The organism is Flavobacterium ginsenosidimutans (genome assembly GCF_037478105.1).
Taxonomy (GTDB): Bacteria; Bacteroidota; Bacteroidia; order Flavobacteriales; family Flavobacteriaceae; genus Flavobacterium; species Flavobacterium ginsenosidimutans.
The window spans coordinates 3,748,645-3,806,315 of the sequence record NZ_CP147988.1 but is presented as its reverse complement, the minus strand read 5'-3'; the positions used below and the strand labels follow the sequence as shown (position 1 = coordinate 3,806,315).

Genomic DNA, 57,671 nt, shown 5'->3' with positions numbered 1-57,671 from the left:
TGATAATGGTTTTTTGAAGTTTTTATTGTTCTTTATTTTTTGTTTGAATTCTAACACTTTTTTGATAAAAATCATTGTTTAATAAAACTACCTTTGTTTTGTAGGTATAAACTTTCTAAATTATCAATTTGTTTGAAAAATAGTCCTTATTTTTAGTTTTTATTAACAAAAGGCAAAGACTGCTAATCAACATTTTTAAGTACTTTTGTCGCACTTTTATACAATGTAATTCCTAAGAAATGGATAAAAAAATATTCTCTTTTTTGTTTTCTACACGATTAATGGCCGTTCTTTTTTTAACATTCGCAATTGCAATGGGTGTTGGAACTTTTATCGAAAGTAAATACAATACCGATACAGCCAGAATACTAATTTACAATACTTGGTGGTTCGAAGCAATTATGGCCATCTTTATGATTAATTTCTTCGGAAATATCAAAAAATACCAATTGCTTAAAAAAGAAAAATGGGCAACTCTGTTATTACACCTTGCCTTTGTTTTTATCATTTTAGGAGCTTTTATTACTAGATATATCAGTTATGAAGGAATGATGCCTATTCGCGAAGGCGCAGCAGAAAATCAAGTATATTCAGATAAAACCTTTTTGACCGTTTTTGTTGACGGTGAATATAAAGGCGAAATGAAAAGAAGAGTTTTCGAGAAAAACCTATTGCTTTCTCCTGTAACCAACAACGATTTTACAATCTCTGGAAAATTTGACGAGACTCCTTTTGAAGTTTCGTATTCAAACTATATCATGGGAGCTAAAGAAGTGGTTAAGCCAGATCCAAATGGAACTTTATACTTAAAATTAGTTGAAGCTGGAGCGGGCGGAAGAGAAGAACATTACCTAAAAGAAGGTGAAGTTCAGAACATTCATAATGTTTTATTTGCTTTGAATAAACAAACTGACGGTGCAATTAACATCAATACAACTGGAAAAGAATATACAATCCAGACTCCTTTTGAAGGTGAATTTATGCGAATGGCAGATCAGTTTAAAGGAAAAGTTACAAAAGATAACGTTCAGCCTTTAATGATGCGTTCTTTATATAGTATTGGAGATATTAGAATTGTATTTCCAGAACCTCCAATGAAAGGAAAAGTAGATTACGAATCAAATAACGACTACAAAGCAAAATCGCATACGGATGCTGTTGTGGTAAAAGTAAAAGCCGAAGGACAAGAAAAAGAAGTAATGGTTTTTGGTAATAAAGGCCAAGTTGGTGAAGCTAAAACTGTTAAAATAGGTAATATTGAATATTCTATTTTCTTTGGAAGTAAAGCTTACATTTTGCCATTTAAAATTCGTTTAAATGACTTTATTGCGGAGAAATATCCTGGTACAGAAAAAAGTTATTCTTCATACAAAAGTAAAGTTACTGTACAAGATTCTACAGAAACGTTTGATGCAGATATTTTTATGAATCACGTTTTAGATTATAAAGGATTCCGTTTCTTCCAGTCTTCATTTGATCCAGACGAAAAAGGAACTGTTTTATCTGTAAACCATGATTCATGGGGAACTAATATTACTTACTTAGGGTATTTTCTATTATATATTGGTTTAATGGCAATCATGTTTACCAAACATTCTCGTTTTGGGGATTTGAAAAAGAAACTAGAAAATATTCAAAAGAAAAAACAAAAATTAATTTCGATTTTAGTTTTATTGATTGGTTTGAATGGTTTTGCACAGCAAACGCCTCATGTACATTCTCATGATCATGCACATTCTGCAGATCCAAACGATCATGCTAATCACGTTACAGCTCCACCAAGTCAGAAACAACTTGATTCGTTATTGACTATATATAAAGCACCAGAATCTCACGCCGCAAAATTTGGTCGATTAATTATTCAGGATGCTGGAGGAAGAATGAAACCTATTAATACGTTTTCTTCTGAATTACTGAGAAAAGTAAGTCACAATGATACGTATAACGGAATGAATTCTGATCAGGTTTTCTTATCAATGACGCAATATGCGCAGGTTTGGATTCAGATTCCATTGATTTATATTAAATCTGGAAACGATAGCATTCGTAAAATTATCGGAATCGATTCGAAAGATCAATACGCTCCATTCGTAAAATTCTTTGATGAACAAGGAAATTATAAATTATCTCCTTATTTAGATGCGGCTTACAAAGCAGCAAATCCGAATAATTTTGAGAAAGATTTTGTCGAGACAGATAAAAAAGTTAACTTAATGGAATCGGCATTAAGTGGTAGCATTTTAAGAATCTTCCCAATTCCGAATGATCCAAACCACAAATGGGTTTCTTATTTAGAGCGTGAAAGTGCTGGTTTTAAAGGAATGGATTCTACTTATGTAAAGCAAATTCTTCCATTATATTTTAGTGCTTTAAATAACGGTTCTATTGAGAAAAACTTTGATACAGCAGATAATTTGGTTGAAAGTATTAACGGCTTCCAGAAGAAATTTGGAGCTAAAGTAAGACCAAGTGAAGAAAAAATCGACGCTGAGATTGCTTACAACAAATACGATGTTTTCAAAGTATTGCCTTATTGGTACATTACGGTAGCAATTTTGATGCTTATGTTTACGATCTTAAATATTTTCTTTGAGAAAAAATGGCTTCGAATTACCGTAAATATTTTTCATGTCATCGTAGGTTTACTATTTGTTCTTCATACTTTAGGATTAATTGCACGATGGTATATTTCCGGCCACGCACCGTGGAGTAATGCTTACGAATCTATAGTCTATGTTGCTTGGTCGACAATGTTTTTTGGATTGGCTTTCGATAGAAAATCAAAATTAACGATTGCTTCATCAGCATTTGTTACAGCAATGATTTTAATGGCGGCATATATGAACTGGATCGATCCAGAAATTGCAAATTTACAGCCAGTTCTTAACTCTTATTGGTTAATGATTCACGTTGCCGTAATTGTAGCAAGTTATGGTCCAACTGCTTTAGGAATGATTTTAGGTTTTGTTGCTTTATTATTGATTTTCTTTACAAATGATAAAAACAAAGCCAAAATGGATTTACATATCAAAGAAGTAAGTTACATTAACGAAATGGCGTTGACAATTGGTCTTATCATGTTGACGATTGGAAACTTCTTAGGAGGACAATGGGCAAATGAAAGTTGGGGACGTTACTGGGGTTGGGATCCAAAAGAAACTTGGGCTTTAATCTCGATTATGATCTATGCGTTTGTAATTCACGCTCGTTTTGTTCCAGCTTTAAGAGGAAAATGGTTCTTTAACTTAATGAGTATGTATGCTTTTATTTCGATTTTGTTTACCTATTATGGAGTAAACTTCCACTTAGTAGGTTTACACTCTTATGCAAGCGGAGAAGCACATTCATTAAACTGGATTTATTACTGTTTAATTGTTATTTCTTTAATCGGAGCAGTTACTTATCCGAAATACAGAAAATATTACAAGACTAAAAAAGTAAAGAAAAAACAATCTTAAAAGATTATTTTTAGATACAAAAAAGGGTTCAAATTATTGAACCCTTTTTTTATTGTATAGATTTAAACTTTATACTGAGAATCTCCCGCTTATTAAAAGTATAATAGTGAGAATGATAAAGAATGAAATCAAAAATATAATATGACTTAATATAGATAATAAAAAAGCCTTTCCTGTTGATATTTTATTGAAAAACTGAATGTTAGTCCAAAATATTAAAACCAATCCAACGAAATATGTAAATGACGAAAATAGTTGCATATGATCTGTTTTATTTAAATATAGCAGAATTGGAAATGTCAAAATCTGTACAAAAAGCCTTTGGGAAGCTTTAAAAGTATTCAATACAAAAAACTCAATAAAATTGTAGCCTTGGTTTCTAAATACAGCATAAGTCCCAATTGTATATAAAGGAATCGTAGCAATAGTAACCCAAGAAAAATGGGAAGGAACCCATTCGTTTAAATTTTCATAATTCAAATATTCACTAGATTCTCCCTTAAAGTAACTAATATGAAAATAATGAATTAAAAAGCCGTATAAAGTAGCTAAAACGACAACTAGTGATAAAGGCTTGAAATGACGAGCTCGTTTGCCTTCAATAAATTCGCGAACAGAATGTCCTGGTCTTGTAAAAAGCTGTTTTAAAGAATACAAAATTCCTTTGTCAAAATGAAATAAACCATGCTGTATATCGTGCCATAAAAAATGGACATTTATCTTGTGTGTTTCTGCAGTTTGTCCACAGTTATTGCAATAATGTCCCTTAAAAACCTGATGGCAATTTTTACATATTATTTCCATTTTATCTCTTTTTAGCGTTTCTAAATCATTAGTAGATATTGTTCTCATTTATTAATGAAAACAGAATAACTAATAATACTCATAAGTATATTGGTAAACGTGTTTTGAATAATTAGATGAATTTGTTATTTGGACTATTCTTTTATTAGAATCATAAACATAATCTGTTATAAATTTGCCTCCATTTTGAATATCATCATATAGATCTTGTTGCAAAAGATCATCTTTATACAGATGAGAAGTTACATTAAGAAGAACGTTATTCTGAAATTCCTTTTTTTCAATACAAACCCCTTTGTCATATTTATAATTTATAACTTTTTGTTTTTCGACTTCAGTCAATATATTACCAGAAGAATCTAAAGTCTGTACTATTTCACCAGTTCCTATCATGTCAACTTTATAGGTAATATTTATGGTATTTCCAGAATAAGAAAACTTTCTGTCAGAGGTGATTTTATTTCTAGAATCAAAGTATTTTTCATTCAAAGGCCTTAATTTACTATCATAATCTGCTTTAAATGACATATACTTTGGCTCTTTCATTAAATTTTTGAAAGCAAAAGAATTAAACATACTAGTGGTGTCTTGAATCGAAATAATTTCTTTAGCATATTTATAATATTCTTCGTCAGACGTAACTACTGCATAAGCATCATCAATACTAATAGTATCATTTCCGACAATAGTATATTGTATTCCGTTTGCTTTATTTTTTAAATATTGATCATTCTCAATTTGATGATTTTTTTCGTCTTCAGTAAGATAAGAGAAAACTTCTGTTTTATTCTTGAAGTATTTTACCTCCTGACAGCTAAAACCTCTAATTATGTCACCTTGAATTCTTTTTATAATTCTATTCTTTTTATCGTACTTGTAATACTTCACAGAAAATGAATTTTCTTTTAAAAGATAAGGCATTCCAGTTTTATCAAAGAAATGCTCTTCCTTAATGGTATCATTTAATTTTACAATCATTTTTTTTATCCCCTTGTTATTCTTATTTATTGAATTATAAGGATCAACAGAAATATTCTGCGAAAAAATAATTCCGCTAAATAAGAAAGAGACAAAAAGAGCTGTTTTTCGAAAGTGTGGTGTTTTATAATTTTTCATCCTATTTATTATCTCTTAATTTAAATCCATTAGGATACATAATTGCCAATAAAACTATTATCAGAAGAAAATTATACTCAACGCCATTTCTTCCGCCGCCTACAACAAACCAGCCTTCTTTAAAATGCACTAAAGCAATTCCCATTATAAGAACAAAAATGGTAACATAGCCGGCAAGTTTAATGTATTTATTGGCTAATAGAAGAATCGCTGCAACAACATGAGATAATTTAATGCTCCAGGCAAGAAATACGCCATAAGGAGCAAATCCAATTTGGTTGAGAAAGAGATTTCCAAAATCATTTATACCATTATTAAACATTCCAAAAATGGAATGAGTGAGGAGAATAATCGCTATTGCGATTCTCAAAAGTAAGTTTGCATTCATAAATTGGTTTTTGGTCAATTAAAAATAATAAAAAAACGCATATTGCTATGAATATGCGTTTTAACTTTTTATAACAGGGTAATTTTAAACTTTTCCTAAAGTGTAAAGCTGTGTCATTGTTGGAGTAGGGCTTCCGCCAGCTGGTTCCAAAGTGATTCCAAATGCTTCAGCCGAATCTGTTTGACTAACAGCAAAGATTTTTTGCGAATTGCCTTCAAAATTATCCAGTAAACCAATACTTGTTGGCGTAAGAACTGGAGTCAATTTAAGAGACCAAACTTGATAAACCATTCCTTTTGGAGGAGTTGGTAAACCCGCAGCATCAATATAAGTCGTTTTAGTTTCCTTGTTCCAATACACTTTTGCATAAGATCTTGGAGATACAGCTTGACCGCCAAGTGTCACGCCTGTATTTTTAATATCTCTTACAATATTTAAACTTTTCTTGATTTCTTTATTTTCTTGTCCTAAATAAGCATATTCGCGTTGAATCTTATTTTTCTCATTTCCAACAGTAGAAATTGCTTCCTTGGTTTTTGTCAATTCTAAAGTTTGATAGCCTAAACCTAACAATAATAGTATTGCAGCCGCCCAGCCCACATATTGTGACCAGTTTGAAGTGCGTTTCATTTCGACTACTTTCCCATGTTTCAGCTCCAGACGCGCTTTAATTTTCTCAAAATTTTCCACAGAATGGAAAGGAGAGAAGCTAGACGAAAGAGCAATTATGGCTTTTTCTATCGAAATAATTTCCTGATCAACTTCGGGTGCTTTTTTTGCTAGTTCAGCTATTTCTAGATTTTCTTTTTCGCTCAGTAAGCCGTAAACGTACAGCTCTAAAATTCCTGATTCTATATATTCTTGTGCTTCCATTATATTTTCAAATAATTACGTAAATCGTTAATACAGTTTCTGTTTTGTGTTTTGATAGTTCCCAGTGGCAGTGCCAATTCTTCTGAAGCTTCTTGCTGGGTATATCCTTTAAAGAATAACAGATTAATTATTTCGATACATTTTGGTTTCAGTTTTTTTACGAATTCTTGAATTCCAATTGCATCAAGTTTGTGGCTTAATTTATTACTCTCATCTAACAGATTTACGAAATTATCTGAGGAAAGGTTTTTTTGAGTGTTATTATAATCTTTAGAACGAAGTTTATCGATCGATGTATTTCTGGCGATATTAATGATCCAGGTGTAAAAACGACCTTTACTTTCGTTATAAGAATCGATGTTCTTCCAGATTTTGACAAAAACATCTTGCAGAACATCTTCTGCTTCTTCTCGATTTTTAATTAGTACGTGAATGACAGAAAAAAGACTTTTCGAGTACATATCGTACAAATGTGTAAACGCTTTTTCGTCCTTTTTGTAAATTAAAACTAATAGTTCTTCTTGACTCATAGATTGGGATTTTTAAGTTTAAACATTAAAAGCTAAGACATTATATAGGTAACCTATTATAAAGATAAATTATTTTTTTGTGATTTTTCTTATTTTTTTTAGCGCTGTAAACCCTCATGAAATAAGGGTTTCTTAAAAAAAGTCATTTTTTTTTGATTTTTTTTAAAACCAAAAACAATCCAATTACGTAAATGTTTTTATAAACGTCAGAATGATCTTAAAAAATGGTCAAAACAAACTAATTCAGAGAAAAACTGTTGTTATAAAAATTATTTTAAAAAAAAGGCATTATGGATAGCACGATTTTAGTCAAAATATTAATAGTTGGATTAACAACAGTTTTGACGTTGACCATTTTTAATGAAAAGGCTTTTTTAAAAGACGTAATAGAAGTTAGAGTGGAATAAATCTTTTAAGAATTTATAATAGAGAATCGATTATGAAATTTTTAAAATTATTCGTTCTGCTCATTTTCGCACTATTGTTTATACTGCTTTATAAACAGTAGAAATATTGAAATTAATAAAAGAAGATATAAAATAGTTGATGTACTCGGACTTCCAAATTCAAGATTTCTTTAAAGATGTCTAGACGATGATTTAGGAATTAAGATTACAAAATACAAGCCATTTGAAAATATTTTGAAAGTTCGTTCAACATCTGGGGGTTAAAGAAATTTTCGAAACAACCGAGTCATCAACTATAATTTATAAAAGGTTACATAATAGTTAATTCATGGTTTGATTTGTTTGTATGGGGGGAAGCCTAACGTCTGATTAACGTTAGGCTTCATTTTTTATTTAACTTTTGATTGGGAAAATTTAAAGACGGAAAATAGTTTTAATGAAATGGATTTTAGCTAATTTTATAAAAAATTATCAGATGAAAAAAATATTATTTATACTATTTGGAGCAGCTTTATTGTGTGGTGCACAAACAAATGCTCAAACAAGTAAGAACAAATTATCTAAAAAAGATAAAGCCATGACAAAAGAAACAATTTATCAATTTAAAGTAGAAGATTTATCAGGAGACACTTTTGATTTTGCGTCTTTAAAAGGCAAAAAAGTCTTGATTGTCAATACTGCTTCAAAATGCGGTTTAACTCCGCAATACAAAGATTTAGAAGCGGTTTACAAAGAATATAAAGATAAAGGTTTCGTAATTGTTGGATTTCCGGCAAATAATTTTGCTTCACAAGAACCTGGAACGGCTAAAGAAATCGAAACTTTCTGTCAGCAGAATTACGGCGTAACTTTCCCGATGATGAACAAGGTTTCGGTAAAAGGAAGTGATATGTGTGAAGTTTATAAATTCTTAACTGAGAAATCTAGAAACGGTTTACAGGATTCTGAAGTAGAATGGAATTTTCAAAAATACCTAATTAACGAAAAAGGGGAATTAGTTAAAGTAATTAAACCAAAAACTTTAGTAACAGAACCAGAAGTAATTAATTGGATTAAAAGTTAAATTATAACTGTCTAAACCAAAAAATCCGCAAACTTAAATTTTAAGTTTGCGGATTTTTTTTTTAGGTTCAAAGGGACAAAGTTACAAAGGGGCAGAGGTTTTTAAATACTTTGCGAACTTTGCGTAATTCTTTGCTTCCTATGCGGTTAAACCAAAATAAGCTGCATAAAAACCAAATCCAGCCAATGGTCAAATTTGTAGCCCACTTCACGAATAGTGCCTGTTGCTACAAACCCAAATTTTTCGTGAAAAGCAATACTTCCAGCATTATCAGCATCAATCGCACCAATCATAACATGGTAGCCTTGTTCTTTTGCTAAACGAATTAATTCTGTTAAAAGTTTAGAACCAATTCCTTTTCCAATAATATTATCAACCACATAAACAGAATGTTCTACAGTATATTGGTAACCAATTTTTTCTCGAAACTGACCGTAACTTCCAAAACCAACTACTTCGCCATCTAAATCTGCTACAATAACAGGAAGATTTTTAGCAGTTTTATCTTCAAACCACTTTTTCTGAACTTCTAAAGTTTGAGTTTCATAACTGTAGTTTGCTGTTGTATGTAAAATAGAGTGATTTACAATTTCTAGAATTTTTTGCAAATCCTCTGCTGTTGCAGGTCTTAATATAATGCTCATTGGTAATTATTTCGGTTGTTTTGTATTCAATTCAGCTAATAAAACATCTACTTCTTTAGAATTCCAATCCATTTCTTTTGCAATGGCTTTGGCATTTTTAGCATATTCTAAAGCTTTTTTCTTGTCTTTTATCTTGTTATAAAGTTTCGCTTCCAGCAAATTTCCATCATAAGAATCATTTAATTCTAAAGAATGATTGACCCAAAAAATAGCTTTCTTCAAACTTTCAGTATCATTTATATGTTTCAAATATGTATTTCCAATGTCTTTTAGAAAACTTGCATCATTCCAAACTAGTTTCTGAGTGTCTTCAAGCGTAACTTTTTTATAAAAATCCCATTTTTCAGTTCTTTCAGCCAAAGATAAATCGTATTTAAAAACTAAAGAATCTGTCTTTTGCAAACGAATTGATTTTGCAACTTCTCTCTGTTTATAATAGTTTATCGTATCTAAATTATCAACTAAAGGACGAAGCAATTCGTTTACAATACTTTCTATTTTTCGGTCAACACGATTTTGAGAAGCTACAGAAGCAAATTCTTTCTGATGCTTTAAAACATATTGAAATTCTCTCGAATTAATGTCAGTAACGCCGTTTGCAATAACCCTCCAATTTAATTCACTAACCAATTGTGCATCAGATTGCGTATTTAAATACGTATGCGTTGCAGGCGATAATTCTGTTCTGTCTTTTCCTTTTTTTAAAGTATTTAAATAAGTAAAGAATTTATCTGAATTGCTTGGATCAGCAAGAAATTCCTTTTCTAAATAAGGCAATTGCATTTTCGGATTTAAAGCATAACGCAGTTCGTTTTGAAATTCTGCTTTTTTCATTTCGCCTTTTAAAGCATAAATCAACGTTTCATTGCTGTCGATAAATAAAAAAGTCGGAAGTGATTTTGTATTGAATTTGTTCTTTAAAACAATACCTTCATCTTTTTCTATGTTTTTGTAAGTGCAGACAAAATTCTTATTTAAAAAATCAATTACAGCAGGATCGCTCAAAACTTCTGTTTTCATTAGATTACAATGTGGACACCAATCTGCGTAAAGCATCACGAAAAGAGGTTTGTTTTCTTTTTTAGCCGTTTCTAAAGCTGTCTTATAAGGAATATCAACTGGAACAAATTGATTTTGAGAGATTACACTTTGAAAAGTAACAGATAAAAAAAGTATAAATAAGAAACGCATATCAAGTCTGGCTTTTATTGATTATTCGATTTTACAAATATATTTCCTTTTTTGAGAAAGAGCCTTAATATATTCCTAATTATAATATAAATCAACTGCGAAGTTTGTAACTTTGTGAGCACGACGAAGAAAAATCTAGTTGACGATTTTCTTTAAAAAAAATAATATACGACCGGAATGATTTACCCCAAAATAGCGCTTGCACAAAGCATTATCGAAATTTTATCTGCCAAAGGCATTGTTAATATTATAATTTCTCCAGGATCTAGAAATGCGCCGTTAACGATCGGATTTGCTCAAAATCCAAATTTCACCTGTTATAGCATTGCAGACGAGCGTTGCGCCGCTTTTTTTGCTTTAGGAATTGCACAACAGACAAAACAGCCAACTGTAATTGTTTGTACTTCAGGATCAGCTTTGTTAAATTATTATCCCGCTTTCGCGGAAGCGTTTTACAGCCAGATTCCTTTAATTGTAATTTCTGCTGATCGTCCACAAAGTAAAATTGATATTGGTGATGGACAAACCATTCGTCAGGAAAATGTTTTTTCTAATCATTCTGTTTTTAATGCAAATTTGACCGAAGAAGCTTCAGAAGAAAATGATTTGAAAACCAATTTGGCAATTGAAACCGCAATTCAAAAGAAAGGTCCAGTTCATATTAATGCACCTTTTGAAGAACCTTTATATGAAACAACAGAAGAACTTTCTGTGAAGCCAAAAATTACAAATCCAGAGCCAGAAGTTTTTCCATTAACAATAGAAAATAGTGACGAAGTAGTTTCTGTTTGGAATACTGCAAAACGAAAATTAATCTTGGTTGGAGTTAACGAAGCAAATGCAATTGATAAACAAGTTATTGAAAATTTAGCTTCAGATCCGTCAGTTGTAGTGCTTACAGAGACGACTTCAAATCTGCATAATCCTAGTTTTATTAATTCAATTGATACTTTAATTACGCCTTTCGATGATTTTGATTTTAAGAAATTTAACCCTGAAGTTTTAATAACTTTTGGCGGAATGGTTGTTTCAAAAAGAATTAAAGGATTTTTGCGAAAATACAAACCAAAAGAGCATTGGCATATTGATACTTTAAGAGCTTATGATACATTTGGAGCATTGACAAAACATTTTGAAATGCAGCCAAATGATTTCTTTAAAGACCTTCTTTCAAAAACATCTTTTGTAAAAAGTAACTATTTTAATAATGTAGATACCGTTTACCAAACGAGATTAGAAAGAAGAAAAGAATATTTAAGTAAAATTGGATTTTCTGATTTTAAAGTTTTCGAAAAAGTAATCGAATCACTTCCTAAAAATAGTTTATTGCAAATTAGCAATAGTTCTGCAATTCGTTATGCACAATTAATTGATATTAATGATTCTATTGAAGTTTTCTGTAATCGCGGAACAAGCGGTATCGACGGAAGTACTTCTACAGCAATTGGTGCGGCGGTTGGAAACGAAAAGCAAACTGTTTTTGTAACTGGAGACATCGGGTTCTTGTACGATAGCAATGCTTTATGGAATTCATACATTCCGAAAAACTTCAAGATTATTTTAATAAATAATGGAGGAGGAGGAATCTTCAGAATTTTGCCAGGACATGAAGAAAAACCTGTTTTCAATACGTATTTCGAAACCTCTCATAATCTTACAGCCGAGCATTTGGCTAAGATGTATAATTTTAATTATTATACAGCAAAAGACAATGAGTCTTTAGAAAGCGGAATACAATCATTATATAGTTCGGATGAAGCTCCAGCAATTTTGGAAGTCTTTACGCCAACATTTGAGAATGATCAGATTCTGAAACAGTATTTCAAATATCTATATTAATTTTGAAAGAAAATATTTGTTAAAATTGTTGTTTCGTTCTTGCTTTAGCTATAACTTTGGTGTATTATTCACCAATTAATTATATAGTTTATGAGCAAGAGAGAAGAATTAATTAAAAAGTATGCATCAGATTTAAAAGAAAAATGCGGAGTGACTCCAAACATGGATTTGTTAACTAAGGTTACAATTGGTTGTGGACCTGCAATATATAACGATGATGCTTCTGTAGTTGCCGGAACTCAAGAATCGGAATTAGAAACTGTCAAAAAGAACTTTTTAGTTAAAAAGCTTGGTTTAAAAGATAGTCCAGAATTGTTTGGAGCAATTCATGCTGTATTAGAAAAGTACGGAAAATCTAATAAACACAAATACAGAGCTGTTGTGTATTATTTATTGACAATTCACTTTAAAAAAGAAAGTGTTTACAAATAATGTACATTTGACATAACTTAAAATCCCTTTATAGCAATTGCCTTTAAAGGGATTTTTTAATTTTTACCTACAAACTAAGTTTTGTTAAAATTAATTTCATTGTACCACGTCAAACTTCGTACCTTTGCGTCTTAGAAACTTAGCGGTTCTACTGCTTAGAAACATATTAAAATGCTAGAAATAGGAAAATACAATACCCTAACTATATTACGTGATACCAAAGTTGGTTTGTTTTTAGGAGATCCTGAAAATGATCCAGATGGAATTCACGATGTTTTACTTCCAAATAAATACGTTCCAAAAGAATTTGAAATTGGTGAAGAATTAATCGTTTTTGTTTATTTAGATCATGAACAGAGACCAGTTGCAACTACTTTGGCACCTTATATTTTGTTGAATGAATTTGCACTTTTAAGAGTAAACTATATCAATAATGTTGGTGCTTTTATGGATTGGGGAATGGAAAAAGACATTCTTGTTCCATTTAAAGAACAGGCGCGCCCAATGGAAAAAGGAAAACGCTATTTGGTTTACTTGTACATGGACAAACAAACCAATCGTTTAGTTGCCTCAAGTAAAACAAATCAGTTTTTGAATAATGACAATTTAACGGTTGAAAAAGGCGAAGAAGTTGATTTGATTGTTTCTCATATTACAGATATGGGAATCAATGTAATTATAAACGAACGTCACAAAGGTCTTTTGTATAAAGATGAAGTTTATGACGATTCAATAAGAACTGGAGACAGAATGCGCGGTTATATTAAAAACATTCGTCCTGATAATAAAATTGATGTTGCAGTTCAAGTACAAGGTTTTGAAAGTATCGAACCAAATGCAGAGAAGATTTTAAGTGAACTAAGAGCCAGCAGAGGTTTTCTTCGTTTAAACGATAATTCTCATCCAGAAGACATTAAGACTGTTTTGAAAATGAGTAAAAAATCATTCAAAAAAGCAATTGGATCTTTGTACAAAGAAAAAATGATTGAAATAAAAGAAGACGGGATTTATCTGGTAAAAGATTAAAAACCAAAAATTCCAATATTAAAATTCCAAATTCCAATTGATAATTGAAATCTATAATTTTTGGAATTTAAAATTTTGGATTTTATTTTGCGCTAGCAAAATTATTATAACACAAAAGGCTGCTCATTACGAGCAGCCTTTCGCTTTTTATTCTAGTTTTAAAAAAAATTGTAATTAAAAAAAAACAGAAATAAAATAATTCGAATCCATCTCAGAATAACAGCTTTACGAATTTTAGAAATCATTCCATTGATGGGTATGTCTTTTAAATAATCAATGTACCTATCTTAAAAGCAAAAAAAGAATTTCACGGCTTAATCCATTGGTTCTATAAAATAACTTTTAGAAAGTGTGAATTAGTACTTTTTTCCTCTTTTCGTTATCATTTCTATACTAATTATAGATACAATTCTAACATTTAACCTTAGGTGTTACTTTTTTCTTTTTGAAGTTTCGACAAACACATAAATCATTTGCTCTTTTAATTGAGGTTTGTTACTTAAAACCCTAAAAAAATGAGCGACAAATTTTTTAAATTTTCTCAAAAAAATCATTTTTTAGGTTAATAAATCAGTGAAAGAAAATCAATCTGAAACCATTGAAATGAAATGTATCTCATTGATTTCTAGGGTATAAAATTAATTATTATTTTTCTAAACTAATGTTAAAAAATGTTATTTTTTGTAAGTAAATACCAATTGTTAACATTGCAAGTCAATTTCACAAAGACTTAAGGTAAATTGAGTAGGTAAAATAGTAAAAATGCCTTATTTTTACCGTATAATTATTAAACAAATAAATCAAAATGGATTGGATTACAGCCAGAGAATTTGAAGATATAACCTATAAAAAATGCAATGGAGTAGCGAGAATTGCCTTTAACAGACCAAATGTTAGAAATGCTTTCCGTCCTAAAACCACTTCAGAATTATACCAAGCTTTTTACGATGCTCAAGAAGACACTTCAATTGGAGTTGTGTTACTTTCTGCAGAAGGGCCTTCAACAAAAGACGGAGTTTATTCTTTCTGCAGCGGTGGAGATCAAAATGCACGCGGACACCAAGGATATGTTGGAGATGATGGTCAGCACCGTTTAAATATTTTAGAAGTACAGCGTTTAATTCGCTTTATGCCTAAAGTAGTTATCGCAGTAGTTCCAGGTTGGGCTGTAGGTGGCGGACATAGTTTGCACGTAGTTTGCGATATGACGCTTGCAAGTAAAGAACACGCAATTTTTAAACAAACAGATGCAGACGTAACAAGCTTTGATGGAGGTTACGGATCTGCTTATTTGGCTAAAATGGTGGGGCAGAAAAAAGCTCGCGAAATTTTCTTTTTAGGTAGAAATTATTCTGCTCAAGAAGCTTTTGAAATGGGAATGGTAAATGCTGTAATACCGCATGACGAATTAGAAGCGACTGCTTACGAATGGGCGCAGGAAATTCTTCAAAAATCGCCAACATCTATAAAAATGCTGAAATTTGCAATGAACTTAACAGACGACGGAATGGTTGGACAGCAAGTTTTTGCAGGAGAAGCAACTCGTTTAGCTTACATGACCGAAGAAGCTAAAGAAGGTAGAAATGCTTTCTTAGAGAAAAGAAAACCAAACTTCGGCGAAAATAAGTGGTTACCTTAATTTAATAAAATTGTTCCAAGTTTCAAGTTTCATGTTATACGTTCTGCGAAAAACTTGAAACCTGAAACTTTAAACCATATAAACTAAAAAATAGAATGAAACATTGGATTGAAGCCGCAAGACTGCGCACATTACCTTTATCAGTTTCCGGAATTATAGTTGGAAGTATTTATGCTTTGTCAAATCCAACAGAAACTATTAATACTCCAACAGAAGTTTTCAGCTGGAAAGTATTTGGTTTTGCATTATTGACAACATTAGGATTACAGGTTTTATCCAATTTTGCAAATGATTATGGTGACGGAGTAAAAGGTACTGATAATGCAGACAGAATTGGGCCAAAACGTGCTATTCAAAGTGGTGTTATTACACCTCAGGCAATGAAAAAGGCTATTATCATTACATCATTATTGACTTTATTGTCTTCAATTATATTGATTTATTTCGCTTTCGGAAAAGACAATTTTGGGTACTCGATCTTTTTTCTATTGTTAGGAATTGCCGCTATTATTTCTGCAATTCGTTACACAGTTGGTAATTCGGCTTACGGTTACAGAGGATTTGGAGACTTATTTGTTTTCATTTTCTTCGGATTAGTGAGCACGTTAGGAGTAAACTTTCTTTATGCAAAAGAAGTTGATCCGCTTTTAATTCTTCCCGCTGTAGCAATCGGATTATTGAGCGTTGGTGTTTTGAATTTAAATAATATGCGCGATCAAGAATCAGATAAAAAAGCAGGTAAAAACACAATTGTAGTGCAAATGGGAGCTGAAAAAGCTAAAATTTACCATTACACTTTGATTGTTGGCGCAATGCTTTTGGTGGTTATTTTTGCTATTTTAAGTGATTATAACTTCGATCAATATCTATTTGTATTGGCTTATATTCCATTAGCAAAACATCTTATCACGGTTTACAAAAACCAAGATCCAAAATTATTAGATCCAGAATTAAAAAAACTGGCATTAAGTACATTCCTACTTTCGATATTGCTTACAGTTTGTATGATTTCATTGATTTCAGACATTATTGTAAACCTATTTTTAGGAGGAAGATAAAACAACGTTAAACTTAAAACTTAATAAAATGAAAATTACATACTACGGACACGCTTCATTAGGAATTGAAGTAGGAGGAAAACACATTATTGTGGATCCATTTATTACCGGAAATCCACAAGCTGCATCAATCAACCTGAGCACTATCAGAGCCGATTATATTTTACTAACGCATGCACACCCTGATCACGTTTTGGATGTTGAAGCTATTGCTAAAAATACCAATGCAGTTATTGTTTCTAATGCAGAAATTGCAAGTTATTACGCAAAAAAAGGATTCAATTCTCATCCAATGAATCACGGCGGAAGCTGGAAATTTGATTTCGGAAAAGTAAAATATGTAAACGCAATTCACTCAAGCAGTTTTCCTGATGGTACTTATGGAGGAAATCCTGGAGGTTTTGTAATAGAAGGCGAGCACAAAAACATCTACATTGCTGGAGATACGGCATTGACATACGATATGAAGTTGATTCCGCTTCGTACAAAATTAGATTTAGCAATTCTTCCAATCGGAAATAACTTTACTATGGATGTTGAAGATGCTATTATTGCTTCAGATTTTGTAGAATGCGACAAAGTTTTAGGATATCACTTCGACACTTTTGGATATATAGAAATCGATCACGAAGAAGCGATCCGCAAATTTTTCGATAAAGGAAAAGATTTAATGCTTTTACCAATCGGAGATTCTATCGAATTATAATTGTCATCCTGAGCGGAGTCGAAGGAAGGAGCTAATCCCGCTTTCGGCTAAATTCCCGATTAACAAAAACTACGGCTGAAAAAGCCTTGTTTTTCTAAATCGGGAGATACCGCCTCTATCGGGGCTAGGGCACTCAATTCCATAAGAAAGTTATTTGGCATAATCTATGCTAATTGAATTAAAGTTTTAAAAAGTAACAATCATTTTAATCTATAAAATCCGTGGCACTTAAAGCATTATCACGAAATATAACTTTCAAAAAAACAATTCTATCACTATTTATTACAGTTTCCTTTAATGCTTTTGGACAAAAAGACGGTTATTGGGATAAAGAACGTGCTACAACCAAAGAAATTATGGTTCCCGCACGCGATAGAATTTCTATACCAACAGAAGATCTACCAGTTGGAACCACAGAAATTGTATACAGAATCACACTTTTAGATAAAAACCAAGAAATGGCAAATAGCTTGGTTTCTTTATTAAAAGCTATTCCAGACCCAACAGGAGTAAGCCAAGGTTCTGCAGGTGCAGTTTTCCTGATGTCAAAAATTTCGGGAGATGACGAATGCACTTATTCAATTTTTACATCCAACGAAAATGCTAAGAAATATGTTGCAGATGGTAAAATTGATCAGGCATGCTATTCTCAAGCAGAACCGGTTAGCAAAGATGCCAAAAGATTATCTGTCAATAAATCATCTTGTTTAAAAGAAAATATTAGTAATATTTGGTTTGGTTTCGAAAGCAAAAATTGGCTTTTAAGTCAAAAAGTTGTTTTAGAAGTCGTGCCTTGGGTTGATACAAAATTAAGCCGTGGCTGGAATCAAGACAATAAAAACGAAATCATAAGTTTATGTAAAACTTCTACAATAGCACAGAAAATGGCCAATTCAGATGATTTTTGCGTTTGTATTTTAAATAAAATTATGAAACAATATCGTTATGATGAGTTTCAAAAATTATTAGCTGTTGAAAAAACAAAAGTGTACAAAGATTTTGGAAATGCATGTTATAAAGACGCAGATATTTCCAAAAATGTTTTCAACGATTTAAGAACACAAACGGCTTCTTTAATCAAAGCGCAAAAATATAACGAAGCAATTCCGAAATTAAATACAATTGTAAATGAAGGAAAAGCGACTGCATTAGATTACAGTTCGTTGGGATATTGTTACATTTTGACCAAACAATATTCAAAAGCACTAAAAGTGCTTCAAGAAGGCGAAAAATTGGACGATACAGAATTATTAGTCAAATTGAATCTGGCACATACTTATTTGGTAAGTGATGATTACAGTGCCGCCAAAGCCATTTACAAAAAATATCAGACTCAAAATGTAACGGATAGTTTAAGTTGGGTTGCGAAAACTAAATTAGACTTCGCAGCATTTGAGAAAGCAGGTTTACCATCTAAAGATTTTGAAAAAATCTTAAAATTATACAATTAAGATTCTTAGATACGAATTGCTTCTTAAAGTCTTTTTTAACTTAGCATCTCAGCAACTTAGCATCTAAAAAAAATGAACGCATCTTATCATAAATATTTACTAGAATTTAAACGTCCGTCTGGAACTTCCAGAGGAATTATGACTGAGAAAGAAACTTGGTTTATAATCTTGGAAGAAGACGGGAAAAAAGGAATAGGAGAGTGCGGCATACTGCGTGGCTTAAGCGCAGATGATCGCGCAGATTATGAAGAAAGACTAAAATGGGCTTGCGATAATATTCATCTAGGAGAAGCTGTGCTTTGGAACGCCTTATTAGAATTTCCTTCAATCCAATTCGGGATTGAAATGGCTTTTTTATCTCTTAAAAGTGAGAATCCATATATTTTATTCCCTTCAGATTTTACCAATAATTTAAAATCAATTGCGATAAACGGATTGGTTTGGATGGGCGAATCTGCTTTTATGAAACAGCAAATTGAAGAAAAACTAGCAGACGGTTTTAGCTGTATAAAACTTAAAATTGGAGCAATTGATTTTGATAAGGAACTAGAATTATTGGAATTTATTAGAAGTCATTTTTCAGCAGAACAAATCGAAATTAGAGTTGATGCAAACGGTGCTTTTTCTTCAATAGAAGCTTTAGATAAACTGAATCAATTGAATAAATTTCAGCTTCATAGTATAGAACAGCCTATTAAAAAAGGGAATGTTTTAGAAATGGCTGAGTTGTGTAAACAAACACCTTTTCCTATTGCTTTAGACGAAGAATTGATTGGTGTATTTTCATTTGAGGAAAAAGAAAAATTACTTGAAGAAATTAAACCTCAGTACATCATTTTAAAACCAAGTTTTATAGGCGGTTTTAAAGGTACTCAAGAATGGATCACTTTAGCAGAAAAATATAATATAGGCTGGTGGATTACATCAGCGCTAGAAAGTAATATTGGTTTGAATGCCATTGCTCAATGGACATATACATTAAATTCAGATATGCCACAAGGTTTAGGAACTGGAGCATTATATACAAATAATATAGATTGTCCGCTAGAAGTAAAAAATGGACAATTATGGTATAGTAACTCAAAAGGTTGGAAATCATTTTTTTGAGTTAAAAAGTTGCAAAGTTGCAAAGTAACAAAGTAACAAAGGTTCAAAGGTTCAAAGGTATAAGAACGCAAAGCAGAAAACCTCTGTTCCTTTGCAACTCTGTACCTTTGAACCTTTTTTTTTACTCTTTCCCTCCTAAAAGACTATCTTGCCAGTCTTTTAATTCTTTCCATTTTCCTTGATAAGCCATTGATGCTTGTTTAGCCCATGTACTCGGATTATGCATAGCGAAGTTTTCGCCTCCAGCATCCAAGATGGATTGCAGTCTATCAGTTGAAGTCAGAGAAAGTTCGTGCCAAGTTTTTATTCCTGCTTCATTAAACAAAGCTTCGATTTTAGGGCCAATTCCTTCAACTATTTTCAAATCATTTTCTTTTATTTTTTTGCCTAAAACATTTTCAGCCAATGCTGCGTCAAAAGGAATAATTACAGGAGCTGCGGCAGTAAATGATTGTGCTGTTGCTTTAGATTTTGCTGCAAGATCAGCTTCTAATGTAGAGATTCTCGCATTTAGATTTCGTGTATTAGCTTTGCATGCGTCTAAATCGGCTTGAAGCGATGCCGAAAGTGAATCATCATTTCTTGAGTTCATTTTTCCTAGTAAGTAACCCAAAATTCCACAGATTAAGCCAACTAGTATAGGTATTAAGATACAAGGTATATTCATGATCGTATATTTTTGATTAATTATTTGATTGTAATTACTGTTCTTCGGTTTTCTGCTTTTCCTTCTGGAGTACTATTATCACCAATTGGATCGTCCGGACCTTTTGAGTTGGTTTCAATTTTGGTACTATCAATTCCGTTTTTAGAAAGATAATCTTTAGAGAATTCAGCTCTTTTTTGGCCTAGAACAATATTAGAATCACGATTTCCAACATTATCAGAATGACCGACAACTAGAACTACAGCATCTTTTATATTTTCAATATATTTAGCAATATCAGCAACTTTTTGTTTCTCGCTATCGCTTAATGTTTGGCGGGATTGATTTGTATTGAAATGAAGAATCAATGGATCTGCATTAATTTTAGTTTTTAATGCGCTCCATTCATCGTTTGCAGTAGAAGTAGAATCGACAGTTTCAAATGAATAATCTGCAGGGCCAAGAAGAGTATCTGCGTTCATTTTCCATGTGTCTAAAATTTCTCCTTTTGTATTAAACTGACTTTCAGGGATTCCTTTTGAAACAAAATAATTTCTAATATCAATTGCTCTTGCTAAACCTAAATTTTCAAAAGTAGTTGAATTTGTTTCATTAGACGTAGCATAACCAGTAATCGTTAATTTCTGCTTTGGGTTTGCTTGTAAAAACGCTTTTAATTTGTCTATACCAGTTGTAATCGAGTCACTTACAGGCATTATAAGCCTTGCGCTGTTTTTGAGGAACTTGAGATTATCATTTGTACGATATTCAATTCCCGAACCATTTAATACAAACGGAACAAAATTGGGCTCTTGAACAGTAGGGGAAGCTGTTTTTGGAGTATCATCCGTTGTTGTTTTCTCAGAGCAGTTGCAGCAAAATTTCAGATATAAAAAAGTACCTAAAATAATCGTTACAGCAATGCCTAATAGATAAAGTGCTTTTTTAGACATAGATGATGAAATTAAGATTTTATCAAATTTAGTTAAAATAACAATGTGTAACGTGTTAATAATCAGTTATTTTAATATTTTGAATTTGTTCTTAAAATGATCCATTAACATATTTTTGATTTTCTATAATTTTAGCAGCTTGATTAAAATGAGTAACTTGCATAAAAAATAATGCACATTTAAAATGGTCGAAATAGAAAGAAAATTTCTTGTAAAATCTAACGACTTCAAGAATCAAGCTTTTGCTCAAAATAAGATTGCTCAGGGTTATTTAAGTTCTGCTCCTGAGCGTACCGTTAGGGTTAGAATTAAAGGACATAAAGGCTTTATCACAATCAAAGGAATTAGCCATAGCGGCGGTATGTCTCGTTTTGAATGGGAAAATGAAATTCCGCTAGACGAAGCTCAGGAATTATTAAAATTGTGCGAAAAAGGTAAAATTGAAAAAACTCGTTATGAAATAAAATCTGGAGATCACGTATTTGAGGTTGATGAGTTTTATGGAGAAAACGAAGGCTTAGTTATGGCTGAAATCGAATTAAATTCTGAAGATGAGATTTTTGAAAAACCAGAATGGCTTGGCGAAGAAGTTACAAACGACGAGAGATATTACAACGCCTATTTAAGTAAAAATCCCTTTAAAGACTGGCAAAAATAAAATGACAGAAGAAATATATGACCTTATTATTGTAGGCGGCGGACCAATTGGCCTTGCCTGTGCAATAGAAGCTGAAAAGAAAAAATTAAAATATTTAATTATAGAAAAAGGTGCGATCGTAAACAGTATTTTTAATTATCCGCTTTACATGACCTTTTTCTCTACTGCAGAAAGATTGGAAATTGGTGAAATTCCATTTAATTGTTTGGCTCCAAAACCTGGACGTCAAGAAGCTTTGGAATACTATAGAAATATCCATCGTTATTTTAAATTCAATATTAATTTATTTGAAAAAGTAATTGATGTTCAGAAAAATAACGGAGTTTTCAAAATTACTACCAATAAACAAAATTACGAATCTAAGAATGTTATAGTTGCAACAGGTTTTTATGATATCCCAATTGAAATGGGAGTTTTGGGCGAAAATCTTCCAAAAGTTCGTCATTATTACAAAGAAGCACACGAATATGCTTTTAGAAAAGTCTTGATCGTTGGGGCTAATAATTCTTCTGTAGATGCGGCTTTAGAATGTTGGAGAAAAGGAGCAGATGTTACAATGGTAATTCGTAAAAACGAAATTAATAGTCGTGTTAAATATTGGGTAAAACCTGATATTGAAAATCGTATTGCCGAAGGAAGTATTAAAGCTTATTTTCAATCAAATATTACTGAAATTCGAGAAAACGAAGTAGAAATTGAAATGCCAGATGGAAAAATTACTATTGAAAATGATTTTGTTTTAGCCTTAACAGGTTACAAGCCAAACTTAAATTTTCTAGAGCAAATAGGAATCCGCCTTTCTGAGGATGAATTAAAAATTCCTTCTTACAATCCAGAAACGATGGAAACGAATGTTGAAGGTTTATTTCTTGCCGGAGTAGTATGCGGTGGAATGCAGACGCATAAATGGTTTATAGAAAACTCTAGAATTCATGCTAATCTAATTATGGATTATATTAGCTCAAAGTGAAAATATGTCACATTGAGCTAAAAAGCATTTCGACTTCGCTCAATGTGACAAAGCTATAAAAACACGTTTGTCAGTTCGAGCGAAGTCGAGAACCTTTTTAATATTAAGAACTGCAAGACAGCATCGAACAGCCAACTTTTGTTCTAGCCCAATCTGGACGTTTTGCAAACCATTTTTCAGATTCTGGTTGTTCGTTATACGGATTTTTCAAAAGTTGAAATAATTCATCGACTAGAGAATAATCTTCTTTATCTGCAGCATCAATGGCTAATTGTGCCATATAATTTCGCAATACATATTTTGGATTAATCTGATTCATTTTTTCTGAGCGTTCCTCATCTGATAATGATTCAGCATTTAATCTTTTTAAATAAACTGTAAACCATTTTTGCCAAGCGTCTAGAATATTTTCTTTTATTTCTTCAGGAATATAAAATGCATATTCTATTTTTTCGAATGCTTGTTCTACAGAATCATCTTTTTTAATCTTACTAAGATTTCTAAAAAATATTGTCATATCGGTTTCTGATAACTGCAAAATTTCTTCTAAACCTTTAATAATTTTATCATCAGCTTCACTTGAAGTAAATATTCCTAATTTACTTAAAAACATTGTTTTATAATCGTTTTCAAAATCAACAATAAACGTATCCAGAATTTTTTCTAAATGTGCAGCTTCATTAATTAAAGGATAAAGTGCATTTGCCAATTGAAACAAATTCCATTGTGCAACCTGAGGCTGATTTCCGAAACGGTATCTTCTATTTTGACTGTCAGTTGTATTTGGCGTCCAATCTGGATCATAATTTTCGAGCCAGCCATAAGGACCATAATCGATCGTGATTCCGTGAATCGACATATTATCAGTATTCATTACACCATGAACAAATCCAACGCGTTGCCAATGTAAAATCATTTCTCGAGTTGTATCTGCAACTTTTTGGAAGAACTGTAAATATTGCTTTTTTGGTTCGCCTTTAATTTCAGGAAAATAATGCTTAATAGTAAATTCGACAAATTGCTTAAGGTTTTTCAGCTCGTTTCTAGCCGTCAGCATTTCAAAACTTCCAAAACGAATAAATGAAGGAGCGACACGACAAACAATTGCACCTTTTTCATAGGCAGGATTTCCGTTATATAAAATATCTCTTAAAACCTGATCTCCAGAAAGAATGAGCGAAAGTGATCGGGTAGTGGGAACTCCCAAATTATATATGGCTTCAGCACATAAATATTCTCTAATAGAAGAGCGCAAAACAGCTAAACCATCTGCAGTTCTAGAATATGGCGTTTTGCCGGCACCTTTTAATTGAAGTGTATAAAACTGATTATTGTTTTCAACTTCAGTTAAATTTATGGCGCGACCGTCGCCTAATTGTCCTGCCCAATTTCCAAATTGATGGCCAGCATAACACATGGCAAAAGGTTGAGTTTCTGGAAGAATTTCTTTTCCTGAAAAAGTATTTAGAAATTCTTCTGATTGAATTTCATCTTTAGGAATACCAACTAATTCAGCGACTTCTTCAGAAGCATGAATTAGCTTTGGATTTGAAGGTTTAATCGGATTTACGTATGAAAACAGCGTATTTTTAACCTGACGAATTTCATTTGTCAAGTCTGGATCTGCTGGTAATTCTGCTGTAAAGCGATTTTTTATTTTAAGATTTTTCATTTTAGTTTTTCTTTCTTTTTTTAGCCACAGATTAAAAGGATTTTTTTATTCTAATCTTTGTCAGGCTGAGCGAAGTCGAAGCCCAAGTCCAATTGGAACGCCCTTCGACTTCGCTCAGGGTGACAATCTAATTTATAAATTTAATCTGTGGCAAAACTTAAAATTAGCCAATTAGCATATCTGCATACATTTTTCTAAGTTTTTGAATTTTTGGATCAATTACAACTTGGCAATATCCAGCTTCTTGATTCTCATTATAATAGTTTTGATGATAATCTTCTGCTTCATAAAAAACTTCAAAAGGTTTTAATTGCGTTACAATTGGATCTGAATATGCTGGCTGTACTTCTTCAAATACTTTCTCAGCAATTTCTTTCTGCTCATCGTTATGGTACAAAATAATAGAACGATACTGCGTTCCGCTATCGCCACCTTGACGATTTAGAGTTGTTGGATCATGGCTTGTCATGAATATGAAAATTAAGTCATGATATGAAATTATGTCAGGGTTAAATGTCACTTGAATCACTTCTGCATGTCCTGTTCTTCCAGTACAAACTTCGCGATAAGCTGGATTTTTAATAAACCCATCTGAATAACCCGATTTTATTGATTCTACACCTTTTAAACGCTGAATTACAGCTTCAATACACCAAAAACATCCGCCACCAAAAGTAGCAACTGATAAATTTCCCATAAGTAATTACTTTCTATAAGTTTAATGCCTATTAATTCGATAGGATATTATGATAATTTATTAAAAAAAAGTTCTTTTAACTAAAAATACTAAACAGTAATATAGTGTTTGAAGTTTACTATTGATAAATTCGCAATTTTATAAAAAAACTATATATTTGCAATCAAACACAAGGCACAACTAATGAATAGCAAAAATAGTACCATGACACTGGAAACTTATTTTCAGGAATTTAGGCAGAATATTGTCGGAATAAATCAAGAATTTACCTCTCCTTATGGCAGAAAATCAATTATTTACACTGACTGGACTGCCAGCGGAAGATTGTATCGCCCGATTGAAGAGAAACTCTTAAATCAATTTGGACCATTTGTTGCCAATACACATACTGAAACTACTGTCTCTGGTACTGCAATGACAAAAGCATATCATCATGCAAGACATATTATTAAGCGTCATGCAAATGCAAGCAATGATGATGTTTTAATTACGGATGGAACGGGAATGACTGGAGTTATCAATAAATTCCAGCGTATTTTAGGATTGAAAATTCCTGAAAATTTGAAAAGTTTCACCAATGTTCCTGCTGAGAAAAAGCCAATTGTTTTTATTTCGCACATGGAGCACCATTCTAATCAAACTTCTTGGTTAGAAACTATTGCCGATGTAGAGATTATTCCGTCTTGTGAAAAAGGGCTTTTTAATTTAGAAAATCTTGAAGTTTTATTGGAAAAATATAAAGATAGAACCTTGAAAATTGCTTCTATTACAGCTTGTTCTAATGTTACTGGATTAAGAACTCCATTTCATGAAGCAGCAAAATTAATGCATCAATATAATGGTGTTTGTTTTGTTGATTTTGCTTGTTCAGGACCTTATGTTGAAATTGATATGCATCCTGCCGATCCAGAATCTTATTTGGATGCTGTTTTCATGTCGCCTCATAAATTTTTGGGCGGTCCTGGAACTTCTGGAGTTTTGATTTTCAATAAAAAGCTATACAATAATATGATTCCAGATTGCCCAGGTGGAGGAACAGTTAGCTGGACAAATCCTTGGGGAGAACATAAATATATTGATAATATTGAAGATCGTGAAGATGGCGGAACTCCTGGTTTTCTTCAAGTTATAAAAACTGCTCTTGCCATTGAATTGAAAGAAGAAATGGGGATTGAAAACATTATGCAGCGTGAACACGAAATTGTAGATTATGTTTTCTCTGAATTGGATCCAATTGATACTATTAAAATTTTAGCAGGACAGCACAAAGAACGTCTTGGTGTTATTTCGTTTTTTATTGATGATCTTCATTTTAATTTAGGAGTTAAAATCTTAAACGATCGTTTTGGAATCCAGACTAGAGGAGGATGCAGCTGTGCAGGAACTTATGGCCATTACTTATTACATGTTGATCAAGAAACTTCTAATAAATTGGTTAATGAAATTACAATTGGTGATTTGATCAAAAAACCAGGATGGATTAGAATGTCTATTCACCCAACGACTACAGATAAAGAAATTGCTTTTGTTTGTAACAGCATAAAAGAATTGGCGGCAAATCATAAAGAATGGGCTTTGGATTATTCTTATGATAAAAACCGTAATGAGTTTATTCATAAAAACGCGAATTCTTTTGAAGACGAATTAGTTGAGAGCTGGTTTAAGTCTTAACTTTGGGCTATTTTTTAACGCAGAGTTCACAAAGGATTTTCACAGAGTTTGGGAAGTTTTTTGAGCTAAATATTAGTTGCTGTTGAGATCGCAAAGCTAGCTTTTAAAAGATTTTTTTCAAAGTTTAAAGTTTTTACAAAGATAAACTGATCATATTAATCCCAACAGGTTTTCAAAACTTGTCGGGATTGTTTTTATACTATTCGGTTTTATGTTCTTATGAAAAATATACTTCTGATTTAGCCCCGATAGTCCCGAGGCTTCGGGAGGAAATCCTTTTGTGGTGGGGTTCACCACAAAAGATTGAAACGGATAGCGGGACGAGTGTTCTTGAAAACACGAATTGGCCTGCTTCTAAAAAAAATTACATAATCAAACGGACGCCGCCTAGATCTGCAACGCGGTATGAAAATCTATTTCCTGGAGATCCTATGAACATAAAGTTTTTAGGGATTTTCCATTTTTGAGAAAGCTCGTCTATAATTTCTGGGCCAAATGTGCCTTCAATTTCTATATATTCGATATCTAATCCGTCGTAAGCACGGTCTAAAACTTCTAAGTCTTTTTTAAGTGCTTCGTTATTTACAGGACCACTTTTTACGTGAACTATTTTAAGTTTCTTGGTTGTTTCGTTGTCTTCAACGTATTGCAAGACTTTGTTCAAGATAGTGATATCGTCACCTTTTGTGAAGAAGACAAACTCTTGCGAATTGATTTCAGAACTTAAATTTTGAAGATAACGGTTACTTATAATCACCATTTTTCTTAATGGCTGGTAAAAATATTCTAAGGCTTCAATCAACAATCGGATTAAAAACACACGGTTAAGCATAACACCAATGAAAATTAAAGCTGGAATAAGGTATTGCAAAAATGTGTAAAACGAATTGATGTTAAGATGCATGTTTCCAATAAAAGCTGTAATAACAAAAGCTACAGCGAGAACAACGGCAATTCCTCGAGCACGTTCAGGTCTTGGCAGTTTTCTGCGTTTGTATTTCAGAAGTAAATTTCCAATTCCGAAAAGCGCCATTACGGCTAAGAATGAAAAAGTATAAACGCCAGCCAATGATTCTAGATGTCCGTTTGTCGCAAAAAGAACTGAAATACAAAGAATTAAAAAGCTTATAACGATTCTGTAATGAGAACCTCTTTTGTTTTGTTTTAGAAAATAATTTGGCAGAATTCGATCTAATGTCATTCGGTTTAAAAGTCCAGAAACACCAACAAATGAAGTTAAAACAGCTCCACAAAGCACCATTACGGCGTCGATAGAAATTAGCCAAGCAAGCCACGCTCCGCCAGTTGTTTGTCCTAAATAGGCTAAAAGTGATTCTTTATTTTCTCCAACTTCAGTTAACGGAATTACGCTAATTAATAAAATAGCAATTATGGGATTGAAGAAGCTCACAATTCCCCACATGTTTCGGAGTGTTTTAGGGAAAACGCCATGTTCTTGTTCTTCAACAAAATTGGCAGAACTTTCAAAACCAGATATTCCGAGCATTGCTGCGGAGAATCCTAAGAAAAGTGCTGTTCTGATACTTCCAGAAGCTATTGGAGTTTGCCAATTGATATAAAAAATATCTAATCCGTTCATAAGTACAAAACCGATTGAAGTCAAAACCAGTAAAGTCAATGTTCCAATATGGGTTATGAAGATGATAACGGCGACAAAGGCAGATTCTCCAATTCCTAAAATAGCTAATCCGGTAAACAAAATTAAAACGACGACAGTTGCAATTGTAACATTTAGTCCGTCAAATATTCCATGCAAATAGTGCATTCCTTCGGATGCCGAGATTACAGCAGTTGCCATGTATGACAAAACGGTTAAAGTTGCCGCTAAAGAAGCTAAACGTTTTGTAGATGTGTTTAATAAAACATTGTAAGCACCTCCATTTAAAGGAATTGCTCCAACAACTTCACCATAAATTTTTCTGAAAAGAAATAATACAACAGCAACAATTAAAAGTGAAATCCAAGCATACTGACCAGCATATAGTATGGTTAAAGCTGAAACGTATAGACAAGAAGAACTAATATCGTTTCCGCAGATTGCAGTTGCCTGTAATTGATTTAATTTTTTGTGTACGATTTCTTTCATCAGTATTTTGAATTGACACTTTAGTACAAAACAATGAGCAACAAATAATTATAATCGGGCAAAAGGCGGATATTAAATTGTAAACCCTTTTATACTTTAATGTAATTAAGGATTTTCAATTTAAGGATATTATTTGGTTTCTTGAAACTTTTGAAGTGATAACAAAGCCTGCGTCTGTACTTTTTTCTGGAAAAATCCTGTCCAGCCAAGTAAATAACCTGTTGTTCCAAAGGCTTGTTTTGACCATTTCCATACATCAAAATTGTCTGTATGCTTGATAATTAAGCCATCTTGAAAAACAAATTCGGCGCTTATTCTATTGATCACTTTTCTGTTGGTTTTACTAAAATTATAAGTAGCCGTCCAATTTGCAGAACCAGTTGAATCATCTGCTTTTACATTAGAAAATTCAATTTTTAAATTTCCTTTACTTTTTAAAAGCAGCATTTCCCACATTTTTGAAACCTGTTCTTCTTTTAATAAACCAAAAGCGGGATCGATAAAATGAACTTTTGGATGATAACATTCGCTCATCGTTTTTGCATCAGCGTTAGCGAAAGCGGTATAAAACTTTGTGATTAAGGCTTCATTTGCGTTCATAAAAAAATATTTATGTTAAATATAAGATTTATTAGATTAAAAAATCATTATAAAACACTAATTTCTTTTGCTGTATCAAATGTTTTTTTAGACTTATCAAATGCAGTTGAGAAATATTTCACTTTACTGTAAGCTGTAAAATGTCCTGTTAGATTTCCTGAAATATCTGGTCCACCAGCAATTATGAATCTTATCGCATAAATATCAGTCTTTTTAAGCTTCAACCATTCGGCAGGTGTAAAATAATAGTAAGCAGTTGTTTTCCCGTCTGCAGATTCTTTTACATTTTTATCTGTACATGCAATAACATCTGCATTTGTCAAATCGACATAAACGCCACCAGCAATTTTTGCTTTGTCGCTTGCTGTAGAAACGGTTAGTTTTAAAACACCTCCCTTTTCCGTTTTAGCTATTTGAACATTAATTTCCCCAGAGTAAGCATATTTTTCGCAGATAAAAGTATATTCTTGTGTCGCTGGATAAGGAGCTGAACCTTTTACGCTTATAGTTTGCTGTGCTGAAGCAAAAGTTGAAATAAATAATAACAGAAGTAGTGGTAGTTTAAAATTCATATATATAGTATTTATTGATCGGCTAATTTGGCGTCAAATTTTTCATCCCAATCCATTGATTTTATGGCAGAAATGAGATTGTCTTCATTTACAAAAATTCGCAATTCTTTATTGGCAACTTTTTTGCTGTACAATGCGTGGTAGCGGTAAATGACTTCATGTTTGGTTTTGTAAACTCCATCTAATTTTAAATCTATAAAACTTCCGTAATACTGTCTAAATCTTTGGCAGGTTTTGGTTAAACGTTCTTCCGTTGTGTTTTCCATAACCGATTTAGTTACTTCAGTTTCATTAAAAGGTTTAAATTTTGAAGTATTACACGTTTCTAAAACTCTCTTTCCTAAATCGTACGCTTTACGCTGCTGATTTGCATTTACTTCTGCTCCAGAAACTTTTTTTATTTTTAAATCTTCTGTATCTCTACTTACCGTTTTCGATTTACATCCAATTAATAATAACAACAAACATATAATCAATCCTGCTTTCTTCATAACTATTTAAGTAATTTTTAATAATAAGTTAGGATCGGGACAATTTTCAATGTAAAAGTTAAGGTCTTTTGTATTGCAGACACCAGGATAATCTCCCCAATAATCTTCAATTTTATGGATGATTTGAAAATGGACATGGGGCGCATAATCTCCATTGACTGAGGCATTTCCTAAAGTTGCAATCTTTTCACCCTTTTTAAAATGGTCTCCGATTTTTAAGTTCTCTATACTTTCTAACGATAAATGTCCGTATAAAGTATAAAATTTCTCATTATCTACTTCATGTTCTAATATTATAGTTGGGCCATAATCGCCTAAACCAATATTGTTTTTAAAGCTATGTACTTTGCCATCTAATGCGGCAAGAACTATTGTGCCAGCTTCTGCCCATAAATCTAAACCAATATGAATATTTCGTTCAGGTTTTGTAGCATTCAAAAAAATGGGACTTCTTTGGTATAAAAAACGTCCTTCAATATAACCGCCAAAAGCAACTTTGGCGTTGTTCTCTTTTAAATAATTCGAAATATATTTTTCAAAATCTTCTGAAGTATCTAACTTAGAATTCATTAGATCTTGATTTGAAACCGATAGATTTAACGGAGTATATTCTGAAATACTAATTGTTTCATCAATAACTTTAGTAGGTGGTAAGGCGTTTAAGATAGAGGCAAGGGGTTTCATGGAATTTAAGCTACTTTATTTATAATTATTAATTCGTTATGAACTTCAATGCGAGGCAGCATTTTGGTTTTAAACATTTCCGGATTTACTTCAGAAACATATTTTCTGTTTCTGACATTGTGCGCTTCATCTAAAATCATGGTATTAAACAATACAACACCATTATCTTTTAAAAGCGTACATATTCTATCTACAAAAAACTTTTCGAACAAAAAGTTTGGCATATTTGTATCTTCAAAAATATCAATTATTATGAGATCGTACTTATCTTTTGTTTTTAAAACAAATTCAAATGCATCGTCTATAACAACTTTTAATTGTTTAATTTGATTAAGGTTAAAATACTCATTTGCAACCTGAATCATATCTGGATCTATTTCTACACCAGTTATTTTTCCGTTATATTCTATTTCGTTTACCAATGTTTTAACAACGCTTCCGCCGGCAACTCCTAATAATAAAATGTGTTCCATTTCTAAAATTTTGTCGTAACCGATATTTCGAAGTCCGTACCTTAATATACGCTGTAAACTTCCGTATGAATAATTTGTGTTTTCAGTATCCAAAACTAATTCTCCATTTGCCCAAGTGACTTCGATCATTTTACTTCTGGCTGATTTCTTTTTAAATATTTTTATTGGTATTATATAACTGAAAAATTTTTGAATCATTTTGAATGCTTTTACTCAAATTTACCATTAAATCTTTAATTTGCACCAAATATTAAATTTTTAATGAAAAAACTATTGTACAAATTCATATTTTTTAAGCTAATGGGCTGGAAAATAGTAGGAATAGAAAATGCTGAAGTAAAAAAATGTATACTTATGGTGATGCCTCATACAAGTAATCACGATTTTTATATAGGACTTTTTACGCGAGGAATTTCTGGACTACAAATGAATTGGGTAGGAAAGAAAGAATTGTTTCGTTTCCCTTTTGGGTATTATTTTAGAAATGTTGGAGGCGAACCTTTAGATCGTTCCGGCGGATTAAACAAAGTAGATTCTATTGCGGCTATTTTCGATAGAAAAGAAATCTTCCGTTTAGCTGTTGCTCCAGAAGGAACTAGAAAAAAAGTAAAAGAAATTAAAACTGGATTTTATTTTATAGCGCTTAAAGCGAATGTGCCAATTGTTCCCGTAGCTTTTGATTGGAGTAAAAAAGAAGTAAATCTTGGAGCACCATTTTACCCAACCGGAAATTATGAAGCCGATTTTGAAATCTTAAAAAAACATTACGACGGAGTTTTAGGCAAAATTCCTGAAAATGGCGTAAAACTGTGATTTTTTAGAATTTTTCCAAACGCGCGAGAATCGCATATTTGAAAATTTTCTGGACAAAGAGTCAAATACGCGCTAATTTTTGCGTCATGGAGAATAGGCTTTAAAAGTACCATTTTTATAGAAAAACACAATTTTATCAATATCATCGTCTTCTAAACTAAAATTTACATTTTTGGGAAGTGATGATTTTTTTATTTCTCTTTTTTCTTCTTCATTTATTTCTGTAGCAGAAAATAAATCTCCACCAGAATTTTCGTTTGATAGAATAGGAGTTAAGTCTTTTGAATTTTCTCGAATTTCGTCATCACTATTTTTAGGAAAATTTCCTCTTCCAATCAAAATCCAATATAAGTCAACATCAGGAAAAACTTCTAGAATTTTCATTACAAAATCTAAACTTGGTTTGTTTCTTCCTGATAAAAGGTGAGACATACTAGAGCGCTGTACACCAATTTTATCGGCAAATGCAGAGGCATTTAAACCATAATAATCTAGTACAGTTTCAAGTCTTTTTACAAAATCGTCTATGTTTACCATTGTAAATTTTTGTTTTAAAACAGTCTATTTACAAATGTAAACAAAAAGACAATACGATACAATTTTAATGTTTCAATTTTAAGCATAGTATACTTTTATGTTAAATTTATATGCTAAATGATACTTGTTAAAGAATTGAAAAAGAATTACTTAATACATAATTATCTAATTAATTGGTTGTATTGAAATAAGTTATATGCTTAGCTAATAAAATCTTTAAAATATTGTTTACAATTTTAAATTCTTAACTTTTTTAGTAGTTTACAATTGTAAAAATAAAGATGTTTACTTTTGTAAACCAATCGAAAACGCAATGAATTTAGAACAACTTTTTATACAGTACAAAGAAAACTCAATATCTGGCAGATATCTGACTTTAGACCATATTCAGCCTCTTTTAGATAAACTAAATACAGACAACCAAGTACAAGTTATTGGTAAATCTGTTTTAGGCGAACCTATATATAGTTATCAAATTGGTACAGGAAAAACACGCGTATATCTGTGGTCACAAATGCACGGAAATGAAAGTACAACAACAAAAGCTTTATTTGATTTCATTAATTTATTAAATGACAATACAGATTTAGCAAAACAATTACTTAGTACCTTTACATTCTGTGCTATTCCAATTCTAAATCCAGATGGCGCTAGATTATATACTCGTGCTAATGCAAATGAAATTGATTTAAATCGAGATTCTCAAAATTTGACACAGCCAGAAAGTAATGTTTTAAGAGAAGTTTTCGAAACTTTTAAGCCAGATTTTTGCTTCAACCTTCATGATCAGCGCACTATATTTGGAGCTGGAATTACTGGAAAATCGGCAACTGTTTCATTTTTAGCACCATCTTATAATGAAGAAAGAGATGTTAATGATGTGAGACAGAAGGCAATAAACATAATTGCTGGAATAAATGAAGAGCTTCAAAAATACATTCCTGGACAAGTTGGACGTTTTGATGATTCTTTCAATATTAATTGCATTGGAGATACTTTTCAATTTTTAGGAGTTCCTACGATCTTATTTGAAGCTGGACACTATCCAGGGGACTACGAAAGGGAAATCACCCGTAAATACATATTTTTCGCGTTAATTTTAAGCTTTAAACTAATTTCCGAAAACGATTTAGTTGATAATAGATTTGGTGAATATTTGAATATTTCACAAAATAATGTGGTTTTTTATGATTTTATGTATAAAAATGTCAAAATAAATTATGATGGTATCGAAATTATTACGAATTTTGTCGCTCAATACAAAGAAGAATTAATCGAAAATAAGATTCATTTTAACGCTTACATAGTTGAAGTAGGCGAGTTGGAAAATTATTTTGGTCATTATGAATACGACGCAAAAGGTGCAGAATATTCGGACGATTTCCAAAATTTTCCAAAAACGGGTCAGAAAGCAAATTTTTATTTAAATAAAAATGTTAAATTTGTTAACGGATTAATAAAAAGTTAATTTTTATGTGAATTTGTTGTTTTTTATATATAATTTTATACTTTGTAATAGCAATTAGTAATATTAATTAAACAATTATGAGTAAATTTCGTTTAGATGAAGTAGATCACCAGATTTTAGATATGTTAATAGACAATACGAGAGTTCCGTTTACTGACATTGCAAAAAAACTATTGATATCTGCTGGTACAGTACACGTTAGAGTAAAAAAGATGGAGGATGCCGGTATTATCATGGGATCTTCATTAGCCTTAGATTACGATAAATTAGGTTATTCATTTATTGCTTATGTTGGGGTTTTCCTTAATAATACATCTCAAACTAAATTTGTATTAGAAAGAATCAATCAAATTCCATTCGTAACTGTAGCTTCTGTTACTACAGGAAAATTCAACATCTTTTGCAAAATTAGAGCAAAAGATACTAAACACGCGAAAGAAGTTATCTTCATGATCGACGATATTGAAGGTGTTTACAGAACAGAAACAATGATCTCATTAGAGGAAAGTATTAACGATAAGAAGCGTTTGATGCATACTATTTTCAAAAATATGTAAGAACTTTTCTTGAATGCTATATTAAAATATAACCTCAAGTTTATTCTTGGGGTTTTTTTATGACCAATTAACCAACCAACTATAACACGATTTTATGTATACGTTGCCAAAAATTGAACGTTTTAATCAAGACGTTCTTTCAAAATATCACATTTATAATAGTGTTTTCATAACATTGCCTTTTGATTCTATAGATAATACAGGAGTTTTACTTCCTTTATTTACAGAAACTTGCGAAACAGGCTTTAAAAAACAGGAAACACCAAAAGAAATTGTTGATTTTTTCTCAAATAAATTTTTAAATAATACTTCTGAAGCAGAAAAAATCGATCTTATGTTTCGATTTATTCAATATATAGAACGCCAAATCGTATTATTTGACGCCATTGAAGATGCTGCTTTTCCAGAAGTTAATAACATGGAAGGACGCGGATCTTTAAGAGATATCAAGGAAAAATCTGATGCTAAAGAAAAAGATGACGAATTAAGTGAATTTCTAGAAAACTTCAATGTTCGTACGGTTTTAACAGCGCATCCAACTCAATTTTATCCTGGACCTGTATTAGGTATTATAAATGATTTGACAGAAGCGATTCGTCAAAACAATCTACTTCAGATTAAACAATTACTGGCTCAATTAGGAAAAACCCCTTTCATTCAGAAAGAGAAACCAAATCCTTATGATGAAGCGGTGAGTTTGATTTGGTACTTAGAAAATGTATTTTATGCTACAGCCGGAGAAATTGTACATTATCTTCAAAAAAATATTTTAGAAGGAAATCCAATTCAGAATCAATTGATTAAATTAGGTTTCTGGCCTGGAGGTGACCGTGATGGTAATCCTTTTGTAACTACAGATATTACTCTTAAAGTTGCGGACCGTTTGCGTACTTCAATTTTGAAATGTTATTACGTAGAAATGAGAAATCTAAAACGTAAGTTAACCTTCTCAGGCGTAGATACTTTAGTAGCTGAACTTGAAAATAAACTTTACCGTTCTGTGTTTTATTCTAAAGGTGATATTTTCATCACTTTAGAGGAATTATTGACGCAATTAAATAAGATCCGAACTATAATTATTGAAAAACATCAATCTTTATACTTGGATGAATTGGAAGCTTTTTTAGTAAAAATCAACCTATTCGGATTCCATTTTGCGACTTTAGATATTCGCCAAAACAGTAAAATTCATAATGTAGTTTTCAAAGATGTTGTGAATTATTATTTGAATTCTGGTTCAGATGTTTTTCCGAAGAATTATTTCGAATTAACAGAAAATCAAAAAATTGATGTTTTATCGAAAGTAAAAGGGGATTTAAATCCAAGTGATTTCGAAAATGAAATTACAAGATATACTTTAGAATCAATTCAAGCGATTAAAACCATTCAGCAAAACAATGGTGAAGAAGGTGCTAATCGTTATATTATTAGTAATAACGAAAGTGCATTGAACGTGATGGAAACTTTTGCAATGATTCGTTTGAATAATTGGGAAAATCCAACGGTTGATATTATTCCGCTTTTTGAATCTGTAGATGATTTACAAAATGCTCATTCTATTATGGAGCAATTGTATACAAATCCAGAATATTCTAAGCATTTGAAAGCAAGAGGAAACAAACAGACAATTATGCTTGGATTCTCTGATGGAACTAAAGATGGTGGATATTTAATGGCTAACTGGAGCATTTATCAAGCTAAAATTTCGTTGACTAAAATTTCTAGAGAATACGGAATTAAAGCAATCTTCTTTGACGGACGTGGCGGACCTCCAGCTCGTGGTGGTGGAAAAACACATAAATTCTATGCTTCTTTAGGGCCAAAAATTGAAAACAATGAGATTCAGATAACTGTTCAAGGTCAGACTATTAGCTCTAATTTTGGAACTTTAGACTCTTGTCGTTATAATATTGAAAACTTATTGAGTGCTGGTGTTACAAATCAAGTATTTAGTAAAGAGAAAAATGAATTGACAGCTGATGAAACTCAAATCTTAACGGATTTAGCGAATTTAGGTTATGAGAAATACTTAAGCTTCAAGAATCATCCAAAGTTTATTCCGTACTTAGAAAAAATGAGTACGCTGAAATATTACTCAAAAACTAATATTGGAAGCCGACCTTCAAAAAGAAGCAAATCAGAATCTTTAGATTTTGCTGATTTAAGAGCAATTCCATTCGTTGGTTCATGGAGCCAGTTAAAACAAAACGTTCCAGGTTTCTTCGGAGTAGGATCAGCTTTGAAACATTTTGAAGAAACAGGACAATGGGATAAAGTAAGTAATTTGTATCACAATTCTTTGTTTTTCAAAACTTTACTTGAAAACAGTATGATGTCATTAGCTAAATCATTCTTGCCATTGACAGCTTATATGAGAAAAGATCCTGAGTTTGGTGAATTCTGGCAGATTATTTATGACGAGTTTTCAGAAACAAAACGTCTTTTATTAAAAATCGCTGATCACAAAACTTTAATGGAAAATTATCCAGATGGTATTGCTTCGATTCAGATTAGAGAACGTATAGTTTTACCTTTGTTGACTATTCAGCAATATGCATTATTGAGAATCAACGAGTTAAATAAAGAAGAAACTCCAGACGAAGAATTAGTGAAAGTGTACGAGAAAATCGTAACAAGATCTTTATTTGGTAATACGAATGCAAGTAGAAATTCAGCTTAAAAATTAATAAAAATGAGAGCAGCAGAATTATTAGATAATGAATATTCAGGTCACTTTGGCACTTACATCAAAGCAGCTGGTGATGGAATTTTGATTGAAGATTTGGAAATTTCGCTTCATGAATTCATTCGATTTGTTCAAAATATTCCGATGGATAAATTTGATTATCGTTATGCAGAAGGAAAATGGACAATCAAAGATATTATTCAGCACGTAATAGATACTGAGAGAATTTTCGCATATCGTGCTTTGCGTTTTTCAAGAAACGATAAAACACCTTTGCCAAGTTTTGAAGAAAATGATTATGCTGATAATACAGATTCAAACAGTAGAAGTATTCAAGATTTACTTACTGAATTTTCTGCTGTAAGACATTCAACTTTATTATTTTATAAAAGCTTATCTCAAGAACAACTTAAACGTATTGGAACTGCTTCAAATAATCCAATTTCAGTTCGCGCTCTAGGTTTTGTTATGATTGGACATCAAAAACATCATCAGAAAATTTTTGAAGAAAGGTATTTGTAAAAGCTTACATTTTTAAACATAAATAAACCCGACAGATTTTTAAAACCTGTCGGGTTTATTATTTTGACTAAATCCTGTAATTAATGAGAGGGAGAAAATGATAAACTATTTTAAATCAAGTTTTTTTAATCTCGAAGTAATTGCTCCATCATTTCTTCCTAATAAATCAGCAATTTCTTTTACACTTTTCCCTTCATTAAAAAGTTTTGCTAGTTTTATATCTTCTTCTGTATTCCATTTTTTATAAGCTTCACCATGAACTAAACGAATTTCATCAACAGAGTATGCTTTCTCTTTTGTTAAATTATTTCCTTTTCTCTCCAAAAATGCCAAACCAAACCTAATTTTATCATAAGACATTTTTTCTTCAAAATAATCAAAGTAAGGTCTTAACGCATTTGGATTTTCTAATTCTTTATGAGCTTTTTCAATTTGAAGAATTTCATCATCAGAAACAAATTGACTTAAATCTAAATCATGGCCGTCAACGTATAATTTAGCTAAATGCGAAATAATTGTTGTTGGACTCAAATCTCGCTGTTCTGCTATTTCTTCAACTGAAACTCCATTTTGAAATAATTCCAGCGTTTTTTTATAAGTATTGTCTTTTTTTTCCTTTTTGACAACCGATTTATTTCGTTGGAATTCAATAATAGCTTTAATAAATTCAGAGCCATATTTTTCTAATTTAGCTTTACCAACACCTTCAACCGCAAGGAAATCTTCATCGGTCATTGGTCTTAAAACTTCCATTTGTCTTAAAGAAGCATCACTAAAAATTACATAAGCAGGAACTTCTTCTTCCTGTGCAATTTCATAACGTAATTTTCTTAGCGTTTCAAAAAGAGAATTTTTAGTTGCTTTTTGTTTAGTTTCTTTAATCTCGTTTTTATCAATTACCTTTTTAACTACAGTTGTAAGTTTTACTTTTTCTCCTTCAAATAAAACTTTCTTTGCAAAAGGAGTAAGGAGAATTTTATTGTGCTGATGAAAAGCAATTTCACAATAACCTAAATTAATAAGCTGAATAAGATATTGGTTCCAATCGTACCAAGAAACATCATCGCCAATTCCGTACGTTTTTAGCTCTTGATAATTTTTTTCGTAGATATACGCGTTTCTCGAGCCTCGCAAAAAATCTACAATTACAGCCAAAGGTTCAGATTCTTTTAATCGAACAATTGCCGACAATGCTTTTTGCGCGAGAATCGTACCATCGAAAAAAGTTGGAGGATTTTTGCAAATATCACAGTTACCACAATTTTCAGTTACCAATTCTCCGAAATACGATAATAAAATTTTTCTTCGACAACTCACCGCATCAGCATATTGTTTCATACGATCCAATTTTGCAAGCTGAATATCTGAGTTAAGTCCATCAGAAGCAAATTTCTGCAATTGAATTACATCTGCATAACTTTCAAAAAGAACAGTTTCTGCAGGCAAACCATCTCGACCCGCACGTCCAATTTCCTGATAATAACCTTCAATATTTTTTGGAAGATTATAATGAATTACCCAACGAACATTCGATTTGTCAATTCCCATTCCGAATGCAATTGTTGCGCAAACAACCTGACAGTCATCATTTATAAATTGATCCTGAGTTTTAGCACGTGTATCATTATCCAAACCAGCATGATAAGCTTTCGCAGTAATTCCACTTTTCTTCAATTTTTCAGCTAGTTCTTCAGTAGTTTTTCGACTAAGACAATAAATTATTCCCGATTCATTCGGTTTGTTTTCAATAAAATCAATGATTTGCTTTACACGATCTAGAGCTGGGCGGACTTCTAAACTCAAATTTTTACGATCAAAAGATGCAATGAAAGTCTTTGGTTTTCTTAAGTTTAGTTGTTTTGTTATGTCTGTACGAGTTGCTTTGTCGGCCGTAGCAGTTAATGCCAAAATTGGAGTAGAAGGAAAGCGGCTCTTTAGATAACCTAAATTAGTATAAGCCGGCCTGAAATCATGTCCCCACGAAGAAATACAATGCGCTTCATCAATCGCTATTAAGCTAATAGTTAATTCGTTAAACGCAACTTCAAGATAAGAAAGGCTTTCTGGTGCAATATAAACCAACTTAAAATTATTAGATTTTAAATTATCTATATAATATTGCTGCTCCTGCGCTGATTGTGAACTATTTATGTAACAAGCCGAAATTCCGTTAGTTTTTAAACTGTCAACCTGATCTTTCATTAATGCAATAAGGGGAGAGATCACTATAGTAATTCCTGGTAAGATTAAAGCCGGAAGCTGAAAGCAGATCGATTTACCGCCACCAGTTGGCATAATAGCTAAGGCATCTTGTCCAGATAATACTGTATTAATAATAGATTCCTGGTTGGGTCTAAATTTTTCGAAACCAAAATTTTCTTTTAATGTCGTATGTAAAATTTCTGTAGTCATGGGCATAAAATTTCTGCTGTATGAATAAAAATATTCTTACAAATGCAAAAATATAAATTTTGGTTAAACTTTAAATTAAAACATAAAAAAAGGAACCCAAATCGAGTTCCTTTTATTTATTTTAAAGAAAATGAATTAATCTTCATCGTCTTCTTCTTCATCATAATCAGTGTCGGCTTTGTCATCATCGTCATCGTCATCATCGTCATCACCTCCATCGCTATCAGGTTTGTCTAGATTATCATCGTCGTCATCATCGTCGTTGCTAATATCTTCATCTAGATCTATGCCTTTAACTGGTGCAATTGCATCTACATCAACATCTAAATCATCATCTTCATCGTAGTTTTCAATTCTGTCGGCAAGTTTAGTACTAATTTTCACCAAATAAATTGTGTCTTCAGTACGAACTTCAACAGCTTCAACCAATTCGTTTTTAGCATTTCTAAAACGGATTACATCCGAATCATCATAACCATCAGGAAATTTCTCTACCAAAAGGTTTAAAATTTCGTTGGTAAGTTTGGCGTAGTCTACTATAACTCTTTTCATAAATTATTCTATAAATCTAATAAATATGCAAAAATTAACGGAGCAACAATTGTAGCATCCGATTCAATAATAAATTTAGGGGTTTTGATGTCTAATTTACCCCAAGTGATTTTTTCATTTGGAACTGCTCCAGAATAAGAACCATAACTAGTTGTTGAATCTGAAATTTGGCAGAAATAGCTCCAAAATGGAACATCGTGCATTTCCATATCTTGATATAGCATTGGAACTACACAGATAGGGAAGTCACCAGCAATACCACCACCGATTTGGAAGAATCCAATTCCGTTTGAACTGTTTTTAGAATACCAATCCGCAAGGAAAGTCATGTACTCAATTCCAGATTTCATAGTAGATGCTTTCAATTCACCTTTAATCACGTATGAAGCAAAGATGTTACCCATTGTGCTATCTTCCCATCCAGGAACGATAATTGGTAGGTTTTTCTCTGCAGCTGCATACATCCAGCTATCTTTTAAATCAATTTCATAGTACTCTTCTAAAACGCCAGATAACAACATTTTGTACATGAACTCATGTGGAAAATAACGCTCTCCTTTATCATCAGCATCTTTCCAAATTTTGTAAATGTGTTTTTGTAAACGACGGAAAGCTTCATGCTCAGGAATACAAGTGTCAGTAACACGATTTAATCCTCTTTCTAATAAAGCCCACTCATCTTCTGGTGTTAAATCACGATAATTAGGAACTCTTTCGTAGTGAGAATGAGCTACTAAATTCATGATATCTTCTTCTAGATTTGCTCCAGTACATGAAATAATATGTACTTTGTCTTGTCTGATTACTTCGGCAAAAATTTTACCAATTTCTGCTGTACTCATTGCGCCAGCCATACTTACCAGCATTTTTGCACCATCAGCTAATTGCTGCTCGTATGCTTTTGCAGCATCTACTAATGAAGCAGAATTAAAATGCAAATAATGTTTTTCAATAAACTGACTGATTGGTCCTTTCATTTTTTTTTGTTTTTTTTGAATTAAAAAGTTTAACCTTTTTGGATGTTAATGCAAATTAAGAAATTTTTAAGAAAAATTAGAACTTAATCTGCCGTTTTTTTACACCTTTTTTTTGTAGCCTAGAATCTTTAAAACATCGTCAGAAGTTTGCTGTTCTGAGAACACTTCAGTTGCCAGAATTCCGTTTTCGTCACGATCAATTAAAATGTGTTTAGGCTGCGGAATCAAACAGTGGTGAAGACCACCATATCCTCCAATTGTTTCTTGATAAGCGCCAGTATTAAAGAAACCAATATATAAAGGTTTTTCTTTGTTATACTTAGGCAGATAAATGGCGTTCATGTTTTGCTCAGAGTTGTAATAGTCGTCACTATCACAAGTCAGACCTCCCAACAGAACCCGTTCGTAAGTATCATTCCAACGGTTGATAGCCAGCATGATAAAACGTTTGTTTATAGCCCAAGTATCTGGTAAAGTGGTAATGAAAGATGAATCGATCATATTCCATTTTTCTCTATCATTTTGTTGTTTTTGATACAAAATCTGATAGATTGCACCACCGCTTTCACCTACTGTAAATGATCCAAATTCCGTAAAAATATTTGGAACATCTACTTCAGCTTCTTCACAAGCAATTTTAATTTGATTGATAATTTCATCAATCATATATTGATAATCATATTCAAAGGCAAGTGAGTTTTTAATTGGGAAACCACCACCAATGTTAAGGCCGTCTAGAGTAGGACACTCTTTTTTAAGAGCTATGTAAACTTTAATACATTTTACAAGCTCATTCCAGTAGTATGATGTATCGTTAATTCCAGTATTGATAAAGAAGTGAAGCATTTTCAGCTCTAATTTATCATTTTCCTGAATTTGTTTTTTATAGAAAGAAACTATGTTTTTGTAACCAATACCTAATCTAGAAGTATAGAACTCAAATTTAGGCTCTTCTTCGGCAGCAATACGGATTCCAATTTTGAATTTCCCTTTAATTTCTGCTTGAAGCAAATCTAACTCTTCATAGTTATCAATAATTGGAATAGTATTTTTATGTCCGTTATTGATTAACCTACCAATGTTAGTAATGTACTCGTCTCTTTTAAAACCGTTACAAATTACGTACGTGCTTTTGTTGATTTTACCATTTTCCAACAAATTCTCAACAATATTAACATCAAAAGCAGATGATGTCTCTATATGAATGTTATTCTTGAAAGCTTCATTCATAATATATTCAAAATGAGAGCTTTTTGTACAATAACAATAGTAGTATTTTGCGTCGTATTTGTTCTTCTCCATTGCTTTTCTGAACCAAGCTTTTGCTTTATTTATGTTTTCAGAAATCTGAGGCAGATAAGTAAACTTTAACGGTGTACCATATTGTTCAACCAATTTCATCAAATCGATGTTGTGAAACAATAAGTTGTCTTTGTTTAATTTAAATTCCTCTTGTGGAAAGTAGTATGTTTGGTTTATTAGATCAGAATATTTTGTATTCATTTATTTGTCAAAGTTTTAGAGATTGTAATTGTATTTTAAATTTAGTGTTTTTTATGCTAAATCTTAAATTCAAACTCTAATATTGGCAAATATAATCGGCAGTTTTTCGTGCTCGGCTTTTGAACATTGGAAAACATCAAAACAAAACGGACTTTTACTATTATAAAAACGATTCAACATTCTAAGTAAAGAACTGTTGAGGCGGTTTCTATAAGAGCTAAATTGTCTTTGCTGCTTGTTTGTTTTCATGGGGCAAATGTAAAAAATAAAATATACCAAATGCAACGCTTTCGATTAAAAAAAGTTTAAGATTTATAATCTTGAAACGCATCTAGAATCAATTTATTTTCAACGGATTGGTTAATTTTTATCTTTCCGATTCCTTCAATTAATGCAAATTGAATTAAACCGTATTCATTTTTTTTGTCGTGAATTAACAATTCTAAGATCGGATCGATGTCATTTTCTTCAAAAATTATATCCTCATAAATACCTTTAATTATAGTTTTAATTTCTCTGTATTCTTCTTGAGAAATTAAACCTTTTTGAAGAGAAATATAACTTTCTAAGATCATTCCGACTGCAATAGCTTCTCCGTGCAGTAAAGTCGTTTTTTCTTTGCTTTCTAGGAAGTATCCTTCAATAGCGTGGCCTAGCGTATGTCCGAAGTTTAAAGCTTTACGGATATTTTTCTCAGTTGGATCTTGAATAACGATTTCATTTTTAATTTCAACTGAACGATAAATTAATTGATCTAATTCATCGAAAACAATTGATTTTAAATCTGAAAACTGTCTCCAATATGGCGCATCATATATCAAACCATGTTTTAGCATTTCTGCTAAACCTGAACGCATTTCGCTTTGCGGCAAAGTTTCTAAATATTTTGTGTCAATTAGTACCATTTGCGGTACATTGATAACTCCAATCTGATTTTTAAGATTTCCTAAGTCAACACCCGTTTTTCCTCCAACAGATGCATCAACCATAGATAATAAAGTAGTTGGGATATTAATAAAATCTACACCTCTTTTAAAAGTAGAAGCCACAAATCCACCTAAATCAGTAACAACGCCTCCTCCTAAATTAATAATAAGAGATTTTCTATCGGCACCAAGTTCTGTCAAAATATTCCAGATCTCAATACAAGTTTCAATATTCTTATTTGCTTCTCCAGCTTCAAACTCTATGATTTCAATTGCCAAATCAGTTTCAACAAGAGGAATAAATTTAGACAGACAATATTCATTGGTTTGATCGTCTACAATTATAAATATATTAGAATATTTATTTTCTCTTAAATGTTTATTTAAAGCTTCGTAAGCATTCTGGTTGAAATGTACGAGATAATTGTTGGCTTGAATAGATTGCATAATTCTTTAGTTAATTGAAAGCGCAAAAATAAGGCATTTTTAGTTTAATAATATTCAAACTTTAAGGCTAATTTGTTTAAAATACTGATCTATATCCTAATTAAGAATAAAACTAATTTTAAGAATGGGTAAACATTTACTTCATAATTTAATATAAACAGCAGTCTGATTAAAGATATTAAAAAATATGATATCTTTTGATGAATAATATTCAAAACACTCTCTATATTTGCATAAAAAATAAATTTAATGGAAAAGATATTCGATAACACTCAAGTTGCTTTTTCACTTAAAAGTGATACGGAACTTGATAGAGCTTATTTCCTTTTCAAAATGATTGACAGCGAGCCTTTGGTAAGAATTGGAACAGCTGTAACTAATTTTGCAATTAAAGCTCATTTACCAGTAGAAGGATTAATTCGTGCAACTGTTTTTGATCACTTTTGCGGTGGTGTAAACGAAAATGACTGCCTTAGTGTTGTAGACAAAATGTTTACAAAAGGAGTTTCGTCTGTTTTGGATTATTCTGTTGAAGGAAAAGAAGAAGAGGAGCAATTTGACGCTGCTTTGGAAATGACACTAAGAACAGTAGATTTTGCAAAAGAACGTCTTGCAATTCCATTTGCGGTATTTAAGCCAACTGGTTTAGGACGTTTTGAATTATATGAGAAATTAGGAGAAAAACAAGCTTTTACTCCTGCAGAACAAGCAGAATGGGATAGAGTAGTAGCTCGTTTTGATAAAGTTTGTAGTGAAGCTCATAAAAAAGATGTAGCATTATTAATTGATGGTGAAGAAAGCTGGATGCAAGATGCAGCAGATGATTTGGTTACCGATATGATGCGCAAATACAATAAAGAAAAAGCAATTGTATTCAACACTTTACAAATGTACCGTTGGGATCGTTTAGATTATTTGAAAAAACTTCATGAAATTGCAAAAGCAGAAGGTTTCTATATCGGAATGAAATTAGTTCGCGGTGCTTACATGGAAAAAGAACACAAAAGAGCTGAAGAAAAAGGGTATGTTTCTCCAATCTGTGTTTCTAAAGAAGCTACTGATATCAATTATGATAATGCTGTACAATATATGTTAGAGCATATCGATAAAATGGCCATTTTTGCAGGAACTCATAATGAATTGAGCTCTTATAAATTGATGGAAATGATGGAGCAGAGAGGTATCGCTAAAAACGATAATCGAATCTGGTTTGGACAATTATACGGAATGAGTGATAATATTAGCTATAACTTAGCAGAAAACGGGTATAACGTTGCTAAATACTTACCATTTGGACCTGTAAAAGATGTTATGCCATACTTGATTCGACGTGCAGAAGAAAACACTTCTGTTGCTGGTCAAACTAGCCGTGAATTATCTATGATTAAAGCAGAACGTAAACGTAGAAAAGAGAAATAATTTTTAGTTTTCAGTCTCAGTTTCAGTTTACAGTTAAAATAAAAAAAAGCTCCAATTAATATTGGAGCTTTTTTTATGGAATTTGGAATTTAAAAATTGAAATTTCTATTTAAGAATTGCTAAACTGCAAGTTGCTTAAGTTTTTATAAATTCCGTTTTCTAAGTTTATTAGTTCTTGGTGTGTTCCTTCTTCAGAAATTTTTCCGTTATCTAAAACCAAAATTTTATCTGCATTTCTAATTGTAGAAAGCCTGTGCGCAATAATAATACTTGTTCTTCCTTCCATTAAAATTTCTAAAGCTTCTTGAACTAGTTTTTCGCTTTCACTATCTAAAGAAGAAGTTGCTTCGTCTAAGATCAAGATACTTGGATTTTTAAGCAAAGCTCTCGCAATCGCAATACGCTGGCGTTGTCCGCCCGAAAGTTTAACTCCACGCTCTCCAACCAAAGTTTCAAATTTCTCTGGAAAACCATCTACAAAATTGAATGCATTTGCTTGTTTAGCTGCTGCAATGATTTCCTCTTCTGAAGCATTTGGGTTTCCGTAAGCAATGTTTTCTCTAATTGTTCCTCCAAATAAAATTACATCTTGAGGAACAATACTCATATTTCCACGAAGTTCTTCTAAATCATAATCGTGAATACTTTTTCCGTCAACTAGAATTTCTCCAGAAGTTATATCGTAAAAACGTAATAATAAAGATGAAATAGTAGATTTTCCAGCACCACTTGGTCCGACGATTGCTATTTTCTGTCCAAATTCAGCATTGAAATTAACGTCTTTTAAAACCTGAACCTCTTTTCTTGAAGGATAACTAAAAGCTACATTTTTAAAAGCAACATTTCCTTTTATTTTCTCAACAGCTGTAAGTCTAGGCTTAGCATTGATTTCTTCAGGAGTTTCCTCTAATAATTCAAAAACACGCTCAGTTGCACCAACGGCTTTTTGAATCTGCGCATACATCTCGGCAATTCCACCAAATGAAGCTCCGATAAAAGTAGTGTATAATACAAAAGAGATTAAATCACCGACACCTTCAACTTCTCCTTTAATTGTCAATGTTATTCCGTACCAAACTACAGCAACAACACATCCGAAAAGGCATAGAATAATAAATGAAGCAAAATAACCTCTGTATTGACCACCTTTTATGGCGATTTTTACAATTTCTCTAATCTTATTTTTATAACGCTGAATTTCGTACCATTCGTTAGCAAATGCCTTTACATTGCTGATTCCTTGTAATGTTTCTTCAACAATAACTTGGCTTTCGGCTACTTTATCTTGTGTTTTTTTTCCGTATTTACGAATGAATCTTCCAAAGATTACAGCTGCAACCGCCACAACAGGCACAATTGCAAGCATCATGAAAGTTAATTTTGGACTAATGCTTCCTAAAATTACAAAACCTCCAATAATTAAAATAAATTGGCGCAAAAATTCAGCGATTGTTGTGCTAAAAGTATCTTGTAACTGCGAAATATCAGCACTAATTCTACTATTAAGTTCTCCAACACGTTTTTGAGAATAAAATGACATTGGTAATTTTATCAGGTTTTCATACAATGCGAAACGAATATTAGAAAGAGAGTTTTCTGTAAAATTTACAAACAATGAAATTCTAAAAAATGAGAAAATTGCCTGAAGCACCAAAATCCCCATTAAACCAAGCGCAATTTCGTTGGCTTTAGAGAGGTCTTTATTAGTAACACAGTCAACAAGCATTCCCATTAATTTAGGGAAGGCAAGGGCAGTGGCGCTTGTTAGAAATAGAAAAACCAAACCTAGGAAAAATTTCCATTTGTGATTTTTAGAATATTTAAAAATTCTGAGAGCTTTTTGAAGAGAATTAGAGTTTAATTTAGCTTTCGGTAAATCATTTTCTTGAAATCTTGCCATTTGAATATACAATTAAGGTATGCAAAGGTATGACTAAGTCGATTCACTACAAAGTAATATTAAGAATTAGAGCTTTTAATTTGGCTTTTTAACGAAATTATAAGAAAGAGAAAAAAAACTTTATTTTTTAAAGGATTGAAAAATAGCTTTCTAAATAAAAACACGAAAAAATATTTCATTTTTTTTCTAAAAAAGCTTGCAAATACAAAATCTAAGCGTATTTTTGCACCCGCAATCACAAACGATAGCAGCCTAGTAAAATAGGGCGATTAGCTCAGCTGGTTCAGAGCACCTCGTTTACACCGAGGGGGTCGGGGGTTCGAACCCCTCATCGCCCACAAATTTTTTAATAAAAAGGCTTGCAAATACAAATTCTAAGTGTATATTTGCACACGCTATCAGAAACGATAGCAAACCTAGTAAAATAGGGCGATTAGCTCAGCTGGTTCAGAGCACCTCGTTTACACCGAGGGGGTCGGGGGTTCGAACCCCTCATCGCCCACAAAGAAACTCCTTAAATTTATAAGGAGTTTTTTTTTCGATTTTTGAGTGCTTATGAATTAATCAACACTCAAGTTTGGGGAGATACTCAAGCGGCCAACGAGGGCAGACTGTAAATCTGCTGTGTGAACTTCGCAGGTTCGAATCCTGCTCTCCCCACAAAAAACAAAAGCCTGTAAATCTTTCGATTTATAGGCTTTTTGCTTTTTAGTAAGTTTATTTTATTTCTATACTTCCACACTCAATTTCTTTGTCTCTGATTTTATAAAAAAGTTTTTGTCCTTTTAAACTAAGTTTTGTTCGTAAGACACCATATTTGTCTCCACCTCCAATCAACCGAAGTGTTACAACATAAAATCCAGTCGATTCTTTTGGTTTGACAGCTCTTTTTAATGAAGACGGTTTATCAATATTCTTATCCAAAAAAGGTTCTAAATTCGTTAACCCGTAATTAAATAAAGGTATTTTCTGAATTTTCATCGTATCAGACGGAATCAATGTTTTATAATATTTGCCTGGTAAAGCCGGAATTTCATAAGAATCAACAGGAAAGTCAATTTTCAATTCAATCGGATTATCCGTTTCATTAATTATTCGAGTCCAAAATACAGCATAGATATATTTGTGTCCTTTAGGATCAGTATATTTTATTCCGCCTTTTGGAAAGCTGTTTTGTATTGTCAATTTCGCACCTTTAGAGTTAGTATACTCATATTTAGTATAAACACCTTTATCTGTATTGGCAGATTTTTGTTGATCTTTTATCAACTCAAAAGTATCTTCACCACCATTTTCTGGTGTCGATTTACTAGTTTGATTACAAGAAAAAAATCCTACTGACACCAAAATCAAGACTATTATGTTTTTTTTCATAGTTTTCCATTCATTGAACAAAAATCAACTCTTTTACCTTTATACACGCTTATTTAAAACTTAATTTCTTATTGCTAAACAATTCTTTTACAATCAAAATAGTTTTTTAGACTCGAAAATTTGTGTTCGTTTTAACAAGTCGTTTAACGCAATTTAACAACTTCATATTAAAATTATTTTATGTTTACTTCAAATTTAAACTATTATAATTTATGAAAAAAACATTACTAGTTATCTTAATTTTCCTTTCATTTTTATCGGTTAAAGCTCAAAATGAAGCAAACGAAAATCCTTATCAGAAAAACAATGAAATCAAAGTAAATGTACTTGGACCTCTTATGGGAGCATTTCAAGCAACTTACGAAAGACATTTGAATTCAAAATCTTCTTTAGGAATTTCTTATTTTTATGTATTTAATAATACCGAAAACGAGGACTTAAACTATTCTATTTCTCCTTATTACAGAAGATATTTCGGAAAAAAGTATGCCGCAGGTTTTTTCCTAGAAGGATTTACAATGCTAACTTCTATTGACGGAAAGAAAATATACACATCAGAAGATCATTCTACCTTTACTGAAAATCCCGATGTTATAGATCTTGCTACTGGAGTTGGTTTAGGATGGAAATGGGTTTCGAAAGGTGGTTTTGTTTTGGAAGCAAATTTAGGCTATGGATTTTTGTTATTTAATGCCAATAAAACTGACCATAATATCGTAAATAAAATTGGCGTAAGCGCTGGATATAGGTTTTAATATAAAAAGCTCCTTAATTTCTTAAGGAGCTTTTTATTTGAATTAAGTTTTTCAATAATTTCTTTATTATTAATCCTAAAAAAAGATTTTATCCTTACTGTAATTTCATGGCTTTTCGTTAAATTAATAATTAGGAAAAAAGTAATCTAGATACAAAAGGTAAATAAGATGCTATTTTAAATTATACTATTAATCTAGTTTTGATTTTTCAATTTGAAATACGTTTTTAAATTATGAGTGCAAATGCAAAATATAGCTTAAGAGAATTAACCTTGTACTTTTTAAAACTTGGCTCTATTGGTTTTGGAGGCCCAGTGGCATTAGTTGGTTATATGCATAAAGATTTGGTAGAAAATCGAAATTGGATAACCGAAGAGGAATATAAACAAGGTTTAGCATTAGCTCAATTAGCTCCAGGCCCTTTGGCGGCACAGTTAGGAATTTATTTAGGATATGTACATTACGGCATAATAGGCGCTACCTTGATAGGATTTGCATTTATACTTCCTTCTTTTATAATGGTAGTTTTACTCGCAATTATATACCGATTATATGGTAGTTTATCTTGGATACAAGCCGTCTTTTATGGTGTAGGCGCAGCTGTTGTTGGAATTATAGCTATGAGTTCCTATAAGCTTACAGTAAAATCAATTGGTAAGTTCAACATTGCTTCTTTTAAATCAAATTGGCTCTTATGGCTTTATTTTATTTTAGCCATTGCAATAACCTATATTACCGAACAAGAACAAATATTGTTATTTGTTACCGCTGGGATTTTGTATATGATTGCAAAAGCGCCTCCACGTTGGTGGAATTCAAAAGTAGCAAGCTCTATAATTCTTTTTCAAATATCTTTTTGGGATTATGAAAGCACAACCTTAATGAAAATCGCTATTTTCTTTGCTAAAGCTGGCGCTTTTGTTTTTGGAAGCGGATTGGCAATTGTTCCTTTTTTACATTCAGGTGTTGTTGTAGAGAATCAATGGTTAACAGAACAGCAATTTCTAGATTCGGTTGCTGTAGCCATGATTACGCCAGGACCAGTTGTGATAACTGTTGGATTCATAGGATATTTAGTGAACGGATTTTTAGGCGCTTTAGTCGCTGCATTGGCAACATTTTTACCTTGTTATTTTTTTACTATAGCAATGGCACCCTATTTTAAAAAGATTGCCAATAATAAACCTGTTATAGCTTTTGTAGAAGGAATTACTGCGGCGGTTGTAGGCGCTTTAGTCGGTTCTGTTTTTGTTATTGCAAAAAGAAGTATTGTAGATATTCCTACATCAATTATTGCTGTAATTACGGTTTTAACCTTGATTTATATAAAGAAACTTCAAGAGCCTTATATTATTCTAATCGCAGCCGTTTGTGGTTTGTTTTTAAAATTTTATATCCTCTAATTTTTTTATAAATCAGCTTTCTTTAGTCAATCTATCCAATTCTTTCAGCAAAGTCGGAAATCTAAATTCTCCGGCCATGCTTTCCACTTTTTTAAAAGCTTCATCCAAATCAATTCCGATAGAAGTAATGTATAAAGGTTTCTTGCTATCGCCTCTAAATAAAGCTTTTTTATTCTTTTCTATAGAAGCAAAATTTGTTTTGGCAACGCCAATAATTGGAATTTCTTTATTCAGTTTTTCGTATAAGTAACCGCCTAAACCGTATTTCTGTTCATCATCTAAATAAACAAATCCATCAACTACAATAGTTTCAATTGTCGATAGGTCAATTTGTTTTAATAAACTTAAAATGCAAGGTAATTCTCTTTTATAAAACTCACCAGGAATATATTCTTCTACATTGCCAATTATTTCAGAATGAATCTTGAAGTTTTTGTCTTCGTTCCATTCGGCAAATTCAAGACAGATTGTTTTTGCTTTATCATCAAAGTAATAAGTATCAAAAGCTAAGATCATTTGGTATAAAATATTTTAATTTCAGCTAATATAGAAAAACCTTACAAGGAAATCGTCTGATCTTTAGTAATTAATTAAAAACTTTAGGAAATAGTTTTTAGGTACTTCTAAATCAGATTAAAAGATTTTTTAAAATTCAGTTTTTGAAAGCTTCTCAAATAAATGTAGCTTAGCTGATATTTTTAGAAACAAATCCAAAACTACATCAAAATGAAATGGATTACCAGAGAAAGACCAAAAATTGACCGAATCGCTTGTCCTTGGCTTATTAGAAAATTTGTTGACCACGAAGCTGATTTTATTTATGTCCCTTTTGATGATGTAATTTCTAAAGCAAAAGAATTAGACGCAATTCCATTTGATATACCAAATGTAGAGTTTACACATTACAATGAAGAATGCACTTTTGATTATATTGTAAAAAAATATGAAATTAATGATCCTGCTGTTTTAATTATTGCTGGAATTGTCCGTGGCGCAGATACTGACCGACATGAAATTGCAAAAGAATCGGCTGGACTTTGGGCAATTTCGGCTGGATTAGCTTATAACAATAAAGACGATTATGAACTTTTAGAAAAAGGCATGATTCTTTATGACGCTTTGTATAGTTGGGCAACACATTTGTATGAGCAGAATCATTTACAGAATAGTCCGTTTGAGAAATTATTACATGAGGTTTATAACAAGTTTCTAAAAGACAAAAAAACTTCTGGAAAAACGCCTTCTTGGGTTAAAGATTTAAAGAATATCATTCAAGATCAAATAGACGCACAATTTACTTTTGATTTGAAGAAAATTTCAAACGAACTAGATTTGAATCCGTCCTATTTATCCCGAGAATTTTCAAAACATTTTGAAGATTTAAATTTTGGTGAATATGTTAGAAAACTTCGCATCGAGAAAGCAATCAATCTTATTGAGAATTCGTCTCATACATTAACCGAAATAGCTTATATGACGGGGTTTTCAGACCAAAGTCATTTTACTCGAATTTTCAAACTCCATACAGGTAAAAATCCATCTTCTTATAGAAAAAAGGTAAAAAAGTAAACAAGATACAAAAGGTAAACCAGATACTATTTTTTGGTTTTAGAAGCTTCTAATTTTGTTTTTATAACCAAAACTATAAAAACAATGTTTCTTAAGCACGCTTTCTTTATTGCAATATTATTTTCGAGTTTATCAGCTTTCGCGCAATCAGCATATCCTAAAATAACGGGGTATTTTGGTATAATGCATCCAATTGTTACGGTTAATAAAGACGAGACAACTGTCAATTTTAGAGATTATTACGCCGTTGGATTTCCTACTGGAATCAATATCTGGAAAAATGAAAAAATTGGATTTTCTTTCGAAATGGTTCCAAATATAAAAGACGATCAAGGAACGAGCAAAGTAACAGGCTTATTGTTCCATCCTGGAGTTTTAGTCGCTTTAGGAAAGGGGTACACTTTTGCAGGAAGAGCCGCTTTTGAAAGTAACGGCCGATACGGTTTTACGCCAGTTTTCAATAAAACCATAATTAAAAACAACAGCTGCAGTTATTATGTTGCTGTGCCTTTACCGGTTCGCTTTGGTAATGATCATCCTGCTAGTTTTACAGTTGGTTTTCAGTTTGGAATTGCTTTTTAGGACTTCAAAAACAATCATTTACAGATTAATTGATTAACTTAGATAAAAATCAATTAAAGCTAAAGTTTATGAAAACTAAAATGATATGGGGCAATTTGGTTTCTCACGATTTACAAAGAACGATTCAATTTTATACAGATCTGGATTTCAAACAAAACGGACAAGAAACAAAAGAATTGGTAAGTTTTGTTTTTGGAGAAAATGATTTTGTAATTAACTTTTTTGCTCCAAAAAGATTAGAAGATGCTATAAAAGGAAAACTCGTAAATGCCAATAACGAAAATGAGATTATATTTTCTTTGTCGGCAAGCAGTGTAGAAGAAGTGGATCTTTGGTACAAAAAAATAAAAGAAATTGGAGGAACTATTTTCTCAGAACCTGAGAATTTTGAAGTTGGCTACACTTTTGGTTTCTCAGATCCTGACGGACATAAATTTAATTTTTTGTATTGGCCAGGAATGTAATTTAAATCCATTATTCGTCGTCAGACGCACAATATTCATTATAGAAGAAGACCATATCTTTGATATTCTCTTTGGTGAATTTCTTGTTATTGATTCTTTCTACCACTTTTTTACAATCTCCAAAGTATTTTTTTGCTCTTAAATTAAAGCTAAATTCAATATCTATTGCGTAAGGTTCACTTTTACGTTTTACATAAAAAGCTTCAGACATTGTCCAAACTACATCTTCATCAGAAGGTAATTTTCCAATTGGTAAATTTGTATTTCTACCTCTGTAGTGTGCTTTCGCGTATCTATACAGATTTACATTTCCTTCTTCAACAACTTGCAGTAATTTTGGTTTTGAATGTTCAAATTCAACGTATTCAAACTTTTCAGAATATCCATAACCAGAAAAAACTAGACCTTTTGCAAAATCATAACTCCATTTATCTGCTTTGTCTTCTTGTTTAACTTTAAAATAAATGGCATTATCTTTTATTTCAGCAAAGCCTTGAATGGAACTGCTATCATTAAAAATTATCGATGCTTCTCTATAATCCTGACCAAATCCCAGATTAATAAAAAGTATAAATAGAAGCTGTTGAATTAATTTCATTATTTTCTTTTCTGTCTGCTAATATAAATATATCTACAGTATTTTTTTGCCATATGGCAAATTCTCAATAAAAACTTATGATTAACTTTCGTGCATGAAAGAATTAGTAAATTACATATTACAGTTTGGCAATTTAAATCAGCAGCAGATTGATTTAATTTTGACGAAAGCCAAAGAAAAAGAACTCAAAAAAGAAGAATATTTTTCTGAAGCTGGAAAAATCGCCGCCGAAGTTGGATTTATCGTTGACGGAATAATGCGTGTTTGTTACTACAATAACAAAGGCGAAGAAATCACAAAATATTTTATTGACGAAAATAATCTGGTTGTAGATTTAGAAAGCTTTGACAATAATATTTGCTCATCGGCTTATGTTCAAGCTGTGACAGACTGCAAAGTTATCGTGTTTTCTAAAGCCGGTTGGCAGGAATTATTGGATACAATTGTAGGCTGGGACACGATTGTGCATAAAATAATTTCTAAAGCATTGATTCAGAAAGTAGCCAGAAGAAGTCCGTTGGTTTCAGAAGACGCCACAACTCGTTATTTGTCATTTATGGAAATGTTTCCAAAAGTAATCAATCGTGTTCCGCTTTCTTATTTAGCTTCTTATCTCGGAATTACACAATCTTCTTTGAGTAGAATTAGAAAAAACATCCGTTAAATCGCTTTTTGTCATATGGCAAATGTTTTTGTTTTTTATCGGCGGAACTTTGCTTAAGATAATTTAAAAAGATAAAAATGAAAACAGTATTAATTACAGGCGCAAATAGAAGCATTGGTTTAGAAACAGCTAAACAGCTTTCAGAAAAAGGATTATTTGTTTATTTAGGAACTCGCGATCTTGCAAAAGGCGAGGAAGCGGTAAAAGAATTAAGCGAAAAAGGATTTCAAAACATTCAAGCCATTCAAATTGATGTTACAAATGCAGAAAGTGTTTTGGGTGCGAAAGAAATAATAGAGAAGGAGCAAGGCAAATTGGATATTTTAATCAATAATGCGGGGATTTTAGGAGATGTTCCGCAAGATCCTTCTACAACTTCTATAGAAAATATTCAAAAAGTTTTTGATACGAATTTCTTCGGAGTGATTACCGTTACGCAGACTTTTCTTGACTTATTGAAAAAATCAGATAGTCCAAGAATTAGCAATATTACATCAGGCCTAGGTTCGCTGACTCTTCATAGTGATCCCACATGGAAATATTATGCTATAAAAGCGATTTCTTATGTTTCTTCAAAAACAGCTTTAAATGCTTTTACGGTTACTTTGGCTCACGAATTAAAAGATTTACTGTTTAAAGTAAATTCAATCGATCCAGGTTATACCGCAACCGATTTTAATCATCACAGTGGCCCAGGAAGTGTTGAAAGCGCAGCAAGTTTTATTATAAAACATACTTTATTAGACGAAAATGGACCAACTGGAAAGTTCTTCAGTAATGATATTGAAGACGAAAGCGAAGAAAGTCCGTGGTAAAAATTAAATTTGCAGAACTTAAAACCCTCATGACTTTCTTAATTTATGAGGGTTTTAGCATTTAAATAACGCTTTGTTTTAAAGAAAAGAGGTAATTTAGTCCGCAATTCGTTTGAATAGAAATTATTAAAGAAAATAGCATGTCAATAACAACAGAAGCAGAATTAATCGGAATGAAAAAAGCGAGTGAAGCTGTTGCTTTCACTTTAAAAGAAATGAGAAAATTTGCCAAGCCCGGAATGTCTACAAAAGAATTAGACGATTATGGCGGACAAATTCTCAACGATTTAGGAGCTAAATCTGCACCGTATTTGACTTATGGTTTTCCGGGTTGGACTTGTATTAGTGTGGATAACGAATTTTGTCACGGAATTCCGTCTGATAAAAGAATTTTACAAGAAGGAGATTTAATCAACATTGATGTTTCTGCAGAATTAGACGGTTTTTGGTCAGATAACGGAGGTTCTTTTGTTATTGGATCTGATGTAAACGAGCATCAAAAATTGGTTGAAGCTTCAAAAGATATTTTACACAAAGCTATTTATAACATCAAAGGCGGTGTTCGCATTTCAGATATCGGATTTTTAATTGAAACTGAAGCTAAAAAACGCGGCTATAAAGTGATAAAGAATTTAACTGGACATGGAGTAGGGAGAAGTCTTCACGAAGCGCCACACGAAATAGCAAATTATAGAGATCGTTTTAATCAGACAAGATTTAAGAAGAATTCTGTCGTTGCGATTGAAACTTTTATTTCTACAACTTCAACTTATGCAGAAACGTTGCAAGACGGCTGGACAAT

The 57,671-nt window shown here is 31.9% G+C and carries 54 protein-coding genes and 3 tRNA genes (1 of these 57 running past the window's edge); 30 read left to right on the top strand and 27 right to left on the bottom strand.

The features are described 5' to 3' along the window. Nucleotides 1-239 precede the first annotated feature (239 nt). Complete coding sequence (gene ccsA / locus V6624_RS16815; RefSeq protein ID WP_338839460.1) at nt 240-3,458, top strand: cytochrome c biogenesis protein CcsA; 3,219 nt, start codon at nt 240-242, stop codon at nt 3,456-3,458. 69 nt (nt 3,459-3,527) lie between these two features. On the opposite strand, the gene V6624_RS16810 is transcribed toward ccsA, so the two are convergent. The 5 genes from V6624_RS16810 to V6624_RS16790 all read right to left on the bottom strand — a co-directional run bounded on the left by V6624_RS16810 (nt 3,528) and on the right by V6624_RS16790 (nt 7,169). Further along, nucleotides 3,528-4,262, bottom strand: coding sequence for a DUF3667 domain-containing protein (locus tag V6624_RS16810; RefSeq protein ID WP_338839458.1), 735 nt, complete (start codon nt 4,260-4,262; stop codon nt 3,528-3,530). Between the two features lie 69 nt (nt 4,263-4,331). Further along, nucleotides 4,332-5,240, bottom strand: coding sequence for a hypothetical protein (locus tag V6624_RS16805; protein WP_338839456.1), 909 nt, complete (start codon nt 5,238-5,240; stop codon nt 4,332-4,334). Between the two features lie 139 nt (nt 5,241-5,379). Then, nucleotides 5,380-5,766, bottom strand: a complete 387-nt coding sequence (locus V6624_RS16800) for a DoxX family protein (RefSeq protein ID WP_338839455.1) — start codon at nt 5,764-5,766, stop codon at nt 5,380-5,382. A gap of 84 nt (nt 5,767-5,850) precedes the next feature. Further along, nucleotides 5,851-6,639, bottom strand: a complete 789-nt coding sequence (locus V6624_RS16795) for an anti-sigma factor (protein WP_111283959.1) — start codon at nt 6,637-6,639, stop codon at nt 5,851-5,853. Beyond that, a complete protein-coding gene (locus V6624_RS16790) occupies nt 6,639-7,169 on the bottom strand; it encodes an RNA polymerase sigma factor (RefSeq protein ID WP_111283957.1) in 531 nt (176 codons plus the stop codon). The genes V6624_RS16795 and V6624_RS16790 overlap by 1 nt, the downstream gene beginning before the upstream one ends. Nucleotides 7,170-8,051: 882 nt before the next feature. Here V6624_RS16790 and V6624_RS16785 point away from each other — a divergent pair. Continuing rightward, entirely contained in the window at nt 8,052-8,639 is a 588-nt protein-coding gene (locus V6624_RS16785; RefSeq protein ID WP_338839451.1) for a glutathione peroxidase, read from the top strand. Nucleotides 8,640-8,785: 146 nt separating this feature from the next. On the opposite strand, the gene V6624_RS16780 is transcribed toward V6624_RS16785, so the two are convergent. Together V6624_RS16780 and V6624_RS16775 are read right to left on the bottom strand one after the other, a co-directional pair. Beyond that, nucleotides 8,786-9,283 carry an N-acetyltransferase family protein gene (locus V6624_RS16780; RefSeq protein WP_338839450.1) on the bottom strand — a complete coding sequence of 166 codons (498 nt, stop codon included), beginning with the start codon at nt 9,281-9,283 and terminating at the stop codon, nt 8,786-8,788. Between the two features lie 6 nt (nt 9,284-9,289). Continuing rightward, nucleotides 9,290-10,474 carry a thioredoxin family protein gene (locus V6624_RS16775; protein WP_111283953.1) on the bottom strand — a complete coding sequence of 395 codons (1,185 nt, stop codon included), beginning with the start codon at nt 10,472-10,474 and terminating at the stop codon, nt 9,290-9,292. A gap of 177 nt (nt 10,475-10,651) precedes the next feature. Between V6624_RS16775 and menD the strand changes: the two genes are divergently transcribed. The 8 genes from menD to V6624_RS16735 all read left to right on the top strand — a co-directional run bounded on the left by menD (nt 10,652) and on the right by V6624_RS16735 (nt 19,732). After that, on the top strand, nt 10,652-12,313 hold the full coding sequence (gene menD / locus V6624_RS16770) for a 2-succinyl-5-enolpyruvyl-6-hydroxy-3-cyclohexene-1-carboxylic-acid synthase (protein WP_338839446.1): 1,662 nt from the start codon (nt 10,652-10,654) through the stop codon (nt 12,311-12,313). Between the two features lie 90 nt (nt 12,314-12,403). Beyond that, nucleotides 12,404-12,745 carry a DUF2853 family protein gene (locus V6624_RS16765; RefSeq protein WP_111283949.1) on the top strand — a complete coding sequence of 114 codons (342 nt, stop codon included), beginning with the start codon at nt 12,404-12,406 and terminating at the stop codon, nt 12,743-12,745. Between the two features lie 171 nt (nt 12,746-12,916). Next, on the top strand, nt 12,917-13,771 hold the full coding sequence (locus V6624_RS16760) for a CvfB family protein (protein WP_338839444.1): 855 nt from the start codon (nt 12,917-12,919) through the stop codon (nt 13,769-13,771). 805 nt (nt 13,772-14,576) lie between these two features. After that, nucleotides 14,577-15,410, top strand: coding sequence for a 1,4-dihydroxy-2-naphthoyl-CoA synthase (locus V6624_RS16755; protein ID WP_012024845.1), 834 nt, complete (start codon nt 14,577-14,579; stop codon nt 15,408-15,410). Nucleotides 15,411-15,505: 95 nt separating this feature from the next. After that, nucleotides 15,506-16,468, top strand: coding sequence for a 1,4-dihydroxy-2-naphthoate octaprenyltransferase (menA, locus tag V6624_RS16750; protein WP_338839440.1), 963 nt, complete (start codon nt 15,506-15,508; stop codon nt 16,466-16,468). 28 nt (nt 16,469-16,496) lie between these two features. Next, nucleotides 16,497-17,174 (top strand): metal-dependent hydrolase, encoded by a 678-nt coding sequence (locus V6624_RS16745; protein ID WP_338839439.1) that lies wholly within the window; start codon nt 16,497-16,499, stop codon nt 17,172-17,174. A 212-nt stretch (nt 17,175-17,386) separates the two neighbouring features. Further along, nucleotides 17,387-18,625, top strand: a complete 1,239-nt coding sequence (locus V6624_RS16740) for a hypothetical protein (RefSeq protein WP_338841915.1) — start codon at nt 17,387-17,389, stop codon at nt 18,623-18,625. Between the two features lie 72 nt (nt 18,626-18,697). Then, a complete protein-coding gene (locus V6624_RS16735; RefSeq protein ID WP_338839438.1) occupies nt 18,698-19,732 on the top strand; it encodes an o-succinylbenzoate synthase in 1,035 nt (344 codons plus the stop codon). Nucleotides 19,733-19,853: 121 nt separating this feature from the next. Here the strand turns inward: V6624_RS16735 and V6624_RS16730 are convergent, their stop codons facing one another. Beyond that, nucleotides 19,854-20,399, bottom strand: coding sequence for a hypothetical protein (locus V6624_RS16730; protein ID WP_338839436.1), 546 nt, complete (start codon nt 20,397-20,399; stop codon nt 19,854-19,856). Nucleotides 20,400-20,419: 20 nt separating this feature from the next. Next, complete coding sequence (locus V6624_RS16725) at nt 20,420-21,331, bottom strand: OmpA family protein (RefSeq protein WP_338839434.1); 912 nt, start codon at nt 21,329-21,331, stop codon at nt 20,420-20,422. 184 nt (nt 21,332-21,515) lie between these two features. Between V6624_RS16725 and V6624_RS16720 the strand changes: the two genes are divergently transcribed. Continuing rightward, entirely contained in the window at nt 21,516-21,989 is a 474-nt protein-coding gene (locus V6624_RS16720; RefSeq protein ID WP_111283937.1) for a CYTH domain-containing protein, read from the top strand. 1 nt (nt 21,990) lies between these two features. Then, entirely contained in the window at nt 21,991-22,959 is a 969-nt protein-coding gene (locus V6624_RS16715; protein WP_338839431.1) for a YpdA family putative bacillithiol disulfide reductase, read from the top strand. A gap of 103 nt (nt 22,960-23,062) precedes the next feature. Here the strand turns inward: V6624_RS16715 and V6624_RS16710 are convergent, their stop codons facing one another. Beyond that, a complete protein-coding gene (locus V6624_RS16710) occupies nt 23,063-24,631 on the bottom strand; it encodes a protein adenylyltransferase SelO (protein ID WP_338839430.1) in 1,569 nt (522 codons plus the stop codon). Between the two features lie 163 nt (nt 24,632-24,794). Next, nucleotides 24,795-25,328, bottom strand: coding sequence for a peptide-methionine (S)-S-oxide reductase MsrA (gene msrA, locus V6624_RS16705; RefSeq protein ID WP_338839429.1), 534 nt, complete (start codon nt 25,326-25,328; stop codon nt 24,795-24,797). A 183-nt stretch (nt 25,329-25,511) separates the two neighbouring features. On the opposite strand from msrA, the gene V6624_RS16700 reads away from it, so the two are divergent. Next, a complete protein-coding gene (locus V6624_RS16700; RefSeq protein WP_338839428.1) occupies nt 25,512-26,999 on the top strand; it encodes an aminotransferase class V-fold PLP-dependent enzyme in 1,488 nt (495 codons plus the stop codon). A gap of 364 nt (nt 27,000-27,363) precedes the next feature. On the opposite strand, the gene V6624_RS16695 is transcribed toward V6624_RS16700, so the two are convergent. From V6624_RS16695 to V6624_RS16670, 6 genes are all read right to left on the bottom strand, one after another. Then, entirely contained in the window at nt 27,364-29,106 is a 1,743-nt protein-coding gene (locus V6624_RS16695; RefSeq protein ID WP_338839427.1) for an APC family permease, read from the bottom strand. 129 nt (nt 29,107-29,235) lie between these two features. Beyond that, the gene (locus V6624_RS16690) at nt 29,236-29,706 is read right to left on the bottom strand and encodes a nuclear transport factor 2 family protein (RefSeq protein ID WP_338839425.1); all 471 of its coding nucleotides are present in this window, start codon (nt 29,704-29,706) and stop codon (nt 29,236-29,238) included. 47 nt (nt 29,707-29,753) lie between these two features. Further along, nucleotides 29,754-30,278, bottom strand: coding sequence for a hypothetical protein (locus V6624_RS16685; RefSeq protein WP_111283925.1), 525 nt, complete (start codon nt 30,276-30,278; stop codon nt 29,754-29,756). 11 nt (nt 30,279-30,289) lie between these two features. Next, entirely contained in the window at nt 30,290-30,769 is a 480-nt protein-coding gene (locus V6624_RS16680) for a hypothetical protein (RefSeq protein WP_111283923.1), read from the bottom strand. 6 nt (nt 30,770-30,775) lie between these two features. After that, entirely contained in the window at nt 30,776-31,453 is a 678-nt protein-coding gene (locus V6624_RS16675) for a peptidoglycan DD-metalloendopeptidase family protein (RefSeq protein WP_111283921.1), read from the bottom strand. 5 nt (nt 31,454-31,458) lie between these two features. Continuing rightward, nucleotides 31,459-32,124 (bottom strand): fused MFS/spermidine synthase, encoded by a 666-nt coding sequence (locus tag V6624_RS16670; protein ID WP_338839423.1) that lies wholly within the window; start codon nt 32,122-32,124, stop codon nt 31,459-31,461. 63 nt (nt 32,125-32,187) lie between these two features. On the opposite strand from V6624_RS16670, the gene V6624_RS16665 reads away from it, so the two are divergent. Then, nucleotides 32,188-32,739 carry a 1-acyl-sn-glycerol-3-phosphate acyltransferase gene (locus V6624_RS16665; protein ID WP_338839422.1) on the top strand — a complete coding sequence of 184 codons (552 nt, stop codon included), beginning with the start codon at nt 32,188-32,190 and terminating at the stop codon, nt 32,737-32,739. Nucleotides 32,740-32,823: 84 nt separating this feature from the next. Here V6624_RS16665 and V6624_RS16660 read toward each other — a convergent pair whose 3' ends face one another. Continuing rightward, entirely contained in the window at nt 32,824-33,276 is a 453-nt protein-coding gene (locus tag V6624_RS16660) for a helix-turn-helix transcriptional regulator (RefSeq protein WP_338839421.1), read from the bottom strand. Nucleotides 33,277-33,589: 313 nt separating this feature from the next. Here V6624_RS16660 and V6624_RS16655 point away from each other — a divergent pair, with 313 nt between their 5' ends. From V6624_RS16655 to V6624_RS16640, 4 genes are all read left to right on the top strand, one after another. Then, a complete protein-coding gene (locus V6624_RS16655) occupies nt 33,590-34,744 on the top strand; it encodes a M14 metallopeptidase family protein (protein ID WP_338839419.1) in 1,155 nt (384 codons plus the stop codon). Between the two features lie 77 nt (nt 34,745-34,821). Then, nucleotides 34,822-35,301 (top strand): Lrp/AsnC family transcriptional regulator, encoded by a 480-nt coding sequence (locus V6624_RS16650; RefSeq protein ID WP_007805990.1) that lies wholly within the window; start codon nt 34,822-34,824, stop codon nt 35,299-35,301. A 94-nt stretch (nt 35,302-35,395) separates the two neighbouring features. Next, nucleotides 35,396-37,981: a phosphoenolpyruvate carboxylase gene (locus tag V6624_RS16645; protein WP_338839408.1), complete on the top strand. Its 2,586-nt coding sequence runs from the start codon at nt 35,396-35,398 to the stop codon at nt 37,979-37,981. A 12-nt stretch (nt 37,982-37,993) separates the two neighbouring features. Further along, the gene (locus V6624_RS16640; RefSeq protein WP_111283909.1) at nt 37,994-38,509 is read left to right on the top strand and encodes a DinB family protein; all 516 of its coding nucleotides are present in this window, start codon (nt 37,994-37,996) and stop codon (nt 38,507-38,509) included. A 105-nt stretch (nt 38,510-38,614) separates the two neighbouring features. Here the strand turns inward: V6624_RS16640 and recQ are convergent, their stop codons facing one another. From recQ to aroB, 5 genes are all read right to left on the bottom strand, one after another. After that, on the bottom strand, nt 38,615-40,921 hold the full coding sequence (gene recQ / locus V6624_RS16635; RefSeq protein ID WP_338839406.1) for a DNA helicase RecQ: 2,307 nt from the start codon (nt 40,919-40,921) through the stop codon (nt 38,615-38,617). Between the two features lie 135 nt (nt 40,922-41,056). Next, on the bottom strand, nt 41,057-41,473 hold the full coding sequence (locus V6624_RS16630; protein ID WP_162614910.1) for a DNA primase: 417 nt from the start codon (nt 41,471-41,473) through the stop codon (nt 41,057-41,059). 8 nt (nt 41,474-41,481) lie between these two features. Further along, on the bottom strand, nt 41,482-42,450 hold the full coding sequence (locus tag V6624_RS16625) for a deoxyhypusine synthase family protein (RefSeq protein WP_095931202.1): 969 nt from the start codon (nt 42,448-42,450) through the stop codon (nt 41,482-41,484). A gap of 99 nt (nt 42,451-42,549) precedes the next feature. Further along, on the bottom strand, nt 42,550-43,953 hold the full coding sequence (locus V6624_RS16620) for an arginine decarboxylase (RefSeq protein ID WP_111283907.1): 1,404 nt from the start codon (nt 43,951-43,953) through the stop codon (nt 42,550-42,552). A 305-nt stretch (nt 43,954-44,258) separates the two neighbouring features. Further along, nucleotides 44,259-45,326 carry a 3-dehydroquinate synthase gene (gene aroB / locus V6624_RS16615; protein ID WP_111283905.1) on the bottom strand — a complete coding sequence of 356 codons (1,068 nt, stop codon included), beginning with the start codon at nt 45,324-45,326 and terminating at the stop codon, nt 44,259-44,261. A gap of 249 nt (nt 45,327-45,575) precedes the next feature. On the opposite strand from aroB, the gene V6624_RS16610 reads away from it, so the two are divergent. Then, on the top strand, nt 45,576-46,745 hold the full coding sequence (locus V6624_RS16610; RefSeq protein WP_338839404.1) for a proline dehydrogenase family protein: 1,170 nt from the start codon (nt 45,576-45,578) through the stop codon (nt 46,743-46,745). A 109-nt stretch (nt 46,746-46,854) separates the two neighbouring features. Here V6624_RS16610 and V6624_RS16605 read toward each other — a convergent pair whose 3' ends face one another. Continuing rightward, complete coding sequence (locus V6624_RS16605; protein WP_111282889.1) at nt 46,855-48,645, bottom strand: ABC transporter ATP-binding protein; 1,791 nt, start codon at nt 48,643-48,645, stop codon at nt 46,855-46,857. Between the two features lie 263 nt (nt 48,646-48,908). Between V6624_RS16605 and V6624_RS16600 the strand changes: the two genes are divergently transcribed. From V6624_RS16600 to V6624_RS16590, 3 genes are all read left to right on the top strand, one after another. Beyond that, nucleotides 48,909-48,983: transfer RNA gene (locus V6624_RS16600), tRNA-Val, on the top strand. A gap of 89 nt (nt 48,984-49,072) precedes the next feature. Next, nucleotides 49,073-49,147: transfer RNA gene (locus V6624_RS16595), tRNA-Val, on the top strand. Between the two features lie 77 nt (nt 49,148-49,224). Then, nucleotides 49,225-49,305 (top strand) — tRNA-Tyr (locus V6624_RS16590). 57 nt (nt 49,306-49,362) lie between these two features. On the opposite strand, the gene V6624_RS16585 is transcribed toward V6624_RS16590, so the two are convergent. After that, entirely contained in the window at nt 49,363-50,019 is a 657-nt protein-coding gene (locus V6624_RS16585; RefSeq protein ID WP_111282883.1) for a hypothetical protein, read from the bottom strand. 212 nt (nt 50,020-50,231) lie between these two features. On the opposite strand from V6624_RS16585, the gene V6624_RS16580 reads away from it, so the two are divergent. Then, nucleotides 50,232-50,774 (top strand): DUF3575 domain-containing protein, encoded by a 543-nt coding sequence (locus V6624_RS16580; protein ID WP_338839400.1) that lies wholly within the window; start codon nt 50,232-50,234, stop codon nt 50,772-50,774. Between the two features lie 233 nt (nt 50,775-51,007). Beyond that, on the top strand, nt 51,008-52,177 hold the full coding sequence (locus V6624_RS16575; RefSeq protein WP_338839398.1) for a chromate transporter: 1,170 nt from the start codon (nt 51,008-51,010) through the stop codon (nt 52,175-52,177). 12 nt (nt 52,178-52,189) lie between these two features. On the opposite strand, the gene V6624_RS16570 is transcribed toward V6624_RS16575, so the two are convergent. Further along, a complete protein-coding gene (locus V6624_RS16570; RefSeq protein ID WP_338839397.1) occupies nt 52,190-52,693 on the bottom strand; it encodes an endonuclease V in 504 nt (167 codons plus the stop codon). A gap of 210 nt (nt 52,694-52,903) precedes the next feature. Between V6624_RS16570 and V6624_RS16565 the strand changes: the two genes are divergently transcribed. The 3 genes from V6624_RS16565 (at nt 52,904) to V6624_RS16555 (ending at nt 54,792) form a co-directional block, all read left to right on the top strand. Further along, on the top strand, nt 52,904-53,746 hold the full coding sequence (locus V6624_RS16565; protein WP_338839396.1) for a chromate resistance protein ChrB domain-containing protein: 843 nt from the start codon (nt 52,904-52,906) through the stop codon (nt 53,744-53,746). Between the two features lie 84 nt (nt 53,747-53,830). Next, nucleotides 53,831-54,328, top strand: coding sequence for a hypothetical protein (locus V6624_RS16560; RefSeq protein ID WP_111291163.1), 498 nt, complete (start codon nt 53,831-53,833; stop codon nt 54,326-54,328). 68 nt (nt 54,329-54,396) lie between these two features. Beyond that, complete coding sequence (locus tag V6624_RS16555; RefSeq protein WP_338839394.1) at nt 54,397-54,792, top strand: VOC family protein; 396 nt, start codon at nt 54,397-54,399, stop codon at nt 54,790-54,792. 10 nt (nt 54,793-54,802) lie between these two features. Here V6624_RS16555 and V6624_RS16550 read toward each other — a convergent pair whose 3' ends face one another. Continuing rightward, nucleotides 54,803-55,390: a hypothetical protein gene (locus V6624_RS16550; RefSeq protein WP_338839393.1), complete on the bottom strand. Its 588-nt coding sequence runs from the start codon at nt 55,388-55,390 to the stop codon at nt 54,803-54,805. Nucleotides 55,391-55,484: 94 nt separating this feature from the next. Here V6624_RS16550 and V6624_RS16545 point away from each other — a divergent pair, with 94 nt between their 5' ends. The 3 genes from V6624_RS16545 to map form a co-directional block, all read left to right on the top strand. Beyond that, a complete protein-coding gene (locus V6624_RS16545; RefSeq protein ID WP_338839392.1) occupies nt 55,485-56,054 on the top strand; it encodes a Crp/Fnr family transcriptional regulator in 570 nt (189 codons plus the stop codon). 77 nt (nt 56,055-56,131) lie between these two features. After that, nucleotides 56,132-56,869, top strand: coding sequence for an SDR family oxidoreductase (locus tag V6624_RS16540; protein WP_338839390.1), 738 nt, complete (start codon nt 56,132-56,134; stop codon nt 56,867-56,869). Between the two features lie 140 nt (nt 56,870-57,009). Next, nucleotides 57,010-57,671, top strand: the 5' portion of a protein-coding gene (gene map, locus V6624_RS16535; protein WP_338839389.1) for a type I methionyl aminopeptidase. 103 nt of this gene lie beyond the right edge of the window; 662 of the gene's 765 nt are visible here — the first part of the coding sequence; it begins with the start codon at nt 57,010-57,012; its stop codon lies beyond the right edge, outside the window.

Bases quoted from the DNA above. Each gene is read 5' to 3' on its own strand.
- V6624_RS16800 (WP_338839455.1), bottom strand. From the start codon at position 5,766: ATGAATGCAAACTTACTTTTGAGAATCGCAATAGCGATTATTCTCCTC.
- V6624_RS16650 (WP_007805990.1), top strand. From the start codon at position 34,822: ATGAGTAAATTTCGTTTAGATGAAGTAGATCACCAGATTTTAGATATG.
- V6624_RS16715 (WP_338839431.1), top strand. From the start codon at position 21,991: ATGACAGAAGAAATATATGACCTTATTATTGTAGGCGGCGGACCAATT.
- menD (WP_338839446.1), top strand. From the start codon at position 10,652: ATGATTTACCCCAAAATAGCGCTTGCACAAAGCATTATCGAAATTTTA.
- V6624_RS16765 (WP_111283949.1), top strand. From the start codon at position 12,404: ATGAGCAAGAGAGAAGAATTAATTAAAAAGTATGCATCAGATTTAAAA.
- V6624_RS16805 (WP_338839456.1), bottom strand. From the start codon at position 5,240: ATGATTGTAAAATTAAATGATACCATTAAGGAAGAGCATTTCTTTGAT.
- V6624_RS16620 (WP_111283907.1), bottom strand. From the start codon at position 43,953: ATGAATACAAAATATTCTGATCTAATAAACCAAACATACTACTTTCCA.
- V6624_RS16645 (WP_338839408.1), top strand. From the start codon at position 35,396: ATGTATACGTTGCCAAAAATTGAACGTTTTAATCAAGACGTTCTTTCA.
- ccsA (WP_338839460.1), top strand. From the start codon at position 240: ATGGATAAAAAAATATTCTCTTTTTTGTTTTCTACACGATTAATGGCC.
- menA (WP_338839440.1), top strand. From the start codon at position 15,506: ATGAAACATTGGATTGAAGCCGCAAGACTGCGCACATTACCTTTATCA.
- V6624_RS16625 (WP_095931202.1), bottom strand. From the start codon at position 42,450: ATGAAAGGACCAATCAGTCAGTTTATTGAAAAACATTATTTGCATTTT.
- recQ (WP_338839406.1), bottom strand. From the start codon at position 40,921: ATGACTACAGAAATTTTACATACGACATTAAAAGAAAATTTTGGTTTC.
- V6624_RS16720 (WP_111283937.1), top strand. From the start codon at position 21,516: ATGGTCGAAATAGAAAGAAAATTTCTTGTAAAATCTAACGACTTCAAG.
- V6624_RS16785 (WP_338839451.1), top strand. From the start codon at position 8,052: ATGAAAAAAATATTATTTATACTATTTGGAGCAGCTTTATTGTGTGGT.
- V6624_RS16790 (WP_111283957.1), bottom strand. From the start codon at position 7,169: ATGAGTCAAGAAGAACTATTAGTTTTAATTTACAAAAAGGACGAAAAA.
- V6624_RS16605 (WP_111282889.1), bottom strand. From the start codon at position 48,645: ATGGCAAGATTTCAAGAAAATGATTTACCGAAAGCTAAATTAAACTCT.
- V6624_RS16550 (WP_338839393.1), bottom strand. From the start codon at position 55,390: ATGAAATTAATTCAACAGCTTCTATTTATACTTTTTATTAATCTGGGA.
- V6624_RS16660 (WP_338839421.1), bottom strand. From the start codon at position 33,276: ATGGTAAACATAGACGATTTTGTAAAAAGACTTGAAACTGTACTAGAT.
- V6624_RS16545 (WP_338839392.1), top strand. From the start codon at position 55,485: ATGAAAGAATTAGTAAATTACATATTACAGTTTGGCAATTTAAATCAG.
- V6624_RS16580 (WP_338839400.1), top strand. From the start codon at position 50,232: ATGAAAAAAACATTACTAGTTATCTTAATTTTCCTTTCATTTTTATCG.
- V6624_RS16585 (WP_111282883.1), bottom strand. From the start codon at position 50,019: ATGAAAAAAAACATAATAGTCTTGATTTTGGTGTCAGTAGGATTTTTT.
- V6624_RS16675 (WP_111283921.1), bottom strand. From the start codon at position 31,453: ATGAAACCCCTTGCCTCTATCTTAAACGCCTTACCACCTACTAAAGTT.
- V6624_RS16670 (WP_338839423.1), bottom strand. From the start codon at position 32,124: ATGATTCAAAAATTTTTCAGTTATATAATACCAATAAAAATATTTAAA.
- V6624_RS16555 (WP_338839394.1), top strand. From the start codon at position 54,397: ATGAAAACTAAAATGATATGGGGCAATTTGGTTTCTCACGATTTACAA.
- V6624_RS16700 (WP_338839428.1), top strand. From the start codon at position 25,512: ATGAATAGCAAAAATAGTACCATGACACTGGAAACTTATTTTCAGGAA.
- V6624_RS16640 (WP_111283909.1), top strand. From the start codon at position 37,994: ATGAGAGCAGCAGAATTATTAGATAATGAATATTCAGGTCACTTTGGC.
- V6624_RS16690 (WP_338839425.1), bottom strand. From the start codon at position 29,706: ATGAACGCAAATGAAGCCTTAATCACAAAGTTTTATACCGCTTTCGCT.
- V6624_RS16565 (WP_338839396.1), top strand. From the start codon at position 52,904: ATGAAATGGATTACCAGAGAAAGACCAAAAATTGACCGAATCGCTTGT.
- V6624_RS16680 (WP_111283923.1), bottom strand. From the start codon at position 30,769: ATGAAGAAAGCAGGATTGATTATATGTTTGTTGTTATTATTAATTGGA.
- V6624_RS16710 (WP_338839430.1), bottom strand. From the start codon at position 24,631: ATGAAAAATCTTAAAATAAAAAATCGCTTTACAGCAGAATTACCAGCA.
- V6624_RS16570 (WP_338839397.1), bottom strand. From the start codon at position 52,693: ATGATCTTAGCTTTTGATACTTATTACTTTGATGATAAAGCAAAAACA.
- V6624_RS16575 (WP_338839398.1), top strand. From the start codon at position 51,008: ATGAGTGCAAATGCAAAATATAGCTTAAGAGAATTAACCTTGTACTTT.
- V6624_RS16730 (WP_338839436.1), bottom strand. From the start codon at position 20,399: ATGAATATACCTTGTATCTTAATACCTATACTAGTTGGCTTAATCTGT.
- V6624_RS16610 (WP_338839404.1), top strand. From the start codon at position 45,576: ATGGAAAAGATATTCGATAACACTCAAGTTGCTTTTTCACTTAAAAGT.
- V6624_RS16665 (WP_338839422.1), top strand. From the start codon at position 32,188: ATGAAAAAACTATTGTACAAATTCATATTTTTTAAGCTAATGGGCTGG.
- V6624_RS16810 (WP_338839458.1), bottom strand. From the start codon at position 4,262: ATGGAAATAATATGTAAAAATTGCCATCAGGTTTTTAAGGGACATTAT.
- V6624_RS16655 (WP_338839419.1), top strand. From the start codon at position 33,590: ATGAATTTAGAACAACTTTTTATACAGTACAAAGAAAACTCAATATCT.
- aroB (WP_111283905.1), bottom strand. From the start codon at position 45,326: ATGCAATCTATTCAAGCCAACAATTATCTCGTACATTTCAACCAGAAT.
- V6624_RS16560 (WP_111291163.1), top strand. From the start codon at position 53,831: ATGTTTCTTAAGCACGCTTTCTTTATTGCAATATTATTTTCGAGTTTA.
- V6624_RS16760 (WP_338839444.1), top strand. From the start codon at position 12,917: ATGCTAGAAATAGGAAAATACAATACCCTAACTATATTACGTGATACC.
- V6624_RS16780 (WP_338839450.1), bottom strand. From the start codon at position 9,283: ATGAGCATTATATTAAGACCTGCAACAGCAGAGGATTTGCAAAAAATT.
- V6624_RS16775 (WP_111283953.1), bottom strand. From the start codon at position 10,474: ATGCGTTTCTTATTTATACTTTTTTTATCTGTTACTTTTCAAAGTGTA.
- V6624_RS16745 (WP_338839439.1), top strand. From the start codon at position 16,497: ATGAAAATTACATACTACGGACACGCTTCATTAGGAATTGAAGTAGGA.
- V6624_RS16685 (WP_111283925.1), bottom strand. From the start codon at position 30,278: ATGAATTTTAAACTACCACTACTTCTGTTATTATTTATTTCAACTTTT.
- msrA (WP_338839429.1), bottom strand. From the start codon at position 25,328: ATGGGAAATTTATCAGTTGCTACTTTTGGTGGCGGATGTTTTTGGTGT.
- V6624_RS16735 (WP_338839438.1), top strand. From the start codon at position 18,698: ATGAACGCATCTTATCATAAATATTTACTAGAATTTAAACGTCCGTCT.
- V6624_RS16540 (WP_338839390.1), top strand. From the start codon at position 56,132: ATGAAAACAGTATTAATTACAGGCGCAAATAGAAGCATTGGTTTAGAA.
- V6624_RS16725 (WP_338839434.1), bottom strand. From the start codon at position 21,331: ATGTCTAAAAAAGCACTTTATCTATTAGGCATTGCTGTAACGATTATT.
- V6624_RS16755 (WP_012024845.1), top strand. From the start codon at position 14,577: ATGGATTGGATTACAGCCAGAGAATTTGAAGATATAACCTATAAAAAA.
- V6624_RS16630 (WP_162614910.1), bottom strand. From the start codon at position 41,473: ATGAAAAGAGTTATAGTAGACTACGCCAAACTTACCAACGAAATTTTA.
- V6624_RS16695 (WP_338839427.1), bottom strand. From the start codon at position 29,106: ATGAAAGAAATCGTACACAAAAAATTAAATCAATTACAGGCAACTGCA.
- V6624_RS16795 (WP_111283959.1), bottom strand. From the start codon at position 6,639: ATGGAAGCACAAGAATATATAGAATCAGGAATTTTAGAGCTGTACGTT.